A 47,044-nucleotide genomic window follows, 5' to 3' on the forward strand; every position below is an offset into this window, starting at 1 on the left:
GGGCGGGGGCGTGAGCTGCGTCACAGGGTGTCACAGGGGGCGGGTGGGCGGTGTCTTGGGGTCGAAGCCCTGCGCTGACGACCTGCACGACGCCGAACCGCGCACCGCCCATCACACGAGGGGACCCCATCATGACCAGACCGACGAAGGCCGCCGGGACGACCGGCGGCGCCTTTCTCCGGGGCGCGGCCGCCTTCCAGACGCTGACCCTCTTCTTCCAGGCGGTCACGGCGGGCCTGCTGCTGAACTCGTCGCAGGCCTATCTGGTGCACGACATCGGATCGAAGGTGATGTACGCGGCCGCCATGCTGTACGTGCTCGCCACGGTCCTGGCCTGGCGGCGGGGCGGCGGGTCCCCCCGCCCCGTCCTGTTCTCGACGGGTCTGCTCGTCCTCGCCTCGGCGCAGGTGGCGCTGGGGATCGCGCACGTGCCCTCGGTCCATGTCCCGCTGGGTGTGGTGATGTTCGCCCTGAGCACGCTGGCCCTGGTCCGTTCGCTGCCCCCGCTGGCCCGCCCGGCCCACTGAGGCCCGCGGGGTGTCACCGCGGGGCCCACCAGGTGGACGGGGCGGCGGCGGTGTAGCCCAGGGACTCGTACAGGGGCCTGCCGAGCCGCGAAGCGGTGAGGGTGGCCGGGAGGTCCGGCAGGTGGGCGAGGGATCCGAGCATGACGGCGCGGCCCACGCCGCGCGAGCGGAAGGACGGCGAGGTGGCGATCCAGTAGTGGCTCGCGACGCCGTCGTCCACGACGCTGACGCCGGCGCCCGCGGGGGCGCCGTCGCGCAGGGCGACGAAGACGTCCACGCCCGGCTGCTCGATCAGCGCCGGCGGGAAGAGCTCGCCGGCGCGGTGGGGTTCGAAGTCGGTGAGTTCGAAGCCCTCGATCACGATCCGCTCGGCCGCCCGGAGGTCCTCGGGGCGCTGCACCCGGATCACGTCCGGGACCGGTTCGCCGGCGGGCGCCGGCGGGCGCAGCATGACCGGCATCTGCCAGTGGCGCAGCCCGAGGTGGCCGAGGTCGGTCGCGCTGAAGGGGTCCTCGGCCCGCACCGGGCCGGCGGCCCGGCCCGCCAGCGCGGACAGTTCGGCCCGTTCGTCCGGGTCGAGGTCCGGTTCCTGGATCAGGATCCGCAGGCCGGCGCGCTCGTCGCCGTCGACGGCGAGGAAGCCGCGGCGCCGGATCACCTCGTGCCCCCGGGCCCGCCCGGTCGCGGCCCAGAAGGCGGCGGAGTTACGGGCCTGGCGCAGCGGCGCCTCGGCCGGGGCGAGGGGGGTGGGTGATGTGGTCATGGCGCCTACCGTAGTCACCAAGTGCCGCCCTGACCGGGCCACTTCGGTGCGCGTCGGCGCTCACCGGTCCATCAGGGCCGCCACGCCGTCGAGGATGCGCTCCAGGCCGAAGTCGAGGGGGTCGGCCTCCCGGGGGGCGAAGGCGCCGGTCGCGACCGCCTCGGCCAGGGCGGGGTAGCGGTGCTCGTGGCGGGCCAGGGCCTGGGCCGTGAGCCGCGCCCACTCCTCGCTCTCCGCGGCGTCGTGGTCGACGTCCTGCTGGGCCACCGCGCGGACGTGGCCGACGAGGAGCAGAAAGGTGTCGTGGCGCTGGGCGGTTGACAGGCCGGTGCCGTCCAGGGCGGCCAAGGCGGCCTCCAGCCAGTCGAGTTGGCGCGGGCCCATGATCCGGCGGCGCATGCCGGTGGCCGTGAGGATCCAGGGGTGGCGGCGGTACAGCGCCAGGCACTGGCGGGCCCACGCGGTCAGCCGGGGGCGCCAGCCGGCCGGGAGGTCGCCGAGCGCGGGCGGGGGGCCGATCGCGAGGTCGACCATCAGGTCGACGAGTTCCGTCTTGCCGGGGACGTACCGGTAGAGGGCCATCGCGGTGACGTCGAACTCCTGGGCGACCCGGGCCAGCGAGACCGCGTCCAGCCCTTCCGCGTCGGCGATCGCGACGGCCGCCTCCGCGATCCCGGTCGCGGTGAGCGAGGGCTTCGGGCCCCTGGCCGGCGGCTCCTCCTCGCCCCAGAGCAGCGCGAAGCCCGCCTGCGCGCCGGTCTGCTTCCTGGGCTTCCTCGCGGCCATGCCGCCTCCTCCACCGATTCCCGTTGACAGCCCTCCGGAACTGTTTATAGCGTAAAGCCGTCACTGCTTACGCCATATACAGTTTCTGGGAGCCGTCGTGATCGCCGCCGTCGCCGCCACCTCCGCCGCCGCCCTGCTCGCCGCGCCCGCGGCCCTCCTCCTCGGCCACCGCGCCCTCGGGCGGGCCCGCAACGCCTCCCGCATGGCGATCACCACCCCGAACGGCGTCGACGAGCAGGGCTTCGTCCGCATCGGCGGCATCGAGCAGTGGATCTCGGTCCGCGGCGAGGACCGGACCAACCCGGTCCTCCTGGAGCTGCACGGCGGCCCCGGCGCCTCGACCGCGATCTTCGGGGCCCGCACCCGGTCCTGGGAGCGGCACTTCACGGTCGTCCGCTGGGACATGCGCGGCACCCTCAAGACCCTGGGGCGCAACGGCCCCGAAGGAACAGGCGAGTTGAGCTTCGAGCGGCTGTACGCGGACGCCGTCGAGGTCACCGACCACGTCCGCGCCCGCCTGGGCGTCGACAAGGTCGTCCTGCTCGGCCACTCGTACGGCAGCGCCCTCGGCCTGCGGCTCGCCCGCGCGTTCCCCGAGCGCTACTCCGCGTACGTCGGCACCGACCAGAACATCCACGACGCCGGCCGCGACGACTCCGTGCACCGCGCCCTGCTCGCCCGGCTGCGCGCGGCGGGGAAGCGCCGGGAGCTGGCGGCGGTCGAGGCGCTCCACCCCGACGAGCGGCGCTGGACCGCCCGCGAGCGGGCCACGCACGCCAAGCTCCTCGCCACCAGCGACCCGCTCACCCTCGACACGATGAAGAGGACCGTCATGGGCTCGCTGTGGCTCTCGCCGCGGCACTCGCTGCGCGAACTGCGCCTGTTCCTCCGGGGCATGAGCCTCTCGGAGCCGGTCGCCCAGGGCACCGCGGGGTACGACGACTGGGCGGACGGGACGGACTTCGCGCTCCCCTTCTTCGTCTTCCAGGGCGAGAAGGACGTCCTCACGTCGCCGGAGCTCGCCCGCCGCTTCTTCGACGACGTCCGGGCGCCGGTGAAGGGCTTCGCGCTGATCGAGGAGTGCAGCCACTTCGCCGCGTTCCGCCGGCCCGAGCGGTTCCTGGAGCTGCTCCTCACCCACGTGCGCCCGGTCGTCACCCGCGCGTCGGCCCACGCCTGACGCGGCCGGGCCCCGGGCCGGCGGCCCGGGGCCCGCGTCCGGCGGCGCGGTCACGCCGGTGCGACGTGGAAGGTGATGCCGTCCGCCAGGGCCTCGCAGCGCCGGACGGCCTCCGCTCGGGTGGGGGCGGTGGCGAAGACGTAGCCGCGGTCGGAGGAGAGCAGCGAGTCCATCGCCGACACCTCGTCGCCCACGTGCTTGCCGATCACCGCTCCGGCGTCGTCCGCCGCGAAGTCCTTGAGGTACGGGATCATGTGCGGGGCGCGTTCGCCGGCCGGGACCCGGCGGACGGGGACGGGCAGCTCGTCGGCGCCGGTGATCGCCGTGATCCGGCCCGGGGCCGCGTCCAGGAAGCGGATCGCCGCGCCCCGCTTCGGCTCCGGCGCCGTCTCGGGCAGCCGGTCGATGCCCAGCGGCACCGTCATGAACAGCCTGGCCGGGTCCCAGCCCGTGGCCCGGTGCACCATCTCGGGGATGCCGGCGCCCGACAGCCGGTTGTGCGTCTCCAGGAGGCGCGGCCCGGCCGGGGTGAGGACGAACTCGCTGTGCGAGGGGCCGTCGGTCAGGCCGACCGCGTCCAGCACGCCCGCGGTGACCCGGTGGAGCTCCGCCAGGTCCGGCTGCGCCGCGTCGCTGGGGACGCTGCACTCCCACTCGACGAAGTGCTCGTTCACCCGGTACTCGCTGACCCCGAGCACCACGTGGCGGCCTTCGTGGGAGAACGCCTCGACGCTGACGACCGGGCCCTCCAGGTACTCCTCGGCCAGGACGCCGCCGTACCCGAACTCCTCGATCTCGCGCACGGCCCGGGCGGCGCCCTCCGCGTCGCTGACCACGTTGATGTGCAGGCTGCCCGCGCCCTGGCCGGGCTTCAGCACGATCCGGTCGCCGACCTCCTCCAGGAAGGCGACCGCCTCGGCGGCGCTGTGGACCCGGCGGTGGCGCACCGGGCTCAGCCCGTGCCGGTCCAGGGCCTGCCGGGTGAGGGCCTTGTCCTGGATGATCCGGGACACCTCCGGCGGGGTGCCGGGCAGACCGAGCTTCTCGTTGACCTCGCCGACCGGCACGGCGGACAGCTCGGTGGTGGTGAGGATCCGGTCGAACGGCTGGGCCTCGTGCAGCGGCCGCAGCAGCTCCAGGAGCGCGGCGGTGTCGGTGATGTCGCAGGTCAGGACAGAGACGCAGTGCGCCTCGGCCTCGGCGCGGTCGAACTGTCCCTCGGTGTGGACCAGGGTGACGTCGATGCCGAGTTCCCTGGCTCCGTGGACGGGGGCGGGACGGCCGCCGACGACGGCGATACGGGGCCGGGTGTGCCGGGTGTTCATCGCGGGGCTCTCTCCGGTGGTGGGGGATTCCAGGGGGGCGCTGCTCAGCGGGGTGCTCGGGTGGACCTCGCGCTCGACGCGCGGCAGGATCTCGGGGAGGTAGACCTGCCGGATGGCCGCTCCCTCGCCGTGCGCCTCCCAGTGGGCGCGGCTCGCCCAGCGCTCGACGAGGACGAAGCGGAGCGGGTCCGCGTCCGAGCGGTACGCCTCCCAGGAGACGCAGCCGTCCTCGGCGAGGCACAGCGGCCGCATCCGGCGCAGCGCGTCGGCCACGGGCCCGGCGTCGGCGGGGTCGGGCACGCGGACGATGACGATCAGGTCGAACACGGCGGTCTCCCCCGCGGCGGTCGGGTCGGACATGAGGGCGGGCATCGGGTCGGACATCGGGTCGGGCATCAGGCGGTCTCCTCCGCGGCGGCGATCCGGACGATCTCCGGCAGCCAGCGGCTCACCGGGGCGAGGTCGACGCCGAGGGCGAGCGCCCGTCCGGCGTCCATGCCGAAGTCGGCCGGGCAGGAGTAGGGCGAGAGCGCCGGGTCGCCGGCCGGGTCGTCCTTCTCCACGACGGTGGTGGCCTTCCCGGTGGCCCGCTCCACGGCGGCGCACACGTCGTAGACGTCCGCCGTGTCCGGGGAGGTGATGTTGAAGGTGCCGGGGAGGTCGGAGGTCGCGGCCCGGGCGAGGAACGCGGCGACGTCCGGGGCGTGCACCAGCGACGTACGGCCCGGGCGGGCGTGGGCCGTGACGGGCTCCCCGGCGCGGGCGCGGTCGAGGTGGAACCGCAGCCGTCCGGTGAAGTCGTCGGTGGCGGCGAGGACATGGGCGACGCGGGCGACGGTGACGGGCACCGCCGCGTGCCGCACCAGGGCCGCCTCGGCCTGCCGCTTGCCCTCGCCGTAGTTGCGGCCCACGAAGTCGAGGTCGTGCCACGGCAGTTCGGTGTCGTACGCGTACTCCTCCGGCCGGAGCTCGTCCTCGCGGGCGAAGGCGCTCATGGGCGGCGCCGGGATCCGGTGGCGGAAGGTGTCGGCGTTGTACACCTCCATGCTGCTGGTGAGCACGAACCGGCCCGCGCGCCCGCCGAAGGCCGTGGCGGCGTCCAGGGCGGCGGCCGGGGTGTAGCACGCCTGGTGGACCACGGCGTCGAACCGCTCACCGGCGACCGCGGCGGCCAGCTCGCCCGGCCGGCCGACGTCGGCGGTCAGCCGCCGCACGGCCGGGCCGAACGGGTCGGCCGTGCGGCCCCGGGTGACCAGGGTGACCCGGTGTCCCTCGTCGATCAGCCGCCGCACCAGCAGCTTCCCGAAGAAGCGGGTGCCTCCGATGACACAGATCTCAGCCATCTCTCTCGCCTTCTCGCCTTTCTCGTCCGTCTTCTCGTCCGTCTTCTCGCCCGCCCGGAGCGGGGGTTACGCCGTGACCGGCTCGGCCGACGGGGACTCCGTGTCCTCGGTGTCGCCGGAGCGGTCCTCGTCGCGGCTGACGAAGCAGACGACGGCGCAGAGCGCGGCCACCGCGGCCGCCACGTACCAGTTCGCGCCCGGCAGGTCGGCCGAGACCGACACGTCGAACATCACGCCGGCGAGCAGCGCGCCGGCCATGTTCCCGGCGCTGCGGAAGAAGTGCATGGCGCCCATGGCGCGGGCGAGCTGCTGCTCGGGGACCTTGCGGGAGACCCACATGTCGAAGGAGGGCACGAAGAGGATCTCGCCGAAGACGACGACGAAGCAGCCGGCGACGACGGCCCACAGCGCGGCGGGTCCGGAGCCGAAGAGGGTGAAGGCGAGGGCCATGGCGGTCAGGCCGATGCCCATGACCACACCGGGGCGCAGGTGCTTGATCGCCAGCTTGAAGACCGGGTACTGGAGGACGAGCAGGCTGAGTCCGGTGATCCAGAACGGGGCGGAGGGCGCCCACTGCGGCACGTACTTCCCCATGTGCAGCGGGATGCCGACGACGAAGCAGAGGGAGAGGAACCAGAACACCGCCGACAGCAGGAAGTAGCGGGTGGCGCCGCCGACCTCGACGGACCTGAGCCCGGCCAGGCTGAACAGCGGCGCCCGCTCGGCGCCGGCGTCCTTCCGCGGGGCGGCGGTCCCGTCGGCCTGGAAGCCGTCGCGGGGGATGAACAGCGAGGCCGACAGGCAGAAGCCGAGGAAGAGCACGAAGACCGCGGTGAACACCACGCGCAGGTCCATGCCGAGGAGCAGACCGCCGGCGAGCGCGCCGCCGAACAGGCCGACCTGCGCCGACATCTGGAAGGTCGAGAACGCCTTGGCGCGCTCGTCCTCCGGGTACGACACGAGGATGTTCTTCAGGCCGGGGAAGGCGGTGCCGGAGCCGAAGCCGATGAACAGCGCGAGGAGGCTGTAGACGGCGACGCCGCTGGTGAAGCCCATCAGCCCCAGCGAGACCGCCTCCAGGCCGGTGCCGACGAACACCGCGCCGCGGATGCCGAGCCGGTCCGAGATGCCCTCGTAGGAGAAGGTCGCGGCCAGCCGTCCGACGTACGTCATACACATGACCACGCCGGCCCAGAAGCCGCTGTCGCTGTCACCGAGCGAGGCCACCAGGATGGGGAACCAGATGAAGTTCCCGATGTGGGCGAGGAAGATCCCCGCGTTGAGCCCGAAGAGGGCGCTTCTGCGCTCGCTGGTCACAGGCTTGCCTTTCCTTTCGAGGGGGCCGAGCGGAGCTCGGCGATGGTGCGGGCGAGGGCGGCCCGGTCGATCGGCACGCCGTTCACGACGGTGGCCAGGGGCAGCGCCGACAGCGGGCCGCCGGCGGTGTGGAGGTTGAAGGTGGCGGCGGCCCCGGCCCGCAGCGGCTGCTCCGCGGCGCGGACGCCGCTCAGCTCGTCGAAGTGGCGGCGGCCGGTGACGGTGGCCTGCCGGCGCAGCTCCTCCGTCAGCCCCTCGTCGTCCCCGGCGAGCAGGGCGAGCTCGCTGAGGAACGAGTAGCCGTGGTAGGCGCCGAGGTTGCCGGAGTCGGTGCCGATGAGGAGCTCCCCGCGCCGCAGGGCCGCCAGGGCGTTGCGGCGCATGTCGGCGAGGGCCGCGGTTCGGGTCTCCTGGCAGCCGTACTCGATGCCGAAGGGCTGCTCGACGGTGCGGACGAACTCCAGGTTGTGGGGGTCCTGGGTGTCGAGGAAGCCCTCCCGGCCGTACTCGGCGAGGAACTCCTCCCGGGTCATGATCATCGAACGGAGTCCGGCGAGCGTGGAGACGAACCGGGCGCCGTCCAGCTGCTTCCAGTCGGCGTCGTCGAGGGTCCGGTCGCGCACGGTGTGGGCGAAGAGCCGGAAGCCGCACTCGTACGCGAAGAGGGTCTCCTCCAGGGTGTTGCAGTCGACGACCGCGGTCACCCCGCGCTCGGCGGCGATCCGGGCGGTGAACCGCAGCACCCGCTCGGAGAGCCGGGAGAAGCGGACCGGGCTGCCGGGCTGCTCCGTGCCGTCGGTGAACATGACCTTCAGGAAGGTGCCGCCGCGCTCGGCGTTGGACCGGAGCGCGTGCTCCAGGTCGGCCTCCACCGCGAGCATGTGGACGGGGGCGGGGAACTCCACGCCGTGGCCGTTGCGTCCGGCCGCGTCGGTCATCGCCGTCACCGCGTACCCGCAGTGGACGATCTCGGGGTACGGCCACGGGGACGCCTCCCGGCCGGCCCGCCAGGCGTCGTCCACCAGCGGGAAGCCGAACATGTCCACGACGTGGGTGACCCCGTGGTACAGGTACTGGAGGGCGACGATCCGCGGGTCGTCGACCGAGTCGTCCCAGTTGGCGGGGAGCGAGACGTGGGCGTGGGTCTCGGTGTAGCCGGGCCACAGCTCGGGCTCCGAGCCGGTGCGGCGGCCCGCCGGGGTGAAGGCGGTGAACACGCCGTCCTCGGCCGTCACGTCGAACAGCGCCTCGTCGTCGAGGACGGGGATCGCGACCCCCCGCACGGTGAGGGTCCCCGCCTCCTGCCGGATCGGAGCGGTGGTCACCGGGCGACCTCGACGCCCATGCGCAGCTCGATCCGGCCCAGGGCCTCCTCGCAGCGCTCGTTGACCTGCTCGCGGCCCTCGCCGGTGAAGATGAGGTGGCCGATCCAGTCGAAGTTGCTCTTGGCGAGCCGGTCGACGGCGGTGCCGGGCTTCTTGTACGCCTGGGCGCTGTGGAAGCCGGGCAGGTCGGCGAGGGCGTCGAAGCCGATGGACTCGACGGTGCCGGCGATGGGGGCGCCGAACCAGTGGCCGCCGGCCGTGGTGCCGCCGGGGAAGGGGAGCTCGGGGCGCTCGCCGAGGGCCTGCCGGATGACCTCCAGGTAGGCGTCCACGCCGGAGGAGATCTTCATCAGGGTGGGCACGATGCCGCCGATGAGCCGGCCGTTGACCTCGCAGAGCACCGGGCCGTCCGCGCCGAGGAGGAACTCGGTGTGGATGAAGCCGAAGTCGACGCCCAGCTCGTTGAGGACCTGGGTGGTCATGGCGAACAGCTCGTCCTGGAGCGGGTGGCCCTCGAAGTAGGTGGCGCCCATCTCGATGAAGTGCGGGAAGCCGCTCAGCGGGCGGTCGGTGAGGCCCAGGTTGACGACCTCGCCGCCGGCCAGCACGCAGGACTCGACGGAGATCAGCTCGCCCTCGACGAACTCCTCGATGAGGATGTCGGGGATGCGGACGACACCGCGCCCGTAGTCGGTGACCCGCTCCAGCTCGGCGAGGTAGTCCTTCAGGTCCTGCTCGTCCTTGAGGTGGAGGACGTGGAGGCTGGCGGTGCCGTCGGACGGCTTGACCACGCAGGGGAAGCCGACCTCGCGGACGGCGGCCTCGACCCTGGCCGGGTCGTCGACGTGCGCGAAGCGGGGCTGGCGGACGCCGGTGCCGTCCAGGGTGAGGCGGGTGCGGTGCTTGTGCCGGGCGTTGAGGGCGCCGTCGACGCTCATGCCGGGAAGGCCGAGGGAGCGGGCGACGGTGGCCGTGTGCACCGTGTGGTACTCGCTGTAGGTGGTGACGCCGTGCACCGGGTTGGCGGCGTGGATCTCCTTGGCGAGCCGCTCCAGCTCGTCGATGGAGAACGCCTGGGCGCTCTTGACGACCTGGCAGCGGGGGTGGGCGAAGGCGTCCTTCGCGAGCGGCGAGGCGGCCAGGTAGAAGTCGGGGTCGGCGGAGACGAGCGTGACGTCGTGGCCCAGCTCCAGGGCGTTGGCGATGCCCTGGATGCCGTTCGGGTTGCACTCGATCATCAGGATGTGCATGGCGGAACTCCTTGCGGACGTGGGTGGTTGGGGCGCGGCGCGGCGGGCGCGGGGTTCAGGAGGCGGCGGCGAGGACGGCGTCGGTGTCGAGGCCGAGCCGGGCGAGGACCTCGTGGTGGTCGCCGCCCTCGTAGGGCCAGTCGTGGCCGGCGTTGACGCCGACGACCTCGCTGCCGGGCAGCAGCAGGGCCAGCGCCTCGGCGGCGCCGCCCTCGGCGCGGTGCTCCTCGACGACCACGAACCGGCGGTGGAGACCGGCCAGTTCGGCGGCGGAGCGGGCGAGCCTGGCATGGTCGAGGTGGACCAGGTGGGCGTGGGCGAGCTCGGGGCGGCGCTCCCGCGCGGCCAGGGCCAGGCGGGTGCCCTCCTCGCCGACGGAGACCAGGCAGGGCGTGTCGGCGTCGCCCCGGGCGTCCCACACGACGGGCGGGACGCCGCCGTCCGCGGTGCCGCCCGGGAGGGAGGTGTAGGCGGCGTTGCGGCCGGTCCGGATGTAGGTGGGGGTGCCGGTGAGGGCCGCCTCGCGGACGACCGCGCGGGTCTCGGCCTCGCCGTACGGGGCGGCGACGGCGACGCCGGGGATGCTGCGCAGGACCGCGAGGTCCTCCAGGCAGTGGTGGGTGGTGCCGAACCAGGCGCCGGACACCCCGGCGTACGGGGCGACGACGGTGACGCCGGCCTTCAGGTAGCCCAGCGTGAGCTTGAGGCTCTCGGCGGCGCGCAGCGCGGCGAAGGGCGCGAAGGTGGAGACGAAGGGGCGGTAGCCGGCGGCGGCGAGTCCGGTCGCCATGTCGATCATGGCGCCCTCGGCGATGCCGAGGTTGAAGAAGCGGTCCGGGTGGGCCAGCTGGAAGGGGTGCTTCTTGCCGCCGAGGTCGGCTTCGAGGCAGACGATACGGGGGTCGAGGGCGGCGAGCTCGGTGAGTTCGGCGCGGTAGGCGTCCCGTCCGCTGAGCACGGGTGCCGGGGGCGTGAGGGTGGTCGGGGTCATCGGATGGCTCGCTTCCACTGCGCGGCGCGGGCCGCGTCGATCGTCACGTAGTGCGAGGCGGCCTTGCCCTCGACGGCGCGGACGCCCTTGCCCTTGACGGTGTCGGCGAGGACGGCGAGCGGCCGGTCGGCGCCGGTGCGGTCGCCGGCGAACACCTCGGTCAGGGCGGCGAGGTCGTGCCCGTCGACGGTGACCGTGTCGAAGCCGAAGGCGGCGAACCGCTCGGCCAGCCGGGGCAGCGGGGAGATGTCCGCGACGAGCCCGTCGTTCTGGCCGCCGTTGCGGTCCACGACGAGGACGAAGTTGCCGAGCCGCTGGGCGGCGGCCACCTGGACGGTCTCCCAGACCAGGCCCTCCTGGAGTTCGCCGTCGCCGGCGACGGCGATCCCGAGGCCGCCCAGGCCGCCGAGCCTGCGGGCCATGGCCCAGCCGGCCGCGTACGGGACGCCGTGGCCGAGGCTGCCGGTGGGGAAGCGGACGCCGGGGACCTTCGGCCCGGGGTGCCCGGTGTAGGGGTGCCCGGCGAGGCCGTACAGCGGGGCCGGGTTCTCCGGGAGGACGCCGCTGACGTGCAGGGCGGCGTACAGTCCGGCGGCGGCGTGGCCCTTGCTGAGCACCACCTCGGTGCCGTCGCCGCGCGCGGCGCGGTGCAGGGCGGCGATCAGGACGTCCAGGACGGAGAGGCTGCCGCCGAGGTGGCAGCCGCGCGGGCCGGCGGCCATGTCGACGACGAGCCGCCGGGCCTCCCTGGCCCGCTCGGCGAGCAGGGCGACGGTCTCGTCCGCGGAGTCGGTGCGCACGGGGGCGTCGTGCACGGCGGTCATCGGGCGCTCCCCTCGCCGAGGGCGAACCAGCGGTTCACGGCGTCCGCGAGGACCGAGCGGGCGGTCCGGTACTCCATGCTGCCGATCCGCTCCTCGTCGGTGTGGTCGAGCGCCGAGTCCCCGGGGCCGTACGCCACCATGGGGACGCCCCGCCAGGTGGTGGCCAGGGTGTTCATGTCGGAGGTGCCCTTCTTCACGACGAACCGCGGCCGGATGCCGGCCTGGGCGAAGGCGCGGGTGAACACCTTGACGAGGGCGGTCGCCCGGCCGCCCGTGTGGCCGGGGGTGGCCCGCAGGATCTCGGCCTCGACGCCCTCGCGGCCGGCGGCGGCGCCGAGGGCGGCGGTGCGCAGCGCCTCCAGGTCGGCCGAGGGCGGGACCCGGAAGTTGAGGATCCCGACGGCCCGGTGGCGGGCGCGGCCGGTCTCGCAGCGGATGTCGATGACGGCGCTGAGCGCGTCGGACGCCTCCTTGAGCACCGCCGTCCGGATGTCGTCGAGGACGTCCGTGAGCAGGTCGGGCGCGGAGACGGCGTCCAGGCCGGCCGAGTGGCCGCTGGGCACCGACGCGGTGACGCGGAGCTTGAAGAGGCCGAAGTAGCCGAGCGTCAGGGTCTCGGAGCCGCTGGGCTCGCCGATGACGACGGCGTCGGCGGGGTAGTGGTCACGGGCGTGGAAGGCGCCCTTGGAGGAGGACACCTCCTCCTCGACGGCGCCGACGACGCGCAGCTGCCCGTCCTCGGGGATGTCCGCGTGGGCGAGGACCTCCAGGAAGTTGGCGAGGCTGCCCTTGGCGTCCACGCTGCCCCGGCCCCACAGCTCCTCGCCGCGCCATTCGGCGGGCCAGCGGTGCGGCACCGTGTCGAGGTGGCCGAGGAGCAGCATCCGGCGGGGTCCGTCGCCGCGGGTCGCCACCAGGTTGCCGGCGGCGTCGACCTCGGCGTCGATGCCCCGCTCCCGGCACCAGTCGGCCAGGTAGGAGGCGAGTTCGGCCTCGTCGCCGGAGACCGAGGGCACCGAGACGACCTTGGTGAGCAGCCCGAGGTCGGCGCCGGGCTCGCGGGTGCGCCAGAAGCGGGTCCACTTCTCCGGTTCGGCCATGGTGTGCGGGCCGGTGATGGCGACGTCGGCGCTGCCGGCGAGGGCCATCTCGGCGGCCCGGACCTTCTGCCGCATCCTGCCGCCGGCGTACCGCGCGCCGTCGCCGGGGTAGGCGTTGGGCAGGGTGGAGGCGGGGTCCTCGGGGTCGGTGAGGAGTCCGGCGCTGCCGGTGACCAGGCGGAGGTGGTCGGCGTCGAGGGCGTTGCTGAGCGCGGCGGCGAGCACGTCGGCGTCCACGTTCAGCGGGGCGCCGCCGGCCTCGTCGTGCACCGGCGGGGAGACGCAGACCACGTCGTAGGCGTCGAGCAGCGCGGCCAGCCGGACGGTGTCGACGTCCGAGGGGACGCCGGCCCGGTGGTCGCGGACGATCACCGGCCGGCCCTCGTCGTTGACCGCCTTCAGCGGCCGGTTGGCGCGGCCGCTGACGAGCCGGTTGCGGGCCGCGACCGAGGTGAAGACGCGCAGGCCGTGCGCGGCCAGGCCCTGCTCGACGGCGGGCAGGGTGACCTGCTCGTACGCGTCGACCAGGTGCCGCATCTCGGCCGGCGGGCAGTAGCGGACGGCGTCGCCGTTGGCGAGGCGGAGCTGGGGCATCGGGCGGCCGGCGGACCGGTAGTGCCGCTCGATGCCGGTGGCGCCGCCGGCCACCAGGAGCACCCGGGCGCCGCGGTCCACCAGGAGCGCGAGCTCCTGGTAGACGGTGCCGAGGTCGAGGGTGGCGCTGCCCGCCTTGATCACGTACAGGGGCCTGGTCACGGCGACACCGCCGTGGTGGGCAGGCCCGCGGTCTCGTCGAAGCCGCAGATCAGGTTCATGGCCTGGATGGCCTGGCCGGCGGCGCCCTTGACGAGGTTGTCGAGCGCGGCGACCGCGACGCACTGCCCGTCGCGGACGGCGATGGCGACCTCGGCCACGTTGGAGCCGACGACGGCCTTCAGCATCGGGAAGTCCTGCGGCGCCTTCGGCGCGGTCCTGACCCGCACGAACGGCTTGCCGACGTACGCCTTGGCGTAGGCCCGCTTGACGTCGAGCGGCGACACCCCGGGCAGCAGGTCGGTGTAGGCGGTGACCATGATGCCGCGCGCCACGTCGAGGCTGTGGGTGGAGAACCGCAGGTCCATGGTGGCGCCGGTGAACTCGGCGATGGCCTGGCTGATCTCCGGCGCGTGCCGGTGGCCGTACAGCTTGTGCACCCGGAAGTTGCCGCTGCGCTCGGCCGGCGGCTCGCCGCTGCCCCGCCCGCCGCCGGTGGAGCCGGTCTTGGCGTCGACGACGACCCGGTGGTCGATCAGGGAGGCGGCGAAGAGCGGGTAGAGCGCGTAGATGGTGGTGACGGCCATGCAGCCGGGCAGGCTGATGAACCGGCTCTCCGGGACGGCGGTGCTCAACTCCGGTACGTAGTAGGCGAAGTCCTCGAACGGCGGGTTCTTCGCCGTCTTCGGGTAGTACGACTCGACCTCGGCCTGGTCGCGCAGCCGGAAGTCGCCGCCGAGGTTGAGGACCCGCTTGGCGCGCTCCGCGATGAGGGGCAGCCGCTCGGGCAGCGCTCCGGTGGGGAGGCAGCCGAACGCGATGTCCACCTCCTCCAGTTCGGCCAGCGGCCGGAACCTGAGGCCGGCCGCGGCCGGGTGGTTGCGCAGCCAGGGGTGGACGGAGCCGAGGGTGGCGCCCGCGTTCCGCTCGGCGGAGAGGAAGGCGAGTTCGACGCCGGGGTGCTCCAGGAGCAGCCGGATGACCTCGCCGCCGGTGTAGCCGCTGGCGCCGATGACGGCGACGCGTACCTTCTGGTCGTTGTCAGCCAAGGCGGGCCGCCTTCTCGTACGGGCGGCGGTAGTCGCCGGTCTCGACGAGCTTGCGGATGGCGTCGGGGCGCCGGGCCACCTTGCGGAAGGCGTCGGCGTACCGCAGGGCGCGCTCGTACTCGACGGGGGAGCGCAGCTCGCGGCAGAGCACCAGGGTGCTGTCGAGCATGCCGAGCGTCACCGGGAAGTCCTCCGGGCGGTGGTCGCGCACGGCGCCGGGGTTGAGGGTGAACGGGTAGCCGTTGCCGAAGCCGTCGCGGTGCCGGAACGGCAGGTGGCAGGGGATGGGGGTGTTCTGCCACTCGCGGGCGGGCACGCCCTCGGCGACGAGCAGCTCGTGCACGGCCTCCTTGACGGCGTGCACGGGCAGGTCGTCGAGGCCGACGGCCTCCGGGTGCAGCGTGACCCGGTACATGTTGTACGCGTGGGTGTGGCCGGCCGGGACGTGCGGCGGGGTGAACAGGCCGGTTCCGTCCAGGGCCTCGCCGAGGAGCGTGGCGTTGCGGGCGCGGATCTGGTCGTAGTACGGGAGCCGCTTGAGCTGGCTGCTGCCGAAGGCGGCGGCGACCCAGGACATGCCGTAGTCGATGCCGTGCCGCTCCAGGTAGGCGGCGGCGCGGTCGTACGCCTCCTCGGTGGCGAAGAAGGCGATGCCGCCCTCGCCGCCGAGCGGGAAGTTCTTGTCGGCCATGAGGCTCTGGCCGGCGGCGTCGCCGAAGGAGCCGGCGACCCGGTCGCCGATCTTCGCCGAGTGGGCGTGCGAGGCGTCCTCGACGAGGGCGATGCCGTGCCGGTCCGCGAGCGCCCGCAGGGCGGGCACGTCGGCCGGGAGGCCGTGGACGTGGACGGGCATGAGGGCGCGGGTGCGGTCGGTGATGGCCGCGGCGGCGGCCTCCGGGTCCATGCAGTACGTGACCGGGTCGATGTCCACGAAGACGGGGACGGCGTGCGCGGCGACGACCGCCTGGGCGGTGGCGATGAAGGTGAACGCCGGGACGATGACCTCGTCGCCGGGCCGCACGCCGGCGCCGACGAGCGCCATGTGCAGGCTGGAGGTGCCGCTCGCGGTCGGCAGGGCGTACCGGGCGCCGACGTAGTCGCGGTAGGCGTCGGCGAAGTCGGCGACGACCTTCGCCGGGTCCTGACGCTGGGCCAGCATCAGGTTGAACACGTCCTCCTTGGTGATGACCGGGAAGAGGGTGCGGCGCAGGGCCTTGGGGATGAGGGCGTCGCCGCCCAGCGCGGCGAGCTCGGTGTCGAGCTCGGCCTCGGACGGGAGGGGCAGCGGCGCTGCCGGGAAGTCAGTGATCACGAGTGTGCTCCGAGAGTGGCGGCCGGCCGGACCGCGTGGGTGAGGGCCATCCGGGCGCAGGCGGCCACCAGCGGGCTGAGCCGGTAGTTGAACTGGACGCCGGGCACCAGGTCCGCGTCGGCCTCCTCCTGGGTCCACATGGTCCGCAGGTCGTAGGCGCCGAAGATCTTCAGGCGCTCGGCGCGCGCCCAGACGTCGGCGGAGTCGGTGAGGACGGCGGCGGCGGGGCCGAAGCCGAGGCCGGTGAGGTCCACCACCAGGACGGGGGCGGTGGACGCGGCGGCGAGCTCGGGCAGCCGGTCGGCGTTCTCCTGGGTGAGTTCCACGTAGTCGTACGCGGTGGCCTCGCCGGTTTCGGTGGTCTCGGTCGTGAGGCCGAGCCAGGCGAGGAACGCGAGGGACTCGCGGTCGGTGTGGGGCACGGTCACGGTGTCGCCGTGGCCGAGGCCCCGGCCGGCGAGGGCGCCGTGCAGGGCGCCGGTCCGGCTGTTGAAGAGGGCTGCCCTGGCGCGGCCGGTGCGCTTGGTGAGCAGGCGCTCCAGGCCGGGCAGCTCCCGGTCGCTCTTCTCGATGCTCATGACGACGCCCGAGGTGAGGACGCGGGTGAGCACGGTCGCGGTGTCGAACAGTTCCATGGTCTTCTCCGGTGTCTCCGTCTCGCGTGACGGTGGGCCGCGGGCATGACGGGGCGTCACGTGGCGCGGTGGGGCGCCACGTGCGCGGCCGTGCGGCGGTTACGCGGCGGTCGGCGTGACGGCGGTGCGCCCGAGCAACTCCGTGACGTAGGCGGCGAGATGACCGGCCACGTTGACGCCGTGCTGGGCGGAGGAGCGGGCGAATTCGGGGTTGGCGTTGACTTCGAGCACCAGCAGTTCGCCGGTGGTCCGGTCCTCGACGAGGTCGACCCCGTAGAAGCCGTCGCCGAGGGCGTCGACGACCTGGGCGCAGAGCTTCTCGATCTCCGGCGTGATCTCGGTGCGGTGGACCTCCGCGCCGAGGTGCGTGTTGGTGCGGAAGTCGGGCGAGACCCGCTGGATCGCGACGACCGGGGTCCGGCCGACGACGACCACGCGCAGGTCGTGGCCGGGCTTGTCGATGTACTGCTGGACGACGACCGGGAAGAGCTTGCCGGCGGCGTCGGTGGACTCGCGGCCGCCGACCCAGGCGTCGACGCACTCGGGGTTGACCATCCGGGTGACGCCGCGGCCCCAGGAGCCGCTGACCGGCTTGACGACGGTCGGCAGGCCCATCCGGGCGACGGTCTCGCGGACCTGGTCGTAGCTGAAGGCGTGGAGGGTGTGCGGGTGCGGGATCCCGTGCCGGGCGAAGGCGAGGGCCTGGAGGCCCTTGTCGTTGCAGGTCTCGATGGTGGCGGCGCGGTTGAGGGTGGCGATGCCGCTGTGTTCGAGCCGGCGGGAGACGCTGACGGCGTCCTGGTGGGAGAGGTTCCTGATGAGGGCGAGGCCGGGCGGGCGCGTGTCGCCCGCCACCACCCCCGCGAGGTCTTCCCGGAGCAGCGGAGCCGCCTTCAGTCCCTCGGCCCGCAGGGCCTGGAGAAGGAGCTTCTCGTCCGGCCTCAGCATGGTCGCCGAGACGAGGACCTCTGCGTCCTGGCTCACTCGCCCCAGTCCTCCTCGACCTCCGGCGCGAGGTCCAGACGGACCAGGTCGCCGGTCTTCTCCAGGACCTCGTGCTCCTGCCCGCAGGCGGTGCATTCGGTGATCTCGCCCTTTTCCCAGTCGGCCTGCACCTCGAATTCTGTGTCACATACGAGGCACTTGGGCGCCGCAATGGCGGTGGTCATAATGGAGACTCCTTACGAAAATCGGCATGCCGGTGCTGCCGGCGTATTACCGATCGGTGGGATTTCCGCCGGGATTCCGGCGGAGGGTGATGTCGGCCCGGGCGGATGACGCGGCGGGCGGGGCGACCGCTCAGCCCCAGCCGTGGTCGTCCTGGTCGCCCGCCACGGTGGCCACGGTCTGCGTGGTCGGCGCGGCGGCGTGGGCTCCGGCCGCGTCCCCCTGGGCGGCGGAGAGGCCGGTCGTCGCGGCGACGGCGAAAGCGGCGACGACGAAAGCCTTGATGGCGTTCAGGAAAACATTGGTCTTCATTTCCGGTTCCCCCCGGTCTTCGGACGACCAGCGACTCGCTGGTTTCTTCATGAAGAGCATGCCCCGGGGTGGAGCTTGCGTGAAGCGATCACAGGCTTCAGGATCAGGCGTTGCAGAAACATGAGGGGGGAGAAGCAATGTGCTCCATGACTGACAATCCAGACATACCGCCAGGCGGGCGCGACGGGACCCCGACCATTCCGTCGCTCCACACCGGCGTCTGCCCCGAGGGCCTCGCCTACTACGAGGCCGCGCTCACGACCGGCTCCGCCCACGGGGAACCGCCCTCGTGCCTGGCGGCCCTGGGGCTGCTGGCGCCCGCCGCCGACGCACCGGACACCCTCGTCCCCGTGCCCCCGGACGTCGCCGCCGCGGCCCTGGCCCATCCCGTCGAACGGGCCATCATGGAGCAGCAGCAGGCCCTGAACGCCATGCGGACCGCGATGTCGCAGGTCGAGAGCGTCTACCGCAGCACCCGCCGGGAGACGTCCGTCAGCGTCCAGCGGCTGCACGGGCCCGCGGTCATCAGCGCCGCCCTGGAGGAGGCCGCGCAGTCCTGCACGACCGAGTCCCTGACCGCCCACCCCGGCGGCGGACGCCCCGCGGAGATCCTGGCCGAGGCGCTCCCCCGCGCCCTGGAGGCGCGCGACCGCGGCGTCGCCCAGCGCACCCTGTACCAGCACACCGTGCGGGCCCACGGCCCCACGCTCGACTACATCCGGCGCGTCACCGAGGTCGGCGTCGAGGTGCGCACCATCGACGAGGTCTTCGAGCGGCTGATCATCTACGACCGCTCGGTGGCCTTCATCCCCGACAACCAGGGCGCCCGCCACATGTCCGCCGTCATGATCCGGGACCCCGGGATCGTGCACTACCTGGCGTCGGTTTTAGAACACGCCTGGGAACGCGCGGAGCCGGTCACCTACCGGTCGGACCACCAGCGCCCGGAGCTCCTCACCGAGGCGACCCGGCTGAACGTGCTGCGGCTCATGGTCGACGGCTACACGGACGCGGCCATCGCCAGCCGGCTGGGCATGAGCCCCCGCACGGTCGCCGCGCACATGAAGAAGGCGTCGGACCTCCTCGGCAGCAACAGCCGCGCCCAGCTCGCCTACCTCATCGCCCAGGCGGGCATCCTGGACCCGGCGTCCGCCCGCGACCGGGCGGCGGACGGGGCGTGACGGGCGTCACCCTTCCGGCGGGCCCCCGGCTGTCACGTACGGGGGCCGCGGTCAACCTCTTCTGGTGACGACACCTGGAGGTTGACCATGAGGATCCTGCTCGCCGGCGCGACCGGCGCCATCGGCCGTCCGCTGACCCGGGCGCTGGTCGGGAACGGCCACGAGGTGCTGGCCCTGGCCCGTTCCGAGGGTTCGGCGGAGGCGGTACGGGCGCTGGGCGGGACGCCCGTCCGCGCGGACGCGCTCGACCGGGAGGGCCTGCTGCGGGCCCTGGACGGGCTGTCCGCCGACGCGGTCGTCCACCAGCTGACCGCGCTCAGCTCGCCGAAGCTGCGGCTCACCGCGGACGACCCGAGCAACGTGCTGCGGGAGCGCGGCACCGCGCACCTCCTGGAGGCGGCGGGCGTGCTCGGCGCGGGCCGGTTCGTCACCCAGTCGCTGGTCCTGGGGTACGGCTACCGCGACCACGGCACGCGGCCGGTCACCGAGGAGGACCCGTTCGGCGTCCGGAACGGCACGGTCGCCGACCACGTGATCACCGGCCTCGTCGAGGCGGAGAGCCGGCTCTTCGCCGCGGACCACGTGGCCGGTACGGCGCTGCGGTACGGCGTCTTCTACGGCCCGGGCACCTGGTTCGACCCGACGCCCGGCAGCCGCCCGTTCCCCGTGCCCGCGGGCGGCGGCGGCACCATGTCGTGGATCCACGTCGAGGACGCGGCCGGGGCGACGGTCGCCGCGCTGGAGCGGGGCGGCGCGGGCCAGGCGTACAACATCGTCGACGACCGCCCCTCCACCTGGGGCGAGCTGGCCGCCGCCCGCGGCTCCCGGCTGCGGGTCCCCGGCCGGCTGCTCCGCCTGGCCGTCCCCTACCTCGGCAGCCTGATGCTCGACACCCGGCTGCGCGTCTCGCACGCGAAGGCCACCCGCGAGCTGGGCTGGACGCCCCGGTACGCGGACCACCGGGAGGGCATGCGGGCCGGCCGGCCCGCGGTGTGAGCGGTCAGGCCGTCGCCTTCTTGATCAGCGCCTCGATGCGGGCCTCGACCTCGGGGGTGAGGGTGGTGAGGGCGAAGGCGGTGGGCCACATGTCGCCGTCGTCGAGGCTCGCGGCGTCGTTGAAGCCGAGGGTGGCGTAGCGGGCCTTGAACTTGGCGGCGCTCTGGAAGAAGAAGACGACCTTGCCGTCCCGGGCGTAGGCCGGCATGCCGTACCAGGTCTTGGCGGTCAGGTCGGGGGCGACCTTCTTGACCAGGGCGTGGATGCCCTCGGCGAGGACCCGGTCCTCGCCGGTCATCTCGGCGACCTTGGCGAGGAGGTCGGCCTCCCCGTCGGCGGCCTTGCCGCGGGCCTTGGCGCTCTTCAGCTCCTTCGCCCGCTCCTTCATCGCCTCCCGCTCGTCCTCGGTGAAGCCGTCGTAGGACTTGGCGGACTTGCTGGTCTGGGTGGTCTTGGCGGTCATGCCGGTTTCCCCTCGTTCGCTGTGTGGGCTGGTCTTTCCCGGTGCTGGTTCCAGGCTAGGTTCCGGGTTCTCCCGGTGCTTCTCCGAAACTGACCGGCCGGCTCAGGAGAGCCAGACGCCGTCGCGCATCAGGGTGCGCCCGTCGAGCTCGTCGGCCTCGCGCCAGGCGTGCACCCGGCGCGGCCGGATCAGGAAGTACTGGTAGGGCGCGGTCAGTTCGCGCGGGTCGAAGCCGGTCTTCGCGGCGAAGGCGTCGCCGGTGCCCGCGGGCAGGTCGGCGAGGTCGACGGGCTCGGCGGTGCCGTCGATCATCACGACGTCGCGGGTGGGGCCGAGGGCGAGCCGGACCCGCCCGTCGGCCAGCAGGTTGCGGCCGGTGCGGGAGGCGCGCGGGGTGGAGACGAGGACGGCGGCGCCGTCCCAGAGGAAGGAGAGCGGGATCAGATGGCCCTGGCTGGCCAGCCAGAGGTCCACGTCCGTCTCCAGCCGGGTCAGGGTGTCCGCGAGGCGTTCCCCGCGGGTTCTCGGCGCGGGCGTGGTGGTCATGCCGTTCTCCCCCGGGCGGTGCGGAGCGTGGTGACGAAGGCGTGCGGGGTCATGCCGTACGCCTGGGTGAAGGCGCGGTGCAGCGTCCCGGCGGGCAGGCCCGCCGTCCGGGCCAGGGCCGGGACGTCCAGCGGCCGGGTGTACTCGCGGTCGATGCGGTCGCGGACCCGGCGCAGCGTCCTCAGCGCCTGGAGCCGTACCGCCTCCGTGCGGGCCGCGGCCCATGCGGGCTGGCACATGTCGTTTCCCCCCCTGGGATTCAGCGCAGTTCCTGGATGCGGATCAGGTTGCCGGCCGGGTCGCGGAAGGCGCAGTCGCGGACCCCGTACGGCTGCTCGGTCGGCTCCTGCACGACCTCGGTTTCGCCGGCCGAGACCTTCTCGAAGACGGCGTCGAGGTCGGGGGTGGCGAGCAGGATCCAGCCGTACGTGCCCTTGGCCATCATCTCGGCGATGGTGCGGCGCTCGTCCTCCGTGATGCCCGGGTCGACGGCCGGCGGGGCGAGCAGGATCGAGGTGCCGGGCTGCCCCGCGGGGCCGACGGTGATCCAGCGCATCCTGCCCTGGCCGACGTCGCTGCGGACCTCGAAGCCGAGGACGTCGCGGAAGAAGGCGAGGGAGGCGTCCGGGTCGTCGTGCGGGAGGACGGTGGTGTGGATGGTGATGTCCATGACGATCACGGTAGTGGGGGCGCCGCGGGCCCGCTTCTCGAATCCTGACCGTGCGTCGGCCCGATGTCCCCGGGTTCCTCCGGAGCCTCGGGTTCCGCGGGGTCCGCGAGGAAGTCCGTCACCGCCAGGGCGAAGAGGAGCGCCAGGGCCAGGCCGACGACGACCCAGCCGGTCGGGTACGACCAGAGGACGAAGGCGAGCGCGGCGGCCACGACCAGGATCCACACGATCCAGGTGTGGAAGCGGCGTACGAACGGGCCGACCGGGCCCAGCCGCATCCCCGCCCGGTCCGCCGTCGAGCGGGAGGCGGCGATGCCCGAGTGCCACAGGCCGCGCACCAGGACGGCCGGGCGGCTCGGCCCGGACAGCCAGGCGACCAGCGCGACGAGGACGCCGATGACCGCGCAGACCCGGACCGAGGTGCGCAGGAAGCGGATCAGGGTGTCGTAGACCGACCCGGCGGCCGCCGGGGAGACCGAGGAGGGCAGGGCGTTGAGGTAGACCGTACGGAAGACGGTCAGGGCGATCCCGAGGACGACGGCCGCCACCGCGAAGCCCAGGGCCCCCGCGACCAGCGCCCGGCGCCGGTGCACCGCGAGCAGCACCCCGCCGGCCACGCACAGCACGGCGATCACCGGCAGCCACACGCCCAGGGTCTGCAGCAGCGCGAAGCCCGTCTTCGCCTTCCCGATGTCGTCGGACCGCAGGACCGTGAAGTCGGTGTGGACCTCGGGGATGTTCGAGGCGACCGTGAGGCCCGAGTCGACGAGACGTTCCTTCACCCGCTCGATGACCGGCGCCAGGTCGATCGTGACCGCGTCCGTCTCGATCTTCACCGCCCCGTCCTCGTCGCCGGTCAGGGCCCGGTCGAGGGAGGTGTGGATCGCCCGGTTCGCGTCGGTCCAGATCGTCTGGAAGGCCGGGGAGGCGACGACGTCCTGCGCCCGGTCGTGGACGAAGCTGGAGAGCGCGCTCTCCAGCGAGCCGCCGAGCTTCCCGAGCGCCTTCTCCACCAGCGGCCGCTGGTCGGGGGCCACACCTTCGAGGAGCGCGGGCAGGTCGATGTGCTCCATCACGGCGCCGGTCACCCGGTTCGCGACCGCCGCCTGCACGTCCGGGTCCGAGGCCAGCGGCTCCACCGTCTGCACATAGCGGTCGGTGTCGCCGAGGAGGTCCGAGGTCCAGGCCGCGACCAGGCCCAGCGGCACCAGGACGCAGCCGACGACGATCAGCAGCGCGGCGAAGAACGAGCGCAGCCGGTGGTGCTCCCGCCGCGGCGCGCCCCGCGCGGCCGTCGCCTCCAGCGCGGCCACCCGGGCCCGCAGCACGGTGAGTTCGTCGTCGGTCCCGCCGCCTGGTGCTCCCATGCGGCCACTGTGCGGGCGGTGCCGCGGCCCTGCGCCCCGGAGAAGACCGAACGGGTGACGCGGGAGGGGACCCGTCGGCGATCATGCCGGTATGACTTCGCTGCCGATCTGTGCCGTGCTCGACGACTACCAGGGCGCCGCCCTCGCCTCCGCCGACTGGAGCCCGCTCCACGGCCGGGTGGAGATGCGGGTGCTGCGCGACCACCTGACGGACCGCGACGCGCTGGCCGCCGCCGTCGGGGACTGCGAGATCCTCGTGGTGATGCGCGAGCGGACGCCGCTCGACGCCGCCCTGCTCGACCAGCTCCCGCGGCTGCGGCTGGTCGTCACCTCGGGGATGCGCAACGCCTCCATCGACCTGGCCGCCTGCCGGGAGCGCGGCATCACCGTCTGCGGCACGGCCAGCGGCTCCGAGCCGCCCGCCGAGCTGACCTGGGCGCTGATCCTGGGGCTCGTCCGGCACGTCACCACGGAGGCGCGGGCGCTGCGCGAGGGCGGGCCCTGGCAGTCGACCGTCGGCGGCGACCTGGCGGGCCGCACGCTGGGCCTGCTCGGCCTGGGGAAGATCGGCGGCCGGGTCGCCGCCGTCGGCCGCGCCTTCGGCATGGACGTCCTCGCCTGGAGCCCGAACCTGACGGAGGAGCGGGTCGCCGCGCACGGGGACGGCGTACGGCTCGCGAAGGACAAGGCCGAACTGTTCGCGGCGAGCGACGTGGTCTCGCTGCACCTGGTGCTCTCCGACCGCACCCGCGGCATCGTCGGCGAACCGGAGCTGCGGGCGATGCGGCCGGGGGCGTACCTGGTGAACACCTCGCGGGCCGGTCTGGTGGACGGGACGGCGCTGCTGCGGGCGCTGCGCGAGCGGTGGTTCGCGGGGGCCGGACTCGACGTGTACGAGACGGAGCCGCTGCCGGCCGGCGACCCGCTGCGCACCCTCCCGAACGTGCTCGCCCTCCCCCACCTCGGCTATGTCTCCGAGGCGAACTACGGCCGCTACTTCGGGCAGGCGGTGGAGGACGTGGAGGCGTACCTGGCGGGCGCGCCGGTCCGCGTCCTCTCCTGAGCGTGCGTCGTCTCCGGAGCGGCTAGTCGAGGACGGTGCGGGCCAGGGCGAGGAACTCCTCGTCCGTGAGGCCCTGTCCGCGTGCCTCGGCGGCGGCCTCGCGGAGCCGGGTGACCAGGCGCGCGCGGTCGGGGGCGGTGGCGCCGGGGACGACGGTGGCGCCGCGGCCGCGCCGGAGTTCGATGAGGCCCTCCTCGCGGAGCCGCTGGTAGCCGCGGAGGACGGTGTGGACGTTGACGCCGAGGGAGTCGGCGAGCTCCCGGGCGGCCGGGAGCCGTTCGCCGGGCGCGGCGGTGCCGTCGGCGAGGGCGCCGCGGACGCAGGCGGCGATCTGGTCGCCGAGCGGGACGGCGGAGGCGGGGTCGACACGGAAGAGCACGGTCAGAGCCTTCCACGGCGTTCGACGAGGGTGTTGAGGAGGGCGGCGGCGGTACGGGCGTCGGGCACGGTGACGGCGAACTCGCGTCCGTCGCCGCGCCGGACGACCAGCGCCTCGCCGGAGCGGAGGATCACGCCGGTGCGGCGGGCGCGGACCCGGTAGCCCCAGCCGCCGAACTCGCCGAGCGCGGCCACGTCGCGCGCGTCCGCGCCGGCGATGTCGGCGAGCGGCACGTGGAGGCGGGGGCGGGGGGCGAGCGTCGAGCGGACGGTGAGGCCGTGCCGGTCGACGTTGACGCGGACCCGGGCGAGGGCGAGGCCGGGGACGCCGATCAGGACGGCGAGCGGGAGCAGCGGCCAGGGCCCGAGGAGGGCGGCGACGGCGCCGGCGGCGAGGAGGAGCAGGCCGAGCGCGGTGAGCGGGGTGGAGGCGGTGGCGCGGGACCAGCCGGCGACCTCGCCGGGGCCGAGGTCGAGGCGGGGTGCGGCGGGGTCGACGTCGGGCCGGGTGCCGTCGCGCTCCTCCGCCGGGACCAGGCGGGAGAGGGCGTGTCCGGCGAGGGCGCAGACGGCGCCGACGCCGAGCGCGACGGCGAGGTTCGAGAGCGGGGAGCGGACGTCGGCGGCGTCGGCCGCGTCGAGGTTGTCCCGGACGAGCAGGCAGAGCAGCGTGCCGAGGAGACCCGCGGTCAGCCAGGCGCCCCACAGCGCGCCGCGCCGGACGAGGACGGTCCAGCCGGCGCCGAGGGTGAGCAGGAGCGCGGTGCCGACGGCGGCGAAGGCGGTCCGGCCGGTGAAGCCGTCGGCCTCGCCGCCGGTGGAGAAGTGGGTGGCGAGCGGGTCGGGCAGCCGGTCGGACCCGAGGGCGAGCAGCAGCAGGTACGCGGCGACGGCGAGCAGGAACGGGAGCGCGGCGAGGGCGCGGAGCCGGAGCGGGACGCGGAGCGTGGCGGAGTGCGGAGCAGTGGTCATGAGAACCTCCCTTGTTCGCACTCTACTAGAACAATGCGGTTTGGGGGTCGAGATGCGGCGCCGCCCTTCCCGGATGCGCGCCCGCACGGCCGGTTGTTCACTGGTCAAATGCTGACGAATGCCGCCGAATGGGGAGACTTCATGCGCCGTCGGTCCGCCGCCGCCCTCACCGCCCTCGCCGCCCTCACCGCCACCCTCGCCACGGGCTGCGGCAGCGACGACGAGCCCGACCCGCTGCGGAACCAGCAGTGGGCGCTGAACGCGCTGAAGCTCCCCGACGCCTGGTCCACCGCCGAGGGCGACGACACGGTGATCGCGGTCGTCGACACCGGCGTCGACCTCGACCACCCGGACCTCAAGGGGCGGCTCGTGGACGGCTACGACTTCGTGGACGGCGACGACGAGCCCAGGGACCTCAACGGGCACGGCACCCACGTCGCCGGCATCGCCGCCGCCCACACCGACAACGGCATCGGGATCGCCGGTGGCGCGGGCGGCGCGAAGATCATGCCGGTCCGGGTGCTGGGCGCCGACGGAAGCGGCAGCGACGCGAACATCACCAAGGGGATCGTCTGGGCCGCCCAGCACGGCGCCGACGTCATCAACCTCTCCCTCGGCGAGTCCGGCCTGATGGCCCGGCTGCTCAAGGGCGGCGTCCTCAACGACGCCATCTCGGCGGCCAACAGCAAGGGGGCGGTCGTGGTGGCCGCCGCCGGCAACGACTCGACCCTGCTCCAGCCGTACGAGCTGGAGACCCCGGTCCTCGTCGTCAACGCGGCCGACGCGAACGGGCAGCCGGCCTCCTTCACCAACTTCGGCGCGCGGAACGCGGTGGCGGCGCCGGGCGTGGACATCCTCTCCACCCTGCCGACCTACACGTCGAAGGAGACCCTGCGGAACACCTCCGGGTACGGCAAGCTCTCCGGCACCTCGATGGCCTCGCCGTACGTCTCCGCCGTGGCCGCCCTCCTCCACCAGGAGGGCCTCTCCCCGGCCGAGATCATGGCGGCGATCCGGGACACGGCGCGGAACCCGACGCAGAACCCCAAGCTGGGCCTCGGCAACGTCGACGCGGCCGCCGCGGTGAAGGCCGCGGCCGCCCAGAACTGAGCCCTCCAGGGAGGGCGCCGGTCTTCACCCGCAACCCGGCGGTGGCGGGGACCATGACGAAGCCCGGGGTGCCGGAGACCTGGCCGCCCCGGCCGGGGACGGCGAAGGTGGCGGGCGCGCCCGGCATGCTCCCCGGCCTGGCGGTCCCCGCGCCCGGCGCGGCCGCCGCGATCGGGCTCGTCCTCTCCTTCGCCGGCGCCGTCATCACCCACCTGCGGGCGAAGGACTACGAGCCGGCGCCGGCCGCCGTCCTGACCGTCCTCCCGGCGGCCGCCCTGGTGCTGCGCACAGCCAGCGCCCGATCCCCGCCGAGGCGACCCGAAAAAACGAGACGAGACGAATCGTCTTGCGAAAGACCTCCGCACGCCGTACGGTCGACGCATCGAGACGAACCGTCTCGTCACGCGTTCCACGTCCACGTCCCCGACGGCAGGAGACCGCCCTTGTTCCGTGCGTCACTCACCGAGGTCACCAAGCGCTACGACGACCGGTACGTCCACCACCGGACCGTCCTCGACCGGGCCTCCCTCACCGTCCGACCCGGCGAACGCCTCGGCGTCGTCGGGGACAACGGCTCCGGGAAGTCCACCCTGCTCCGGCTCCTCGCCGGCCTGGAAGCCGCCGACGACGGCACCGTGGCCGTCGAGGCCCCCGGCGGCCTCGGCCATCTCGCCCAGACCCTCGACCTCCCCGCGACCGCGACCGTCGGCGACGCCGTCGACCACGCGCTCGCGGAGATCCGGGAGCTGGAGCGGGAGATCCGGGCGGCGGAGGGCGCCCTCACCCCCGCCGGACTCGACCGGTACGCCGGACTGCTCGCCGCCTACGAGGCGCGCGGCGGAGCCGGGGCCGACCGGCGGGTGGCGACCGTGCTGCGCCGGCTCGGCGAGACCGCCCCGCCCGGCCGGGACCGGCCGCTGGCCACGCTCTCCGGCGGGCAGCGGGCCCGGCTCGCGCTGGCCGGCGTCCTCGCCGCCGACCCGGAGCTGCTGCTGCTCGACGAACCGACCAACGACCTCGACGACGAGGCCGTGGCCTGGCTGGAGGAACGGCTCCGCACCCACCGGGGCACGGTCGTGGCCGTCTCCCACGACCGCGCCTTCCTCGACCGGGTCGCCACCGCGATCGTCGAGGTCGACGAGGACCGGCACACCCTGCGCCGCTACGGCGACGGCTACGCCGGCTACCTCGCCGGACGCGCGGCCGAACGGGCCCGCAGGGCCCGGGAGTACGAGGAGTGGAAGGCCGAACTGGCCCGCCACCGCGCCCTCGCGGACAGCACCATCGACCGCTTCACCGCCATCCCGCGCAAGGCCCCCGCCGCCTTCAGCGGCGCCGGCGCCTTCCGGGCCCGGTCACGGGCGCACGGGGCGATGAGCAGGATCCGCGCCGCCCGCGAGCGGCTGGCCCGGCTCACCGACCACCCGGTCCCGCCGCCGCCCGAACCGCTGCGCTTCCGGGCGGAGATGGACGGCGAAGGAGCCGCCGTCGGCCTGACCGGCGTCCGCGTCCACGGCCGCCTCCGGCTCGACGCCCTGCACCTCGAACCGGGCGAGCGGCTGCTCGTCACCGGGCCGAACGGCGCGGGAAAGACCACCCTCCTCCGGGTCCTGGCGGGCGAGGTCGCCCCGGACGCGGGCACGGTGACCGTGCCCGCCCGGGTCGGACTGCTCCGCCAGGACACGGCCTCGCCCCACGACCCCCGTACGGTGGGCGAGACCTTCGGAGAGGGCCGCGAGGACGAACTGCTCGCCCTCGGGCTCTTCACGGCCCGGGATCTGACGACCCCGGTCCGACTGCTGTCGACGGGCCAGCGCCGCAAGCTGGAGCTGGCCCGCCTGGTGACCGAGCCGGCCGACCTGCTCCTCCTCGACGAGCCGACCAACCACCTGTCGCCCGCCCTCGTGGAGGAGGTCGAGGCCGCGCTCGCCGCCTACCGGGGCACGCTGGTGATCGTCAGCCACGACCGCCGGCTGCGGACCGGCTTCCGGGGCCGGCGCCTCGAACTGGCCCCGGCCCACGCCCTCGTCACGGGCTAGGCGCGCGGCCTACTCGTCCCCGGAACCCTCCAGGTCGCCCTCCGTCTCCAGGAACACCTGGCGCAGGGCGGCCAGGGTCTCCGGGTCCGGCTTCTCCCACATGCCGCGCGACTCGGCCTCCAGGAGGCGCTCCGCGATGCCGTGCAGGGCCCAGGGGTTGGCCTCCTTGAGGAACGCCTGGTTCGTCTCGTCGAGGACGTACTCCTGGGTGAGCTTGTCGTACATCCAGTCGGCGACGACCCCGGTCGTGGCGTCGTAGCCGAAGAGGTAGTCGACGGTCGCGGCCAGCTCGAACGCGCCCTTGTAGCCGTGGCGGCGCATCGCCTCGATCCAGCGCGGGTTCACCACCCGGGCCCGGAAGACCCGCGAGGTCTCCTCCACCAGGGTCCGGGTCCGGACGGTCTCCGGGCGGGTCGAGTCGCCGATGTACGCCTCGGGGGCGGTGCCCCGCAGCGCGCGGACCGTCGCCACCATGCCGCCGTGGTACTGGAAGTAGTCGTCCGAGTCGGCGATGTCGTGCTCGCGGGTGTCGGTGTTCTTCGCCGCCACCGCGATCCGCTTGTACGCGGTCTCCATCTCGGCGCGCGCCGGACGCCCTTCGAGCCCGCGCCCGTAGGCGTACCCGCCCCACACCGTGTACACCTCGGCGAGGTCGGCGTCGGTGCGCCAGTCCCGCGAGTCGATCAGCTGGAGGATGCCGGCGCCGTAGGTGCCGGGACGGGAGCCGAAGATGCGGGTGGTGGCGCGGCGCTCGTCGCCGTGCTCGGCGAGGTCGGCCTGGGCGTGGGCCCGGACGTAGTTCTCCGACGCGGGCTCGTCGAGCCCGGCGACCAGCCGCACCGCGTCGTCGAGGAGGCCGATGACGTGCGGGAAGGCGTCCCGGAAGAAGCCGGAGATGCGCAGCGTCACGTCGACGCGCGGGCGGCCGAGCTCGGCGAGCGGGATCGGCTCCAGGCCGTTGACGCGGCGGGACGCCTCGTCCCACAGCGGCCGGACGCCGAGCAGCGCCAGCGCCTCGGCGACGTCGTCGCCGGCGGTGCGCATCGCGCTGGTCCCCCACAGGGAGAGGCCGACGGAGGTGGGCCACTCGCCGTTGTCCTCGCGGTAGCGGGTCAGCAGCGAGTCGGCGAGCGCCTGGCCGGTCTCCCAGGCGAGCCGGGACGGCACGGCCTTCGGGTCGACGGAGTAGAAGTTCCGGCCGGTCGGCAGCACGTTGACCAGGCCGCGCAGCGGCGAGCCGGACGGGCCGGCCGGCACGAAGCCGCCGTTCAGCGCGTGCACGGCGTGGGTCAGCTCGTCGGTGGTGGCGGCGAGCCGCGGCACCACCTGCTCGCAGGCGAAGCGCAGGACGTCCCGGACCTCCCGGCCGTACGCGGCGGCGACCTCCGCGACCGCGTCCACGGACCAGCCGGCGGCCTCCATCGCCTCGACCAGCTCGCGGGCCTTCGCCTCCGCCTCGTCCGCGGAGGTGCGGGTGGCGGCCGACTCGTCCAGGCCGAGCGCCTCGCGCAGCCCGGGCAGCGCCTGCGTGCCGCCCCAGATCTGGCGGGCGCGGAGGATGGAGAGGACCAGGTTGACCCGGGCCTCGCCCTCCGGCGCGCCGCCGAGGACGTGCAGGCCGTCACGGATCTGGGCGTCCTTGACCTCGCACAGCCAGCCGTCGACGTGCAGCAGGAAGTCGTCGAAGCCGTCGTCGTCGGGCCGCTCCGCCATGCCGAGGTCGTGGTCGAGCTTGGCGGCCTGGATCAGGGTCCAGATCTGGGCGCGGATCGCGGGCAGCTTCGCCGGGTCCATGGAGGAGATCTGCGCGTACTCGTCGAGCAGCTGCTCCAGGCGGGCGATGTCGCCGTACGAGTCGGCGCGGGCCATCGGCGGCACGAGGTGGTCGACGAGGGTGGCGTGGACGCGGCGCTTGGCCTGGGTGCCCTCGCCGGGGTCGTTGACGAGGAACGGGTAGACGAGCGGCAGGTCGCCGAGGGCCGCGTCCGGGCCGCAGGCGGCGGACAGGCCGGCGTTCTTGCCGGGCAGCCACTCCAGGTTGCCGTGCTTGCCCAGGTGGACCATGGCGTCGGCGCCGAAGCCGCCGTCCTCCGCGCGGGCCGCGATCCAGCGGTAGGCGGCCAGGTAGTGGTGGGACGGCGGGAGGTCGGGGTCGTGGTAGATCGCGATCGGGTTCTCGCCGAAGCCGCGCGGCGGCTGGATGAGGACCAGGAGGTTCCCGCGCCGGAGCGCCGCGAGGACGATGTCGCCCTCCGGGTTCCGGGACCGGTCGAGGAACATCTCGCCGGGCGCCGGGCCCCAGTGCTCCTCGACCTGCTCGCGCAGCTCGGCCGGGAGCTCCGCGTACCAGCGCCGGTAGTCGGCGGCCGGGATGCGGACCGGGTTCTTCGCCAGCTGCTCCTCGGTGAGCCAGTCCTGGTCGTGGCCGCCGGCCTCGATCAGGGCGTAGATCAGCTCGTCGCCGTCGCCGGAGACCAGGCCGGGCAGCTCCTCGGCCGGGCCGAAGTCGTACCCCTCGGCGATCAGCCGGCGCAGCAGGGCGACGGCGGAGGCGGGGGTGTCGAGGCCGACGGCGTTGCCGATCCGGGAGTGCTTGGTCGGGTACGCGGAGAGGACCAGCGCCAGCTTCTTCTCGGCGTTCGGGATGTGCCGGAGCCGGGCGTGGCGGACGGCGATGCCGGCGACGCGGGCGGCGCGCTCGGCGTCGGCGACGTACGCGGGCAGACCGTCCTCGTCGATCTCCTTGAAGGAGAACGGGACGGTGATGAGCCGGCCGTCGAACTCGGGCACGGCGACCTGGCTGGCCGCGTCCAGCGGCGACAGCCCCTCGTCGTTCTCCTCCCACGCCGCGCGCGAACCGGTCAGGCACAGCGCCTGGAGCACCGGCACGTCGAGCGCGGCGAGCGCGCCCGCGTCCCACGCCTCCTCGTCGCCGCCCGCCTGGGCGGCGGCCGGCTTGGTGCCGCCGGCGGCGAGGACGGTGGTGACGATGGCGTCGGCCCCGCGGAGCTGGGCCAGCAGCTCCTCCTCGGGGGCGCGCAGCGAGGCCACGTACAGCGGCAGCGCCCGGGCGCCGGCGTCCTCGATCGCGTCGCAGAGGGCGCCGACGAAGGCGGTGTTCCCGCTCATGTGGTGGGCGCGGTAGTAGAGCACGGCGACCGTCGGGCCCTCGGTGACGCGGGCGGTCCGCTCCAGCGGGCCCCAGGTGGGGGCGGGTGCCGGGGCCTCGAAGCCGTGGCCGGTGAGGAGGACGGTGTCGGACAGGAAGCGGGCCAGCTGCTCCAGGTTGGCGGGGCCGCCGTGGGCGAGGTAGGCGTGCGCCTCGGTGGCGACGCCGACGGGCACGGTGGAGGCGGCCATCAGCTGGGCGTCGGGGGCCTGTTCGCCGCTGAGGACGACGACCGGCTTTCCGGTGGCGAGGACCGCGTCGAGGCCCTCCTGCCAGGAGCGGACGCCGCCGAGGAGGCGGACCAGGACCAGCTCGACTCCGTCAAGCAGGGCCGGGAGGTCGGCGAGCGGGAGCCGGGAGGGGTTGGCGAAGCGGTACTCCACCGGCCCCCCGGCCGCACGGGCGCTGAGCAGGTCGGTGTCGGAGTGCGACAGCAGCAGGAGCATGGCGAGCTCAGGCCCTTCCTCGGGGTTGTCCGCGCCCCGGGTGGTCGATGGACGGCGGGAGTTCCTGACTCACCCGGGCCGTCGCCGGCTCGGGCTCACAGTGGCGGGACCGCGCCGGATTCTCACCGGGCTTCCTCCCCGGGGTCCTGGGACCCCATGCCGATCTGCATAGTAGAGCGTGGCGTCGGCGGGCCGGAGGGGACCGGGGAGTCGGCCGGATCACACTCGGTGGCCGCCCGGTTCCCCGTGGGTATGCTCGCCGCCATGCCGCCGACCCCGCCCAGCCCGGCCGAACCGGGCGAACCCCGCATACGGGACCGAGGCGACGCGTGCCCCGGGGCGCTCCGGCTGCACGCCGCCGCCGACGGATTCCTCGCCCGACTCCGCCTCCCCGCCGGAAGGTTGACGCCCCGTCAGGCGCTGGCCCTGGCCGACGTCGCCGAGACCCTGGGCGATGGCAGCCTCTCCGTCACCTCGCGCGGCAACGCCGAGCTGCGCGGCCTGCGCGACGGCTGCGACGCCCGGCTCGCCGCACTCCTCGACGACGCCGGCCTGCTGCCCTCCCCCACCCACGAACGGGTCCGGAACATCGTCGCCTCCCCCGCCGCGGGACTCGACGGACTCGGCCACGCCGACGTGCAGTTGTGGGCCCGCGCCCTGGACGCGGCGCTCTGCGCCGAACCCCGCGCGGCGGCCCTCTCCGGCCGCTTCCTCTTCGTCCTCGACGACGGCCGCGGCGACGTCGCCGCACTCGGCGGCGATGTGACCTTGATCGCAGCCCCGGACGGCGCCGCCCTCCTGGAGACCGGCTCCGGAACCCTCCGGCTGCCCGCCGCCGACGCCGTCCCGGCCGCGCTCGCCTGCGCCCTCGCCTTCCTCGACGCCGCCGCGGCCGCCGGCACCGGCGCCTGGCGCCCGCGCGAGCTCCCGCCCGGGCACCTCCCGGACTGGGCCGGCGCCCTGCACCGGGCGGCGATCACCGCGGAGCCCGTACCCCCCTTCTCCTCCCCGGGGACCCCGCCGCCCGCACCCGGACCGCTCGGGGGCCGTGCCCTGCACGTCCTCGCCCCGCTCGGCCGGCTCACCGCCGGCCGGCTGCGGGCGCTCGCCGACGGCGCCGCCGAGCTCCGGCTCACGCCGTGGCGCGGAGTGGTCGCCGTCGCGCCCCCGACCGGCGCCCGGCTCTCCGCCCTCGCCGCACACGGCCTCATCACCGACCCGGCCGCCCCCGGCGCCGGCGTCACCGCCTGCACCGGACTGCCCGGCTGCGCCAAGTCCCTCGCCGACGTCCGCGCCGACGCGGCGGCCGCGCCCGGCGGCCCGCTGCCCGTGCACTACTCCGGCTGCGAGCGCCGCTGCGGCCACCCGCACGGCACCTGGATCGAGGTCACCGCCCGGGACTCCGGCACCTACCTGCTGGACGGCGCGCCCGTCCCCCGCACCGCCCTGGCCGAAGCCGTGGCGGCGGCCCGTACGAGAAAGAGCTGAGGATGTACGAGTACGAGAAAGACGGCGCCGAGATCTACCGCCGCTCCTTCGCCACGATCCGCGCCGAGGCCGACCTCGGCGCCCTGCCCGCCGACGTCGCCACCGTCGCCGTCCGCATGATCCACGCCTGCGGCATGACCGACCTCGTCCGGGACATCGCGTACTCCCCCGGCGTCGTCACCCGCGCCCGCGCCGCCCTCCAGGCCGGCGCCCCCATCCTCTGCGACGCGCAGATGGTCGCCTCCGGCGTCACCCGCAAGCGGCTGCCCGCCGACAACGACGTGCTCTGCGCGCTCTCCGACCCGGCCGTGCCCGCCCTCGCCGCCGAGCTGGGCACCACCCGCTCCGCCGCCGCCCTCGAACTGTGGCGCGACCGCCTCGAAGGCTCCGTCGTCGCCATCGGCAACGCCCCCACCGCGCTCTTCCACCTCCTGGAGATGATCGCCAAGGGCGCGCCGAAGCCCGCCGCCGTCCTCGGCATCCCCGTCGGCTTCATCGGCGCCGCCGAGTCCAAGGACGCCCTCGCCGCCAACGACCTCGGCCTGGACTACCTGGTGGTCCGCGGCCGGCGCGGCGGCAGCGCCATGACCGCCGCCGCCCTCAACGCCCTCGCGCACGAACCGGAGATCCAGCAGTGACCGTAGTGAAGGGCAAGCTGTACGGGGTCGGCCTCGGCCCCGGCGACCCGAACCTCCTCACCCTCGCCGCCGTCCAGGCCATCGCCGAGGCCGACGTCGTCGCCTACCACTCGGCCCGCCACGGCCGCTCGATAGCGCGCTCCATCGCCGCCCCCCACCTCCGCGAGGACCACATCGAGGAGCGGCTCATGTACCCGCTCACCGTGGAGACCACCGACCACCCCGGCGGCTACCGGGGCGCCCTCGACGACTTCTACGAGGAGGCCGCGGCCCGGCTCGCCGCCCACCTCGACGCGGGCCGCACGGTCGCCGTCCTCGCCGAGGGCGACCCGCTCTTCTACGGCTCCTACCAGCACATGCACAAGCGGCTCGCCGACCGCTACGACACCACCGTCATCCCCGGCGTCACCTCCGTCAGCGCCGCCGCCGCCCGCCTCGGCGAACCGCTGTGCGAGGCCGAGGAGGTCCTCACGATCATCCCCGGCACCCTCCCCGAGGACGAGCTGGCCGCCCGCCTCGCCGGCACCGACTCCGCCGTCGTCATGAAGCTCGGCCGCACCTTCCCCACCGTGCGGCGCGCCCTGGAGCGGGCCGGCCGGCTGGACGACGCCCGGTACGTGGAGCGCGCCTTCATGGCCGGCGAGCGCACCGACCGCCTCGCCGACGTGGACCCGGAGACCGTCCCGTACTTCTCCGTCGCCGTCCTGCCCTCCCGCATCGACCGCGAGAACCCCGTACGGGAGACGGGCGAGGTCACCGTCGTCGGCACCGGCCCGGCCGGCGCGCCCTGGCTGACCCCCGAGTCGCGCGGCGCGCTCGTCAACGCCGACGTCCTCGTCGGCTACACCACCTACCTCGACCGGGTGCCGGTCCTGCGCCCCGGCCAGATCCGGCACGGCTCCGACAACAAGGTCGAGTCCGAGCGGGCCGAGTTCGCCCTCGACCTGGCCCGGCGCGGCCACAAGGTCGCGGTCGTCTCCGGCGGCGACCCCGGCGTCTTCGCCATGGCCACCGCCGTCCTGGAGGTCGCCTGCGAACCGGCGTACGCGGACGTGCCCGTCCGGGTCCTGCCCGGCGTCACCGCCGCCAACGCCGCCGCCGCCGCGGCCGGCGCGCCCCTCGGCCACGACTACGCGACGATCTCGCTCTCCGACCGGCTCAAGCCCTGGGACGTCATCGCCGCCCGCCTCCGCGCGGCCGCCGAGGCCGACCTCGTCCTCGCCCTCTACAACCCCGGCTCGAAGTCCCGCACCCACCAGGTGGCCGCCGCCCGCGACCTCCTGCTGGAGCTCCGCTCCCCCGACACCCCCGTGGTCGTCGCCCGTGACGTCGGCGGCCCGGAGCAGTCGGTCCGGGTGGTGACCCTGAAGGCCCTGGAGCCCTCCGAGGTCGACATGCGGACCCTGCTCCTCGTCGGCTCCTCGCAGACCCGCGCGGTCGAACGCGGCGACGGCCGCACGATCACCTGGACCCCGAGGCGGTATGGCTGACGGCGCGGGCTACCGCGCTTCCCGCAGCCAGGCGGCGGCCTCCTCCGGTGTCGCCGCCGCCGGTACGCCCTCCGGGACCGGCGGGCGGCGGACGACGACGACCGGGATCCCGGCCTCGCGGGCGGCGGCGAGCTTGGGCGCGGTGGCGGCGGCGCCTGAGTCCTTCGTGACGAGCACGTCGATCCGGTGACGGGCGATCAGCTCGCGCTCCCCGTCGAGGGTGAACGGCCCCCGGTCGAGCAGGACTTCGATCCGTGCGGGCATCGGCGCTTCGGGCGCGTCCACGGACCGCACGAGGAACCACTCGGGCCGGTCGGCGAAGGCGGCGAGCCCCATCCGCCCGGTGGTGAGGAACACCCTCCCGAAGCCGTCCAGAGCGAGCGCCGCCTCCTCCAGGGACCCCACGTCACGCCAGTCGTCGCCCTCCCCCGGCACCCAGCCGGGCCGGCGCAGGGCCAGCAGGGGAACATGGGCGGTGGCGGCCGCCCGGGCCGCGTTGAAGCTGATCCGCTCGGCGAAGGGATGGGTGGCGTCGATGACCGCGTCCACGGCGTGCTCCCGCACCCACGCGGCGAGCCCGTCCGGCCCGCCGAACCCGCCGATCCGGACCTCCCCGGCCGGCAGCCGGGGCGCGGCGACCCGCCCCGCGAGGGAGCTGGTCACCCGCGTGCCGGGATGCAGCAGCCCGGCCAGGGCGCGGGCCTCGGTCGTCCCTCCGAGAATGAGTACGTGCATGGGAGCCTTTTCGTGAGTACCGGCGGCGGGCGCGAGGCCCAACTCAAGCACACCGGTCTGCGGCCCGGGTGGACGACCGGGGCCTGCGCGACGGCCGCGACGACCGCCGCGTACACCGCGCTGCTCACCGGCGACTTCCCGGACCCCGTGACGATCACCCTGCCCAGGGGCCAGACGCCGTCGTTCGCGCTGACCGCGGAGTCCCTGACCGGCGGCACGGCCATGGCGGCCGTGGTCAAGGACGCGGGCGACGACCCGGACGTCACCCACGGCGCGGTGATCCGCTCGACCGTACGCCTCCTCCCGCCCGGCTCCGGGGTCGTCTTCCGCGCCGGCGAGGGCGTCGGCACGGTCACCCTCCCCGGCCTCCCCCTGGAGGTCGGCGAACCGGCGATCAACCCGGTGCCGCGCGAGCTGATGCGCGCCCACGTGGCGGAGACGGCGGCGGCGCACGGGGGCACCGGGGACGTGGAGGTGACCCTCTCCGTCGACAACGGCGCCGAGATCGCCCGCTCCACCTGGAACCCGCGCATCGGCATCCTCGGCGGCCTGTCGATCCTCGGCACGACCGGGATCGTCGTCCCGTACTCGTGCTCGGCCTGGATCGACTCCATCCGCCGGGGCGTGGACGTGGCCCGCGCCGGCGGTCTCACCCACGTCGCCGGCTGTACGGGCTCCACCTCCGAGCGCACGGTCACCCGGCTCTACGACCTGCCGGACATCGCCCTGCTCGACATGGGCGACTTCGCCGGCGCGGTCCTCAAGTACATCCGCCGCCACCCCGTCGACCGCCTGACGATCTGCGGCGGCTTCGCGAAGCTCTCCAAGCTGGCCGCCGGCCATCTGGACCTGCACTCGGCCCGCTCCCAGGTCGACAAGGGCTTCCTGGCGGAGCTGGCCCGCACGGGCGGCGCGCCGGACCCCCTGGCGGCGGAGATCGCCGAGGCCAACACGGGCCTCGCCGCCCTCCGCCTCTGCGAGGCCGCCGGGGTCCCCCTGGGCGACCTGGTGGCCGCCCGCGCCCGCGACGAGGCCCTGGCGGTCCTGCGCGGCGCCCCCGTCACGGTCGACGTGGTCTGCATCGACCGCGCGGGCACGGTGGTGGGCCGCTCGGAGCCGGCGGGCCCGTAGGACGGCGGCCCGCGGAGCGGCGAGCCGGGTAGCACCGCAGGACGCCGCGGAGCGGCCGGCCGGGTAAAAAGCGCAGGACACCGGCCCGGAGCCGGGCCCAGAATCCCCGCATGGCCGACTTCTCGCACAAGCCCACCCTCACCGGTGACCTGGTGGTCCTCCGTCCCGTCACCGAGGACGACGTGCCCGCGCTGCTCCCGATGTTCGAGGACCCCGAGGTGACCCGTCTGACCGGCAGCCACACCCGCTTCGACGAGCCCGCGCTGCGCCGCTGGTACGGCTCCCGGGCCGCGACCGACGACCGGCTCGACCTGGCGGTCGTGGAGCGGGCGACGGGCCGGGTGGTCGGCGAGGCGGTCCTCCACGAGTGGGACCCCGCCAACGAGAGCTGCGCCTTCCGCATCGGCTTCGCCCCCGAGGGCATCGGCCGCGGCCTCGGCACCGAGGCGACCCGCCTCCTCCTCGGCCACGCCTTCGCCGCCCTCGGCCTCTACCGTGTCTGGCTGGAGGTCTACGCCTTCAACCCCCGCGCCCGCCGCGCCTACGAGAAGGCCGGCTTCCGCCCGGAGGGCGTGCTGCGCGGGGCGCTGCTGTGGGAGGGGGAGCGGGTGGACGCGACGGTGATGGCGGCCCTCGCGCCGGAGTGGACGGCGCGGGCCTGAGGTCAGAGGCCGTCGTCGTCCACCGGGTCGGCGCCTTCGAGGAGGCGCTCGCCGATGTCGTCGGCCCAGCGCTGGGCCCAGCCGCGGAGTTCCCGGATCCGCTCCTCGTCGAGGCCGTGGGCGGCGAACTCGTCGTCGTCGATCCACTCCGCCCCGGCCAGCTTCGCCTGGAGTTCCTCCAGGTCGAAGCCGTCGCGGGCGTGCTGCCGGCCGAGCTCCTCCAGTTCCTCGGGGCTCCAGCCGCGTTCCGCCGCGGCGTGGACGTCGATCAGGTCCCGGGGCATGCCCCGGTCGGCGAGCGCGCGCACCTTGGTGCCGACGACGTCGCGCAGGGAGAGGAGGAGGCCGAACTCCCGGCGCTCGGGCGGGCCGCACAGCACCTCCTTGAGGACGTCCACCTCGCACGCCTCGCCGCTGCCGGGGTCCGTGACGATCAGACGGGCGGAGAGCGGGTCCGTCTCCACCGTCCGCACCCGCCACCCCCGCGCCTCCAGTTCGGACCGCAGATGGGCGACGATCTCCGCCATCGGCCGGGGGTTCTCCGTGGCGACGTCGAGGTCCCGGCTCAGCCGGTCCACCAGTCCGTGCGCCTGCACGGCGTAACCCCCGGTCAGGACGAGCGGGTACTCGGTGCCCGCGCGCAGGACGTCGTCGAGGAGGCGGCGGTGGAGCCCGGTGAGGTTCATCCGGACGCGGGGGTCAGCTCGCGGAAGGCGCTCTCCCAGGTGACGCGCAGGTCCTTGCTGACGAGGGTGCGCAGGACGGGCCACATCTCGACGAGCAGGTCCCGGTTGAGATGGCGGACGAGGTCGTCGTGGCCGCCTTCGGCGAGGACGGTGCGGTAGCAGCTCATCCTCAGCCGGGGCCGGTCGAGGTCGTACTCCGTCAGCCCCGACCACGCCAGGTGCAGGGGGAGCCGGACCCGTCCCCCGCCGGGGCCCCGGAGGGCGGACAGGTCGGTGGGGAGCCGCCGTGCGTACCGTTCGCGCCGTACCTCGGAGACGGTCGCCGTCTCGTGTGCCATGCCCCGATTATCCCCCGGCCCGGCCGTCCCGGGGGAAACTTCCGCCCCGCGGACCGGATGCGGCGCGCCGCACCCGAACCTACGCTTACCACCACGAAACCCCCGCACGAGAGGGAGACCCATGGCGAAGCGTGGCAACAAGAAGCGGGCGCGCAAGAAGAAGAAGGCGAACCACGGCAAGCGGCCCAACGCCTGAGCCGTCGTGGTGGCCGGGGCCGGATCCGTCGCGTACGGGTCCGGCCTCCGGTGCGTCGCAGGCGGGGCGGGGCCGCGGCCGGGTCGGCCGGGCCGTCAGCAGGTGTGGCGGTCGCGGGCCGGGCCGTCAGCAGGTGTGGCCGTCGCGGGCCGGGCCGTCAGCAGGTGTGGCGGTCGCGGGCCGGGTCGTAGAGGTGGCTGTCGCGGAACTCGGAGGCCGCGAGCGTGCGGCCGACGATGATGACGGCCGTCTTGGTGATGCCGGCCGTCTTCACCTGCTCCGCGATGTCCTCCAGGGTACCGCGCAGGACGACCTCGTCGGGGCGGCTGGCCATGGCGACGACGGCGGCCGGGCAGTCCACGCCGTAGTGCGGGACCAGCTCGGAGACGATCCGGTCGACGTACCGCGCGCCGAGGTGGAGCACGAGCAGGGCGCCGCTGCGGCCGAGGGTGGCCAGGTCCTCGCCCTCGGGCATGGGGGTGGCCTGCTGGGCGATGCGGGTGAGGACGACGGTCTGGCCGACGGTCGGGACGGTCAGTTCGCGCTTGAGCGCGGCGGCGGCCGCCGCGAAGGCCGGGACGCCGGGCACGACCTCGTACGGGATGCCCGCCGCGTCGAGCCGCCGCATCTGCTCGGCCATGGCGCTGAAGACCGACGGGTCGCCGGAGTGGAGGCGGGCCACGTCCTGGCCGGCCGCGTGGGCGGCGGCGATCTCCGCGACGATCTCGTCCAGGTGCATCTTCGCCGTGTCGACGAGCTTCGCGTCCGGCGGGCACTCGGCCAGCAGCTCGCGGGGGACGAGGGAGCCGGCGTAGAGGCAGACCCCGCAGGCCGCGAGGGTGCGGGCGCCGCGCACGGTGATGAGGTCGGCGGCGCCGGGGCCCGCGCCGATGAAGTAGACGGTCATGAGTCGGAAGAACCCTTCGTTGCGGACCACTGCGTGACGGGCATCGCCGTCCGCCAGCCGGTGAAGCCGCCGACGGGCACGGCGGCGGAGACCGCCAGCCGGACCAGTTCGCCGCCGTGGCGGCGGTACCGGTCGGCGAGCAGCGCCTCGGATTCGAGCGTCACCGTGTTGGCGACGAGCCGGCCGCCGGGCGGCAGCGCGTCCCAGCAGGCGTCGAGCAGGCCGGGGGCGGTGAGGCCGCCGCCGATGAAGACGGCGTCGGGGACGGGCAGGCCGGCGAGCGCGGCGGGCGCCGGGCCGGTGACCACACGGAGGGCCGGTACGCCGAGGCCGGCGGCGTTGCGCGTGATGCGGGCGGCCCGTTCGGGTGACTTCTCGACCGCGATCGCCCGGCAGTCGCGGTGCGTCCGCATCCACTCGATCCCGATGGAGCCGGAGCCGCCGCCGACGTCCCAGAGGAGTTCGCCGGGGGCGGGGGCGAGCGCGGCGAGCGTGGCGGCGCGGACGTACCGCTTGGTGAGCTGGCCGTCGTGCTCGTACGCCTCGTCGGGGAGGCCCGGCCCGGCGCCGAGCCGGAGCGCGCCGGGGTCGCGGACGCAGTCGAGGGCGAGGACGTTGAGGGGGTCGGTGCGCTCGTGGGGCCAGTCGGCGGCGGTGCCGTCGAGGAGCCGTTCGGCGGGGCCGCCGAGCTGTTCGAGGACCCGGATCCGGGTGCCGCCCCAGCCCGTCCGGCGCAGCAGTTCCGCGACGCCCGCGGCCGTGCCCGCGCCCTCGCTGAGGACGAGGAGGCGGCGGCCGTCGTGGAGGGCGGCGGAGAGCGCGGCGAGGGGCCGGGCGACGAGCGAGACGGTCTCGACGGCCTCCAGGGGCCAGCCGAGGCGGGCGCAGGCGTACGAGACGGAGGACGGGTGCGGGCGGACGTCGAGGGCGACGTCCCCGGCGGTCTCGGCGAGGGTGCGGGCGATGCCGTGGAAGGAGGGGTCCCCGCTGGCGAGGACGGCGGTCCTGCGGCCGGCGTGGGCGGCGAGGAGGCCGGGGACGGCGGGCCGGAGCGGCGACGGCCAGGGGATCCGCTCGCCGGGGCAGTCGGCGGCGGGCAGCAGGGCGAGCTGGCGGGGGCCGCCGATCAGCACCTCGGCCTCGCGCAGGACCTGGCGGGAGCCCTCGGGGAGCCCGTCCCAGCCGTCCGCGCCGATCCCGACGACCGACACCACCGATATCGCAGCGTTCACGTCCGGAACCCTACGTGAAGGGCGCAGGTGGGCGGCACGTGGCAGCCCTCACGTCCGGGCGGGGCCGGCGTCGGCCTCCGCGGGGTCACTTCTGGGCGTTCTGCCCCACGTAGAAGAGGAGCCAGACGAAGCCGGCGAAGGCGTGGGTGGCGAAGACGTACACGAAGACGCGGAGCATCACGCCCCGCTCCTTCCAGCTCTCGTTGTCGTGCGCCTTCTCGGTCATGGCGTCCAGGGTACGGCGCGGAACGGGGGGCGGGACCGCGCGGAACCCGGAGCGGGACCGCGCGGACCAGGGGGCGGGACCGCGCGGAGCAGCGCGGAATAGGGAGAGGGGTCGCACCGTTGGAGCAGATAGTTTAAGCTTCAACCACCAGTCAGGAAACGCGAGAGGTGACCACGATGCAGTTCGGGATCTTCACCGTCGGCGACGTGACGACCGACCCCACCACCGGCCGCACCCCCAGCGAGCACGAGCGCATCAAGAACACGGTCGCCATCGCGCTCAAGGCGGAGGAGGTCGGACTCGACGTCTTCGCCACCGGCGAGCACCACAACCCGCCGTTCGTCCCGTCCTCCCCGACCACCCTCCTCGGACACATCGCCGCGCGGACCGAGAACCTCATCCTGTCGACCTCCACGACCCTCATCACCACCAACGACCCGGTGAAGATCGCCGAGGACTACGCGACCCTCCAGCACCTCGCCGACGGCCGCGTGGACCTGATGATGGGCCGCGGCAACACCGGCCCGGTCTACCCGTGGTTCGGCCAGGACATCCGCCAGGGCATCCCGCTCGCCATCGAGAACTACGCGCTCCTCCACAGGCTGTGGAGGGAGGACGTGGTCGACTGGGAGGGCAAGTTCCGCACCGCCCTCCAGGGCTTCACCGCCACCCCGCGCCCCCTCGACGGCGTCCCGCCGTTCGTCTGGCACGGCTCCATCCGCTCCCCCGAGATCGCCGAGCAGGCCGCGTACTACGGCGACGGCTTCTTCGCCAACCACATCTTCTGGCCCAAGCAGCACACCGAGAAGATGGTCCGCCTCTACCGCCAGCGGTACGCGCACTACGGCCACGGCACGCCCGAGCAGGCCATCGTCGGCCTCGGCGGCCAGGTCTTCATGCGGAAGAACTCGCAGGACGCCGTACGGGAGTTCCGCCCGTACTTCGACAACGCGCCGGTCTACGGCCACGGCCCCTCCCTGGAGGAGTTCAGCAGCCAGACCCCGCTGACCGTCGGCTCCCCGCAGGAGGTCATCGAACGCACCCTGTCCTTCCGCGAGTACGTCGGCGACTACCAGCGCCAGCTCTTCCTGGTCGACCACGCCGGACTGCCCCTGAAGACGGTCCTGGAACAGCTCGACATCCTCGGCGAGGAGGTCGTCCCGGTGCTCCGCAAGGAGTTCGCGAGCCTGCGCCCCGCCGGCGTCCCGGAGACCGCCCCGCTCCACCCCGCCGTCCTCGCCCCGAACGCCTCGAACGCCTCGAAGGAGGTCTGACGCCATGCAGACCCTGAAGCTGGTCGCCGTCTCCGCCGGCCTGAGCAGCCCCTCCTCCACCCGGCTCCTCGCCGACCGCCTCGTCCAGGCCGCCCGCTACCGGCTGGCCGAGCAGGAGTACGCGGTCGAGGCCGAGGTCGTCGAACTCCGCGACCTCGCCGTGGACATCGCGAAGAACCTGGTGACGGGCTTCCCGTCGGAGGCGCTCCAGAAGGCCGTCGACAAGGTGACCGGCGCGGACGGCGTCATCGCGGTGACGCCCGTCTTCACCGCCTCCTACAGCGGCCTCTTCAAGTCCTTCTTCGACCTGATCGACCCGACGGCCCTCACCGGTACGCCGGTCCTCCTCGGCGCGACCGGCGGCACCGCCCGCCACAGCCTGGTCCTCGACCACGCACTGCGCCCGCTCTTCGCCTACCTGCGCGCCCGGACCGCCCCGACCGCCGTCTACGCGGCCTCGGAGGACTGGGGCACCGGCGGCGACGAGTACACCGAGGGCCTGCCGCACCGGATCACCCGGGCGGGCGAGGAGTTCGCGGACCTGATCGCGGCGACGGCGCACACCCGCCCCGACCCCGGGGAGGAGTTCGTCCCCTTCGAGAAGCAACTGGCCGACCTCCGCCTGGACTGACGCTTTTGTTACGTTGTGAGAGGTAATCGGTAATCGGTAATCGGTTACTCCCCGACGAACGGAGGTCGGCGATGGCCGGCGGCAGGATCGTGGTGGGCGTGGACGGCTCGGAACCGTCCCTGAAGGCGCTGAAGTGGGCGGCCGCCCAGGCCGCCCTCACCGGGGACGCCCTCCACGCGGTGATCAGCTGGGAGTACCCGGCGTCCTGGGCGACGCTGATGCCGGGCGTCCCACCGGAGTTCGACCCCGAACGGCTGGCCAAGCAGATCCTCGACCAGTCCCTCACGGAGGCGCTCACCCCCGAGGAGGCCGCCGCGACGACCCGCACGGTCGTCGGCGGCAACGCGGCGCAGGCACTGATCGACCAGGCGGAGGGGGCGGAACTGCTGGTTGTCGGCGACCGGGGCTACAGCGGCTTCAAGGCGGCCGTCCTGGGCTCGGTCTCCTCCAACGTCACCCAACACGCCCCCTGCCCGGTAGTCGTGGTCCGAGGCACCTGACCCCCGGCGGGCCCCACGCCCGGGCCGTGGCGTCCGCTGCGGTCGGCGCCGCCGCTCCGTTGTGGGCAATCGTTCCGCTGGGGCTGGGGGTACCCCCTGGACGAAGTCCTTGGGGGAGGGTGGGCCCAACGGAACGGCACCGTTGCGGGTGCCTCCGCTCCCGGGCCTGGACCCGCACCCGTACGGCGCCGTACATCGGGTGCGGGTCCAGGCGCGGAAGCCCGGGCCCGGCGCGCGGCTGGATCTGAGGGTGGGCGCCGCCCTGCGGGAGGCCCGGGGCGCGGCGCCGTTCGTCGTGCGGGAGGCGACCGTCCGTCGGAGGATGGCTCTCATGGACATCAAGCTCGAACTGATCGGCGTCCCCGTCACCGACATCGACCGCGCCAAGACCTTCTACGAACGCGTCGGCTTCCACGCGGACCACGACGTCACCGTCAGCGACGCGATCCGCTTCGTCCAGATGACCCCACCCGGCTCCTCCTGCTCGATCGCCTTCGGGAAGGGCATCACCGAGATGACCCCCGGCTCCCTCGACAACATGCAGGTCGTCGTCGACGACATCGAGCAGGCCCACGCCGAACTGACCGCCCGCGGCGTCGACGTCGGCGCGATCGACGACCAGCCGTGGGGCTCGTTCGTCTACTTCACCGACCCGGACGGCAACCGCTGGGCCGTCCAGCAGAAGACGCCCCGCGGACAGTGACCGCTCACCTGCGGTTGTAGAGCCGCATCGTCACCGCGCCGAACACCGCCACCAGCGCCACCGACCACCCCAGCGTCCACGCGATGTCCGCCGCGGGCCACGCGCCGGCCATCAACTCCCGCACCGCCGTCGCCAGATGGGTCACCGGGTTGTTGTTGACGAACGCCTGCAGCCAGCCCGGCATGGTCTTCGGGTCGACGAAGACGTTGGACAGGAAGGTCAGCGGGAAGATCACCATCATGCTGACGCCCATGACGGACTTCTCGCTGCGCAGCAACAGCCCGAACATGGTCCAGATCCACGAGAACGCGAACGAGAAGACCAGCAGCAGCGCCACCCCGAGCAGCACGCCGACCACCCCGCCGTCGGGCCGGTAGCCGATGACGAGGCCGACGCTCAGCATCACGGCGGAGGCGATCAGATAGCGCACGACGTCACCGAGGAGATAGCCGACCATCGGCGCCGGCCGCCAGATCGGCAGCGTGCGGAAGCGGTCGAAGACGCCCTTTTCGATGTCGGTGTTGACCGAGACGCCGGTGTACATCGTGATCATCACGACCGACATCACGAGGATGCCGGGCAGCAGGAACTGGATGTACGCCGAGACCGACCCGGCGAGCGCACCCCCGAAGAGATACGTGTACATCAGCACCATCATGATCGGGAACGCGGTCACGTCGAACAGCTGCTCCGGCACGTGCTTGATCTTCAGCATGGCCCGCCAGCCGAAGGTGAGCGACGCGGCGAGCGCGCCGGGCCGGGCGGGCCGGTCCTTCGCCAGGAGCAGGGCGGCGAGTTCGTCGGCGCGGGGCGCGGCGGACTCCACCTCCTGGCCGGTCTCCGTGGACGTACCGGTGCTCATGCCGCGGGCCCCTTCCGGTCGGTGAGGGCGAGGAAGACCTCGTCCAGACTCGGCTGGCCGAGGGCGAAGTTGTCGACGGTGATCCCGGCCCGGGCCAGTTCGGCGAGGGCCCGGGCGGCCTGCTCGGCGGCGCCGAGATCGGTGCCGTGGCCGTTGACGGTGGCCGTGAGGGCGACCGGGTCGGGGTCGAGCTGGACGGCGGCCCGCAGGGCGGTGGCGAGGACCCGTTCGGCCGCGGGCCGCTGCTCCGCGTCCCGGAGCCGTACGTGCACGGAGCCCGAGCCCACCGACGCCTTCAGCTCGCCCTTCGTGCCCTCCGCGATCACCTTGCCGTGGTCGATGACGGCGATCCGGGAGGCGAGCTGGTCGGCCTCGTCGAGGTACTGGGTGGTGAGGAGGACGGTGGTGCCCTGGGCCACGACGGCCCGCACGATGTCCCAGACCTGGTTGCGGCTGCGCGGGTCGAGACCGGTGGTCGGCTCGTCGAGGAAGAGCAGGTCGGGGGTGTTGAGGATGGACGCGGCGATGTCGATGCGGCGCCGCATGCCGCCCGAGTAGTTCTTGACCTGCCGGCCGGCGGCCTCCGCGAGCCCGAACGCGTCGAGCAGCTGCGCGGCGCGGTCGCGGGCGGCGGGGCGGGTGTGGCCGAGGAGGCGGGCGAGGAGGACGAGGTTCTCGGTGCCGGTGAGGTCCTCGTCGACGGAGGCGTACTGGCCGGTGAGGCTGACGCGGCCGCGGACGGTGTCGGCGTCCCGGACGACGTCGTGCCCGAAGACGCGGGCGTGGCCGGCGTCGGGGCGGAGGAGGGTGGCGAGCAGCTTGACGGTGGTGGTCTTGCCGGCGCCGTTCGGTCCCAGCAGCCCGTAGACGGTGCCGGCCGGCACGCGGAGGTCCACGCCGTCGACGGCGCGGTTTCCCCCGAAGTCCTTGACCAGCGCCTCGGTCTCCACCGCCATCCCACTCATCCCCCCAGTCTCCCCCCACCC

At 74.1% G+C, this 47,044-nt stretch carries 49 protein-coding genes and 1 riboswitch; of the genes, 17 read left to right on the forward strand and 32 right to left on the reverse strand.

Features of this window, described 5'->3' with window-relative positions:
- Positions 1 to 131 precede the first annotated feature (131 nt).
- On the forward strand, positions 132 to 527 hold the full coding sequence (locus tag IF73_RS0127240; protein WP_031012677.1) for a hypothetical protein: 396 nt from the start codon (positions 132 to 134) through the stop codon (positions 525 to 527).
- A 13-nt stretch (positions 528 to 540) separates the two neighbouring features.
- Here the strand turns inward: IF73_RS0127240 and IF73_RS0127245 are convergent, their stop codons facing one another.
- Positions 541 to 1,290: a GNAT family N-acetyltransferase gene (locus tag IF73_RS0127245; protein WP_031012679.1), complete on the reverse strand. Its 750-nt coding sequence runs from the start codon at positions 1,288 to 1,290 to the stop codon at positions 541 to 543.
- A 60-nt stretch (positions 1,291 to 1,350) separates the two neighbouring features.
- Positions 1,351 to 2,076, reverse strand: coding sequence for a TetR/AcrR family transcriptional regulator C-terminal domain-containing protein (locus IF73_RS0127250; RefSeq protein ID WP_051717362.1), 726 nt, complete (start codon positions 2,074 to 2,076; stop codon positions 1,351 to 1,353).
- A 97-nt stretch (positions 2,077 to 2,173) separates the two neighbouring features.
- On the opposite strand from IF73_RS0127250, the gene IF73_RS0127255 reads away from it, so the two are divergent.
- Positions 2,174 to 3,256, forward strand: a complete 1,083-nt coding sequence (locus IF73_RS0127255; protein WP_031012683.1) for an alpha/beta fold hydrolase — start codon at positions 2,174 to 2,176, stop codon at positions 3,254 to 3,256.
- 50 nt (positions 3,257 to 3,306) lie between these two features.
- Here the strand turns inward: IF73_RS0127255 and IF73_RS0127260 are convergent, their stop codons facing one another.
- From IF73_RS0127260 to IF73_RS0127325, 14 genes are all read right to left on the reverse strand, one after another.
- Positions 3,307 to 4,977 carry an antibiotic biosynthesis monooxygenase gene (locus IF73_RS0127260; protein WP_234338358.1) on the reverse strand — a complete coding sequence of 557 codons (1,671 nt, stop codon included), beginning with the start codon at positions 4,975 to 4,977 and terminating at the stop codon, positions 3,307 to 3,309.
- Positions 4,977 to 5,924, reverse strand: a complete 948-nt coding sequence (locus IF73_RS0127265) for an NAD-dependent epimerase/dehydratase family protein (RefSeq protein ID WP_037880630.1) — start codon at positions 5,922 to 5,924, stop codon at positions 4,977 to 4,979. Before IF73_RS0127265 ends, IF73_RS0127260 begins: the two co-directional genes overlap by 1 nt.
- A gap of 66 nt (positions 5,925 to 5,990) precedes the next feature.
- The gene (locus IF73_RS0127270) at positions 5,991 to 7,241 is read right to left on the reverse strand and encodes an MFS transporter (protein WP_078868283.1); all 1,251 of its coding nucleotides are present in this window, start codon (positions 7,239 to 7,241) and stop codon (positions 5,991 to 5,993) included.
- A complete protein-coding gene (locus IF73_RS0127275) occupies positions 7,238 to 8,566 on the reverse strand; it encodes a hydrolase (RefSeq protein ID WP_234338359.1) in 1,329 nt (442 codons plus the stop codon). Before IF73_RS0127275 ends, IF73_RS0127270 begins: the two co-directional genes overlap by 4 nt.
- Positions 8,563 to 9,816 carry an ATP-grasp domain-containing protein gene (locus IF73_RS0127280; RefSeq protein ID WP_031012691.1) on the reverse strand — a complete coding sequence of 418 codons (1,254 nt, stop codon included), beginning with the start codon at positions 9,814 to 9,816 and terminating at the stop codon, positions 8,563 to 8,565. Before IF73_RS0127280 ends, IF73_RS0127275 begins: the two co-directional genes overlap by 4 nt.
- A 55-nt stretch (positions 9,817 to 9,871) precedes the next feature.
- The gene (locus IF73_RS0127285) at positions 9,872 to 10,807 is read right to left on the reverse strand and encodes a hypothetical protein (RefSeq protein WP_051717364.1); all 936 of its coding nucleotides are present in this window, start codon (positions 10,805 to 10,807) and stop codon (positions 9,872 to 9,874) included.
- Positions 10,804 to 11,631, reverse strand: coding sequence for a thiamine pyrophosphate-dependent enzyme (locus IF73_RS0127290; RefSeq protein WP_107049342.1), 828 nt, complete (start codon positions 11,629 to 11,631; stop codon positions 10,804 to 10,806). The genes IF73_RS0127285 and IF73_RS0127290 overlap by 4 nt, the downstream gene beginning before the upstream one ends.
- Entirely contained in the window at positions 11,628 to 13,487 is a 1,860-nt protein-coding gene (locus IF73_RS0127295; protein WP_031012697.1) for a M20/M25/M40 family metallo-hydrolase, read from the reverse strand. Before IF73_RS0127295 ends, IF73_RS0127290 begins: the two co-directional genes overlap by 4 nt.
- Positions 13,484 to 14,533: an N-acetyl-gamma-glutamyl-phosphate reductase gene (gene argC / locus IF73_RS0127300; RefSeq protein WP_031012699.1), complete on the reverse strand. Its 1,050-nt coding sequence runs from the start codon at positions 14,531 to 14,533 to the stop codon at positions 13,484 to 13,486. The genes IF73_RS0127295 and argC overlap by 4 nt, the downstream gene beginning before the upstream one ends.
- Entirely contained in the window at positions 14,526 to 15,845 is a 1,320-nt protein-coding gene (locus tag IF73_RS0127305; RefSeq protein ID WP_031012702.1) for a DegT/DnrJ/EryC1/StrS family aminotransferase, read from the reverse strand. The genes argC and IF73_RS0127305 overlap by 8 nt, the downstream gene beginning before the upstream one ends.
- Positions 15,842 to 16,480 (reverse strand): hypothetical protein, encoded by a 639-nt coding sequence (locus tag IF73_RS0127310; protein WP_031012704.1) that lies wholly within the window; start codon positions 16,478 to 16,480, stop codon positions 15,842 to 15,844. Before IF73_RS0127310 ends, IF73_RS0127305 begins: the two co-directional genes overlap by 4 nt.
- Before the next feature lie 99 nt (positions 16,481 to 16,579).
- Positions 16,580 to 17,464, reverse strand: coding sequence for a RimK family alpha-L-glutamate ligase (locus tag IF73_RS0127315; RefSeq protein WP_031012705.1), 885 nt, complete (start codon positions 17,462 to 17,464; stop codon positions 16,580 to 16,582).
- Positions 17,461 to 17,649, reverse strand: a complete 189-nt coding sequence (locus tag IF73_RS0127320; protein ID WP_031012706.1) for a lysine biosynthesis protein LysW — start codon at positions 17,647 to 17,649, stop codon at positions 17,461 to 17,463. Before IF73_RS0127320 ends, IF73_RS0127315 begins: the two co-directional genes overlap by 4 nt.
- A gap of 130 nt (positions 17,650 to 17,779) precedes the next feature.
- A complete protein-coding gene (locus IF73_RS0127325) occupies positions 17,780 to 17,959 on the reverse strand; it encodes a hypothetical protein (RefSeq protein ID WP_031012707.1) in 180 nt (59 codons plus the stop codon).
- Between the two features lie 146 nt (positions 17,960 to 18,105).
- Here IF73_RS0127325 and IF73_RS42630 point away from each other — a divergent pair, with 146 nt between their 5' ends.
- The gene (locus IF73_RS42630) at positions 18,106 to 19,140 is read left to right on the forward strand and encodes a helix-turn-helix transcriptional regulator (protein WP_078868287.1); all 1,035 of its coding nucleotides are present in this window, start codon (positions 18,106 to 18,108) and stop codon (positions 19,138 to 19,140) included.
- 87 nt (positions 19,141 to 19,227) lie between these two features.
- On the forward strand, positions 19,228 to 20,136 hold the full coding sequence (locus IF73_RS0127335; RefSeq protein ID WP_031012711.1) for an NAD-dependent epimerase/dehydratase family protein: 909 nt from the start codon (positions 19,228 to 19,230) through the stop codon (positions 20,134 to 20,136).
- A gap of 4 nt (positions 20,137 to 20,140) precedes the next feature.
- Here IF73_RS0127335 and IF73_RS0127340 read toward each other — a convergent pair whose 3' ends face one another.
- The 5 genes from IF73_RS0127340 to IF73_RS0127360 form a co-directional block, all read right to left on the reverse strand.
- Positions 20,141 to 20,599, reverse strand: coding sequence for an iron chaperone (locus IF73_RS0127340; protein ID WP_031012713.1), 459 nt, complete (start codon positions 20,597 to 20,599; stop codon positions 20,141 to 20,143).
- 102 nt (positions 20,600 to 20,701) lie between these two features.
- The gene (locus tag IF73_RS0127345) at positions 20,702 to 21,145 is read right to left on the reverse strand and encodes a pyridoxamine 5'-phosphate oxidase family protein (RefSeq protein WP_031012715.1); all 444 of its coding nucleotides are present in this window, start codon (positions 21,143 to 21,145) and stop codon (positions 20,702 to 20,704) included.
- Positions 21,142 to 21,384, reverse strand: coding sequence for an AraC family transcriptional regulator (locus IF73_RS41610; protein ID WP_051717366.1), 243 nt, complete (start codon positions 21,382 to 21,384; stop codon positions 21,142 to 21,144). Before IF73_RS41610 ends, IF73_RS0127345 begins: the two co-directional genes overlap by 4 nt.
- 20 nt (positions 21,385 to 21,404) lie before the next feature.
- Positions 21,405 to 21,815 carry a VOC family protein gene (locus tag IF73_RS0127355; RefSeq protein WP_031012719.1) on the reverse strand — a complete coding sequence of 137 codons (411 nt, stop codon included), beginning with the start codon at positions 21,813 to 21,815 and terminating at the stop codon, positions 21,405 to 21,407.
- Between the two features lie 5 nt (positions 21,816 to 21,820).
- Positions 21,821 to 23,182 carry a hypothetical protein gene (locus IF73_RS0127360; protein ID WP_051717368.1) on the reverse strand — a complete coding sequence of 454 codons (1,362 nt, stop codon included), beginning with the start codon at positions 23,180 to 23,182 and terminating at the stop codon, positions 21,821 to 21,823.
- Between the two features lie 91 nt (positions 23,183 to 23,273).
- Here IF73_RS0127360 and IF73_RS0127365 point away from each other — a divergent pair, with 91 nt between their 5' ends.
- Complete coding sequence (locus IF73_RS0127365) at positions 23,274 to 24,245, forward strand: D-2-hydroxyacid dehydrogenase family protein (protein WP_031012722.1); 972 nt, start codon at positions 23,274 to 23,276, stop codon at positions 24,243 to 24,245.
- A gap of 22 nt (positions 24,246 to 24,267) precedes the next feature.
- Here the strand turns inward: IF73_RS0127365 and IF73_RS0127370 are convergent, their stop codons facing one another.
- The gene (locus tag IF73_RS0127370; RefSeq protein ID WP_031012724.1) at positions 24,268 to 24,624 is read right to left on the reverse strand and encodes a GntR family transcriptional regulator; all 357 of its coding nucleotides are present in this window, start codon (positions 24,622 to 24,624) and stop codon (positions 24,268 to 24,270) included.
- A gap of 2 nt (positions 24,625 to 24,626) precedes the next feature.
- Complete coding sequence (locus IF73_RS0127375) at positions 24,627 to 25,595, reverse strand: DUF1648 domain-containing protein (protein WP_031012726.1); 969 nt, start codon at positions 25,593 to 25,595, stop codon at positions 24,627 to 24,629.
- 108 nt (positions 25,596 to 25,703) lie between these two features.
- On the opposite strand from IF73_RS0127375, the gene IF73_RS0127380 reads away from it, so the two are divergent.
- Both IF73_RS0127380 and IF73_RS0127385 read left to right on the forward strand, forming a co-directional pair.
- On the forward strand, positions 25,704 to 26,705 hold the full coding sequence (locus tag IF73_RS0127380) for a S8 family serine peptidase (RefSeq protein ID WP_234338360.1): 1,002 nt from the start codon (positions 25,704 to 25,706) through the stop codon (positions 26,703 to 26,705).
- Positions 26,702 to 28,744 (forward strand): ATP-binding cassette domain-containing protein, encoded by a 2,043-nt coding sequence (locus IF73_RS0127385; RefSeq protein WP_267883596.1) that lies wholly within the window; start codon positions 26,702 to 26,704, stop codon positions 28,742 to 28,744. Before IF73_RS0127380 ends, IF73_RS0127385 begins: the two co-directional genes overlap by 4 nt.
- 9 nt (positions 28,745 to 28,753) lie before the next feature.
- On the opposite strand, the gene cobN is transcribed toward IF73_RS0127385, so the two are convergent.
- The gene (gene cobN, locus IF73_RS0127390; RefSeq protein ID WP_031012731.1) at positions 28,754 to 32,359 is read right to left on the reverse strand and encodes a cobaltochelatase subunit CobN; all 3,606 of its coding nucleotides are present in this window, start codon (positions 32,357 to 32,359) and stop codon (positions 28,754 to 28,756) included.
- A gap of 39 nt (positions 32,360 to 32,398) precedes the next feature.
- A riboswitch (cobalamin riboswitch) is annotated at positions 32,399 to 32,532 on the reverse strand.
- Positions 32,533 to 32,611: 79 nt separating this feature from the next.
- Between cobN and IF73_RS0127395 the strand changes: the two genes are divergently transcribed.
- Genes IF73_RS0127395 through IF73_RS0127405 form a run of 3 tightly spaced genes read left to right on the forward strand, consistent with a single transcriptional unit; the run spans position 32,612 to position 35,975 of the window.
- A complete protein-coding gene (locus IF73_RS0127395; RefSeq protein ID WP_031012734.1) occupies positions 32,612 to 33,847 on the forward strand; it encodes a cobalamin biosynthesis protein CobG in 1,236 nt (411 codons plus the stop codon).
- 2 nt (positions 33,848 to 33,849) lie between these two features.
- Entirely contained in the window at positions 33,850 to 34,485 is a 636-nt protein-coding gene (locus IF73_RS0127400; protein WP_031012736.1) for a precorrin-8X methylmutase, read from the forward strand.
- Positions 34,486 to 34,490: 5 nt separating this feature from the next.
- A complete protein-coding gene (locus IF73_RS0127405; RefSeq protein ID WP_031012737.1) occupies positions 34,491 to 35,975 on the forward strand; it encodes a precorrin-2 C(20)-methyltransferase in 1,485 nt (494 codons plus the stop codon).
- 9 nt (positions 35,976 to 35,984) lie between these two features.
- Here IF73_RS0127405 and IF73_RS0127410 read toward each other — a convergent pair whose 3' ends face one another.
- Complete coding sequence (locus IF73_RS0127410; RefSeq protein ID WP_031012738.1) at positions 35,985 to 36,710, reverse strand: cobalt-precorrin-6A reductase; 726 nt, start codon at positions 36,708 to 36,710, stop codon at positions 35,985 to 35,987.
- 12 nt (positions 36,711 to 36,722) lie between these two features.
- On the opposite strand from IF73_RS0127410, the gene IF73_RS0127415 reads away from it, so the two are divergent.
- A complete protein-coding gene (locus tag IF73_RS0127415) occupies positions 36,723 to 37,841 on the forward strand; it encodes a cobalt-precorrin-5B (C(1))-methyltransferase (protein ID WP_031012739.1) in 1,119 nt (372 codons plus the stop codon).
- A gap of 110 nt (positions 37,842 to 37,951) precedes the next feature.
- Positions 37,952 to 38,503 (forward strand): GNAT family N-acetyltransferase, encoded by a 552-nt coding sequence (locus tag IF73_RS0127420; protein ID WP_031012741.1) that lies wholly within the window; start codon positions 37,952 to 37,954, stop codon positions 38,501 to 38,503.
- A gap of 2 nt (positions 38,504 to 38,505) precedes the next feature.
- On the opposite strand, the gene IF73_RS0127425 is transcribed toward IF73_RS0127420, so the two are convergent.
- Positions 38,506 to 39,189 (reverse strand): nucleotidyl transferase AbiEii/AbiGii toxin family protein, encoded by a 684-nt coding sequence (locus IF73_RS0127425; protein WP_031012743.1) that lies wholly within the window; start codon positions 39,187 to 39,189, stop codon positions 38,506 to 38,508.
- Entirely contained in the window at positions 39,186 to 39,527 is a 342-nt protein-coding gene (locus IF73_RS0127430; protein ID WP_031012745.1) for a hypothetical protein, read from the reverse strand. The genes IF73_RS0127425 and IF73_RS0127430 overlap by 4 nt, the downstream gene beginning before the upstream one ends.
- A 121-nt stretch (positions 39,528 to 39,648) precedes the next feature.
- Here IF73_RS0127430 and IF73_RS42875 point away from each other — a divergent pair, with 121 nt between their 5' ends.
- Positions 39,649 to 39,723: a 50S ribosomal protein bL37 gene (locus tag IF73_RS42875; RefSeq protein WP_099895366.1), complete on the forward strand. Its 75-nt coding sequence runs from the start codon at positions 39,649 to 39,651 to the stop codon at positions 39,721 to 39,723.
- Positions 39,724 to 39,880: 157 nt separating this feature from the next.
- Here IF73_RS42875 and cobM read toward each other — a convergent pair whose 3' ends face one another.
- The 3 genes from cobM to IF73_RS41615 all read right to left on the reverse strand — a co-directional run bounded on the left by cobM (position 39,881) and on the right by IF73_RS41615 (position 42,088).
- On the reverse strand, positions 39,881 to 40,630 hold the full coding sequence (cobM, locus tag IF73_RS0127435; protein WP_031012747.1) for a precorrin-4 C(11)-methyltransferase: 750 nt from the start codon (positions 40,628 to 40,630) through the stop codon (positions 39,881 to 39,883).
- Positions 40,627 to 41,862, reverse strand: coding sequence for a bifunctional cobalt-precorrin-7 (C(5))-methyltransferase/cobalt-precorrin-6B (C(15))-methyltransferase (locus IF73_RS0127440; protein WP_031012749.1), 1,236 nt, complete (start codon positions 41,860 to 41,862; stop codon positions 40,627 to 40,629). The genes cobM and IF73_RS0127440 overlap by 4 nt, the downstream gene beginning before the upstream one ends.
- A gap of 85 nt (positions 41,863 to 41,947) precedes the next feature.
- Positions 41,948 to 42,088: a DUF6126 family protein gene (locus tag IF73_RS41615; protein WP_199806724.1), complete on the reverse strand. Its 141-nt coding sequence runs from the start codon at positions 42,086 to 42,088 to the stop codon at positions 41,948 to 41,950.
- Positions 42,089 to 42,264: 176 nt separating this feature from the next.
- Here IF73_RS41615 and IF73_RS0127450 point away from each other — a divergent pair, with 176 nt between their 5' ends.
- The 4 genes from IF73_RS0127450 (at position 42,265) to IF73_RS0127465 (ending at position 45,196) form a co-directional block, all read left to right on the forward strand.
- Positions 42,265 to 43,362 carry an LLM class flavin-dependent oxidoreductase gene (locus tag IF73_RS0127450; RefSeq protein ID WP_031012751.1) on the forward strand — a complete coding sequence of 366 codons (1,098 nt, stop codon included), beginning with the start codon at positions 42,265 to 42,267 and terminating at the stop codon, positions 43,360 to 43,362.
- Between the two features lie 4 nt (positions 43,363 to 43,366).
- Positions 43,367 to 43,993 (forward strand): FMN reductase, encoded by a 627-nt coding sequence (locus IF73_RS0127455; protein ID WP_031012753.1) that lies wholly within the window; start codon positions 43,367 to 43,369, stop codon positions 43,991 to 43,993.
- 71 nt (positions 43,994 to 44,064) lie between these two features.
- Positions 44,065 to 44,493: a universal stress protein gene (locus IF73_RS0127460; RefSeq protein ID WP_031012755.1), complete on the forward strand. Its 429-nt coding sequence runs from the start codon at positions 44,065 to 44,067 to the stop codon at positions 44,491 to 44,493.
- Positions 44,494 to 44,824: 331 nt separating this feature from the next.
- Positions 44,825 to 45,196 (forward strand): VOC family protein, encoded by a 372-nt coding sequence (locus tag IF73_RS0127465; protein ID WP_031012757.1) that lies wholly within the window; start codon positions 44,825 to 44,827, stop codon positions 45,194 to 45,196.
- A 4-nt stretch (positions 45,197 to 45,200) separates the two neighbouring features.
- Here IF73_RS0127465 and IF73_RS0127470 read toward each other — a convergent pair whose 3' ends face one another.
- Positions 45,201 to 46,058, reverse strand: a complete 858-nt coding sequence (locus IF73_RS0127470) for an ABC transporter permease (protein WP_031012758.1) — start codon at positions 46,056 to 46,058, stop codon at positions 45,201 to 45,203.
- Positions 46,055 to 47,023 carry a daunorubicin resistance protein DrrA family ABC transporter ATP-binding protein gene (locus IF73_RS0127475; protein ID WP_031012760.1) on the reverse strand — a complete coding sequence of 323 codons (969 nt, stop codon included), beginning with the start codon at positions 47,021 to 47,023 and terminating at the stop codon, positions 46,055 to 46,057. The genes IF73_RS0127470 and IF73_RS0127475 overlap by 4 nt, the downstream gene beginning before the upstream one ends.
- Positions 47,024 to 47,044 lie beyond the last annotated feature (21 nt).

The sequence above is a fragment of the Streptomyces sp. NRRL F-5727 genome (genome assembly GCF_000719555.1).
Classification (GTDB): domain Bacteria; phylum Actinomycetota; class Actinomycetes; order Streptomycetales; family Streptomycetaceae; genus Streptomyces.

Bases quoted from the DNA above. Each gene is read 5' to 3' on its own strand.
- IF73_RS0127475 (WP_031012760.1), bottom strand. From the start codon at position 47,023: ATGAGTGGGATGGCGGTGGAGACCGAGGCGCTGGTCAAGGACTTCGGG.
- IF73_RS0127455 (WP_031012753.1), top strand. From the start codon at position 43,367: ATGCAGACCCTGAAGCTGGTCGCCGTCTCCGCCGGCCTGAGCAGCCCC.
- IF73_RS0127400 (WP_031012736.1), top strand. From the start codon at position 33,850: ATGTACGAGTACGAGAAAGACGGCGCCGAGATCTACCGCCGCTCCTTC.
- IF73_RS0127290 (WP_107049342.1), bottom strand. From the start codon at position 11,631: ATGACCGCCGTGCACGACGCCCCCGTGCGCACCGACTCCGCGGACGAG.
- IF73_RS0127345 (WP_031012715.1), bottom strand. From the start codon at position 21,145: ATGACCACCACGCCCGCGCCGAGAACCCGCGGGGAACGCCTCGCGGAC.
- IF73_RS0127420 (WP_031012741.1), top strand. From the start codon at position 37,952: ATGGCCGACTTCTCGCACAAGCCCACCCTCACCGGTGACCTGGTGGTC.
- IF73_RS0127280 (WP_031012691.1), bottom strand. From the start codon at position 9,816: ATGCACATCCTGATGATCGAGTGCAACCCGAACGGCATCCAGGGCATC.
- IF73_RS0127285 (WP_051717364.1), bottom strand. From the start codon at position 10,807: ATGACCCCGACCACCCTCACGCCCCCGGCACCCGTGCTCAGCGGACGG.
- IF73_RS0127365 (WP_031012722.1), top strand. From the start codon at position 23,274: ATGACTTCGCTGCCGATCTGTGCCGTGCTCGACGACTACCAGGGCGCC.
- IF73_RS0127320 (WP_031012706.1), bottom strand. From the start codon at position 17,649: ATGACCACCGCCATTGCGGCGCCCAAGTGCCTCGTATGTGACACAGAA.
- IF73_RS0127310 (WP_031012704.1), bottom strand. From the start codon at position 16,480: ATGGAACTGTTCGACACCGCGACCGTGCTCACCCGCGTCCTCACCTCG.
- IF73_RS0127410 (WP_031012738.1), bottom strand. From the start codon at position 36,710: ATGCACGTACTCATTCTCGGAGGGACGACCGAGGCCCGCGCCCTGGCC.
- IF73_RS0127325 (WP_031012707.1), bottom strand. From the start codon at position 17,959: ATGAAGACCAATGTTTTCCTGAACGCCATCAAGGCTTTCGTCGTCGCC.
- cobM (WP_031012747.1), bottom strand. From the start codon at position 40,630: ATGACCGTCTACTTCATCGGCGCGGGCCCCGGCGCCGCCGACCTCATC.
- IF73_RS0127450 (WP_031012751.1), top strand. From the start codon at position 42,265: ATGCAGTTCGGGATCTTCACCGTCGGCGACGTGACGACCGACCCCACC.
- IF73_RS0127470 (WP_031012758.1), bottom strand. From the start codon at position 46,058: ATGAGCACCGGTACGTCCACGGAGACCGGCCAGGAGGTGGAGTCCGCC.
- IF73_RS0127250 (WP_051717362.1), bottom strand. From the start codon at position 2,076: ATGGCCGCGAGGAAGCCCAGGAAGCAGACCGGCGCGCAGGCGGGCTTC.
- IF73_RS0127425 (WP_031012743.1), bottom strand. From the start codon at position 39,189: ATGAACCTCACCGGGCTCCACCGCCGCCTCCTCGACGACGTCCTGCGC.
- IF73_RS0127240 (WP_031012677.1), top strand. From the start codon at position 132: ATGACCAGACCGACGAAGGCCGCCGGGACGACCGGCGGCGCCTTTCTC.
- IF73_RS0127460 (WP_031012755.1), top strand. From the start codon at position 44,065: ATGGCCGGCGGCAGGATCGTGGTGGGCGTGGACGGCTCGGAACCGTCC.
- IF73_RS0127360 (WP_051717368.1), bottom strand. From the start codon at position 23,182: ATGGGAGCACCAGGCGGCGGGACCGACGACGAACTCACCGTGCTGCGG.
- IF73_RS0127245 (WP_031012679.1), bottom strand. From the start codon at position 1,290: ATGACCACATCACCCACCCCCCTCGCCCCGGCCGAGGCGCCGCTGCGC.
- IF73_RS0127375 (WP_031012726.1), bottom strand. From the start codon at position 25,595: ATGACCACTGCTCCGCACTCCGCCACGCTCCGCGTCCCGCTCCGGCTC.
- IF73_RS0127395 (WP_031012734.1), top strand. From the start codon at position 32,612: ATGCTCGCCGCCATGCCGCCGACCCCGCCCAGCCCGGCCGAACCGGGC.
- IF73_RS0127380 (WP_234338360.1), top strand. From the start codon at position 25,704: ATGCTGACGAATGCCGCCGAATGGGGAGACTTCATGCGCCGTCGGTCC.
- IF73_RS0127465 (WP_031012757.1), top strand. From the start codon at position 44,825: ATGGACATCAAGCTCGAACTGATCGGCGTCCCCGTCACCGACATCGAC.
- IF73_RS0127430 (WP_031012745.1), bottom strand. From the start codon at position 39,527: ATGGCACACGAGACGGCGACCGTCTCCGAGGTACGGCGCGAACGGTAC.
- IF73_RS41610 (WP_051717366.1), bottom strand. From the start codon at position 21,384: ATGTGCCAGCCCGCATGGGCCGCGGCCCGCACGGAGGCGGTACGGCTC.
- cobN (WP_031012731.1), bottom strand. From the start codon at position 32,359: ATGCTCCTGCTGCTGTCGCACTCCGACACCGACCTGCTCAGCGCCCGT.
- IF73_RS0127335 (WP_031012711.1), top strand. From the start codon at position 19,228: ATGAGGATCCTGCTCGCCGGCGCGACCGGCGCCATCGGCCGTCCGCTG.
- IF73_RS0127355 (WP_031012719.1), bottom strand. From the start codon at position 21,815: ATGGACATCACCATCCACACCACCGTCCTCCCGCACGACGACCCGGAC.
- IF73_RS0127265 (WP_037880630.1), bottom strand. From the start codon at position 5,924: ATGGCTGAGATCTGTGTCATCGGAGGCACCCGCTTCTTCGGGAAGCTG.
- IF73_RS41615 (WP_199806724.1), bottom strand. From the start codon at position 42,088: ATGACCGAGAAGGCGCACGACAACGAGAGCTGGAAGGAGCGGGGCGTG.
- IF73_RS42630 (WP_078868287.1), top strand. From the start codon at position 18,106: ATGACTGACAATCCAGACATACCGCCAGGCGGGCGCGACGGGACCCCG.
- IF73_RS0127340 (WP_031012713.1), bottom strand. From the start codon at position 20,599: ATGACCGCCAAGACCACCCAGACCAGCAAGTCCGCCAAGTCCTACGAC.
- IF73_RS0127260 (WP_234338358.1), bottom strand. From the start codon at position 4,977: ATGCCCGACCCGATGTCCGACCCGATGCCCGCCCTCATGTCCGACCCG.